We start from the raw sequence: 56,423 nt of genomic DNA, 5'->3' as shown, positions 1-56,423 counted from the left end.
ACTGGCCTGTCCCGGCCGCTGGAGGAATCGATCGCGGGCGATCTCGCGCGCCTGCGGGAAAAGGCAAGGCTGGCGATCGCGATTGATCTGCCAAGCGGTGTCGCCACCGATGATGGTGGCGTGCTGAACGATGTTCCCGTGTTCGATCTCACGCTGGCGCTTGGAGCGGCCAAGCCTTCGCACCTGCTCTACCCGGCGGCTGGGCGTTGCGGTGCCGTCAGGGTCCTCGATATCGGGGTTCCGACATCGAGCGACGCGGTCGTGCTGGGAGAACCACGCCTCCCGACGCCGGGACCGGACTCCCACAAATATACGCGCGGCATGGTCGTGGTCATTGCCGGTGAGATGTCCGGCGCTGCCGAACTTGCCGCGCTGTCGGCAATGCGGGCTGGTGCCGGTTATGTCCTTTTGCTCGGAGAGGGATTGGCGGGCCAACCCCATGCCATCGTCCGCAGGCCTTTCGCGGGGGAAGCCTTGAGCGATGCGCGCATCGGCGCGGTGGTGATCGGCGTCGGCCTGGGCCGCGGAGCGGTCGCCGGAACCCGGCTTGATCAGGCACTGGCCTCCTCGCATCCGTTGGTGATCGACGGCGATGCGCTTCATCTGCTCGACGAGCAGCGGCTTTCGCGGGTTTGCGGCCATGGGGCGCCAGTCGTGCTGACACCCCATGCTGGTGAGTTCGACGCGCTGTTCGGCAAGGGCGGCGGCAGCAAGATCGAACGCGCAAGGGCTGCGGCGAGGAAATCGGGCGCGACGGTGGTGTTCAAGGGAGCTGACACCGTCATCGCGGCGCCCGACGGAATGGTTCGGGTTGCGCAGGGCACGAGCGGCTGGCTTTCCACCGCCGGCACGGGCGATGTGCTGGCCGGCGCGATCGGCGCAATGTTGGCTGGCAATCACGGATCGGCGATCGATGCCGCCGCGGCTGGAGTCTGGCTTCACGGCGCGGCTGCCGACAGGCTCGGTGGCAGTTTCATCGCCGACGATCTGGCCCGGGCACTTACCGCCGTCAGAGGTTTACTATGAGCGACACGATCGTGCGCGTCGCTGCACGGGGCGACGGCATCACCGCCAATGGCCGCCACGCCGCGCTGGCGGCACCCGGCGACATGCTGACCGAGGAAGGCGCCGTGATCCCCGGTCCGCATCATCAGGCGCCGCCATGCCGCCACTTTCCGACCTGTGGCGGCTGTCAGCTCCAGCATCTCGATGATGAGAGCTATGCGCGCTTCATCAGCGACCGGATCGCTGGCGCGCTCGAAGCGCAGGGGCTCGCCACCGACATTCGTCCGCCAGCTTTATCGCCACCCCGAACGCGTCGCCGCGCCGCGTTGCAGGCCGAGGCCAAGGGCGGGCGTATCCGCATCGGCTTCAGCGAAGGATCGAGTCATGCGCTGGTCGATCTCCAGGAATGCTGGATTCTTACCCCGGCGCTCTTCGGCCTGGTGGCGCCGTTGCGGGTATTGCTGGCGCGCTTCCTCAAGGCCAATCGGCGCGCCCGCCTCCATCTGACTGAAGCCGATCAGGGTATCGACCTGCTGATCGAGGGGATCGAGGCCGAAGGGCTGGCGGCGGCCGAAGCGATCACCGCCTTTTGCCAGCGCCATGGCGTCGCGCGCCTCTCCATCGACAACGGCCTGGGTCCGGAGACGCGGTGGGAGCCGGAGCCTGTCAGCATCACGCTCGCCGGAATCCCGGTGCCGATGCCGCACAATTCCTTTCTCCAGGCAACGCGCGAGGGAGAGGCGGCGCTCGTCGCGGCGGTGCGCGAGGCCGTCGGGCAGGCGGGGACGATCGCCGATCTCTTCTCCGGCCTGGGGACGTTCGCGCTGGCACTGCCTGGGCGAGTCTATGCGGGGGAAGCGGCGCGTGACGCCATCCTGTCGCTCAAGGCGGCTGGCGCGCGGGCCGGACGCACGCTTTTCGCCGATCACCGTGACCTGTTCCGCAGGCCGTTGACGACGGCTGAATGCGACCGGTTCGACGCGATCGTGCTTGATCCGCCGCGGGCGGGGGCTCGCGAGCAGGTGTTGCAACTGGCAGCGGCCAGGACACCGATCATTGCCTATGTTTCGTGCAATCCCGGTACGTTCGCGCGAGATGCCGAGATATTATGCAAGGGCGGCTACACGCTTGAGTGGATCCAGCCGGTGGGTCAGTTCCGCTGGTCAACCCATGTGGAACTGGCCGCGCGGTTCGTGCGCTGATGCCCCGGATGCGTGTTGCTAGGGATAGTCGGCGCGCAGGAAATATAGGCCGTCCGGCGGCGCGTTGAGCCCCAGCTTCGACCGGTCTCGCGCTTCAAGCGCGGCCTGGAGATCGTCGGGCGACCATTTCCCTTGTCCGACCAGCGCCAGGCAGCCGACCATCGAGCGCACCTGATGGTGGAGGAAGGAACGCGCGGAGGCGAATACGCTGATCCGGTCGTCGGCCGCGAGAACATCGAGCCGGTCGAGCGTGCGCAAGGGGCTGTCCGCCTGGCAATGGGCCGACCGGAAAGTGGTGAAGTCATGCCGGCCGACCAGCCGGGCGGCGCCCTGCGCCATTGCCTCTGCGTCGAGCGCCGTTGGCACCCGCCACGCGAGCCCGGTTTCGATGGTAAGCGGCGCGCGCCGGGTGACGATCCGGTATTCATAATGTCGCGCCATGCAGGAGAAGCGGGCGTGCCAGGCGTCGGAGACGCTCTCGCAGGCCAGGATCGCTACCGGTGCTGGGCGCAGCTTGGCGTTGAGCGCCTCCATCAGGCGAAAGGGAGTGATTGACCGTGCGATGTCGAGATGAGCGCGCATGCCGGTTGCATGGACCCCGGCATCGGTGCGTCCGGCGGCATGGACCGCGACCGTCTCGCCGGTGATTTCGCGTGCTGCGGTCTCGATGGCCTGCTGGACGCTCGGCCCATGCGACTGACGCTGCCAGCCCATGAACGGGCGGCCGTCATATTCTACCGTCAGCGCGAACCGCGTCATGTCAGCCGCGTTCCCGCCGGGATGGCGAACCCCCTCAGCAGCTCGGATGCCGTCATGACGCCACGTCCGGCGCGTTGCACGGTCAGCGGCAGCAATGCAGCATCGGCGCAGGCAATGGCGAGTCGATCGTCGATGACCTGGCCGGGTGAAACCTCGGACGAGAGAGTGGACAGGGGCGCTACCGAAGCGGTCAGGATACGGACCCGCTCGCCGGCATGCTCGAAATAGGCGCCCGGCACCGGGTTGAACGCACGAATCTGCCGCTCGACATCGACGGCACTCCTGGAGAAATCGATCCGCGCCTCCGCCTTGTCGATCTTCGGAGCATAGGTGATGCCGTCCTCGGGCTGCGCCACTGGCGGATAGCCGACCATGTCAGCGAGCACCTCGACCATCAGCCGCGCACCCATGGCGCTGAGCTCATCGGTCAGCGCGCCGGCGGTCTTGCCGTCGATGGGTGTCCGGCCCTCGAGCCGGACCGGACCGGTATCGAGGCCTGTCTCCATCTGCATGATGCCAACGCCCGTCTCGGCATCGCCGGCAAGGATCGCGCGCTGGATCGGCGCGGCGCCCCGCCAGCGCGGCAGCAGCGAGGCATGGACGTTGAGGCATCCCATCCGGGGTGCCTCAAGCACCGGGCGCGGCAGGATGAGGCCGTACGCCGCCACCACAGCCACATCGGCTCCGAAGGCCGCGAATTCGGCCTGTGCCTCGCTGTCGCGCAGCGACACCGGCGTACGGGCTGCTATGCCCAGTGCCTCGGCACGGGCCTGGACTGGAGAGGGAGTGAGGGACTTGCCGCGACCGGCACGGCGCGGCGGCTGGCTGTATGCCGCCACGACGTCGTGGCCGGCGTCCGCCAGCGCCTGAAGCACCGGCACCGAGAATTCGGGCGTTCCCATGAAGATGATCCGCATGGGCACGCTCTGGCCGCTTGGCAGAGGGCCACGCAACCCCCTATCTGTTCCACCATGGCATCTCCCGAGATCGAAGCCCTCACTCAAGCGCTGGCCCGGCTGCCCGGTCTCGGTCCGCGCTCGGCCAGGCGCGCGGTGCTTCACCTGCTCAAGAAGCGGGAAACGGCGCTTGGGCCATTATTGTCTGCGCTCACCGCGGTTGAGGATCGACTCTCAACCTGTTCGATTTGCGGCAATATCGATACGATCGATCCCTGTGGTATCTGCGCCGATCCGCGTCGCGATTCGCGCTCGCTCTGCGTGGTGGAGGAAGTCGCCGATCTCTGGGCGCTCGATCGCTCACGGCTGTTCCCCGGCCGTTTCCATGTCCTGGGCGGGCGGCTCTCGGCGCTGGAGGGCGTGCGCCCCGAGGACCTGAGCATCGATTCGCTGATTCGCCGGATCGAGGCGGGGGGAATCGATGAGGTCGTGCTGGCGATGAACGCAACGCTCGAGGGCCAGACCACCGCGCACTACATTGCGGAGCGGATTGAGCGCTTCCCGGTGCGCGTGACACAGCTAGCCCATGGCCTGCCCGTGGGAGGCGAGCTCGACTATCTCGACGAGGGGACGCTTGCCCAGGCGCTCAGGGCAAGACGGCCGGTCGCATAGCCAGTCGCTTGACGGCGGGCCCGCGCTTTCCTAGCTCGCCTGCATGTCCGTATTAGAAATCCTCGAAGTTCCGCATCCCGGCCTTCGCGCCGTCGCCAGGCCTGTCGCGCAGATCGACGATTCAGTTCGCGCGATCGTCGCCGACATGTTCGACACCATGTATGACGCGCGGGGCATCGGCCTTGCCGCCACGCAGGTCGGCATCGAGCAGCGAATCGTCGTGATCGACCTGCAGGAGCCCGAGAGCGACGAGGAAGGCGCGAAGCCGGTCCGCAATCCTCTGGTCTATATCAACCCGGAGCTGGTCTCGGTGAGCGAGGAAGTCTCGGTCTATAACGAGGGCTGCCTGTCGATCCCGGAGCAATATGCCGAGGTCGAGCGTCCGTCGGGGTGCCGGATCAAATGGCTGGACGCCGATGGCGTCGCGCATGAGGATGATTTCGACGGGTTGCTCGCGACCTGCATCCAGCACGAGATCGATCACCTGAACGGCGTTCTGTTCATCGACCACATCTCGCGCCTCAAGCGCGACATGGTGCTCAAAAAGCTGGCCAAGGCGCGCAAGGCCGCCTGAGTGGCCTTGCCCTTTCCCCGGAGGGGAGAGGGCTCAGGGTCAGAACAGGCCTTCGATCTCGCCACCGGCGCCGAAGCGGATCGATTCGGCCGCCGGCACCCTCGGCAGGCCGGGCATGGTCATGATCTCGCCGCAGATCGCCACCACGAAACCGGCTCCCGCCGCCAGCCGTACCTCGCGCACCGGCACGACATGGCCGGTCGGCGCGCCGAGCTTCGCCGGATCGGTCGAGAAGCTGTACTGAGTCTTGGCCATGCACACCGGCAGATGGCCGAACCCGGCATCCTCCCAGCGCTTGAGCTGCGCCCTGACGCCCGGATCGGCGATCGCCTCCTCGGCACGATAGATCCGGGTGGCGACGGTGTTGATCTTCTCGAACAGCGAGAGATCGTCGTCATAGAGCGGCGCGAATTGCGGGGTGGCGTGATCGCACAGATCGGCGACCCTGGCTGCCAGCGCCTCGGCGCCCGCGCCACCGTCCGCCCAGTGGGTGCACAGGATCGCTTCCGATCCGTGGTTCGCCGCGATGTCGCGGATCACCTCAAGCTCTGCCTCGGTATCGGTGCCGAACAGATTGATGGCAACGACCGCGGGCACGCCGAACTGGCGCACATTCTCGATATGGCGGGCAAGGTTGACGCCACCGCGCCGCACCGCCTCGGCATCAGGCGTGGCGAGGTCGGCCCTGGCAACCCCGCCATTCATCTTCAGCGCCCGCACCGTCGCCACGATCACCGCGGCGTCGGGCTTCAGCCCCGATTGCCGGCATTTGATGTCGAAGAACTTCTCCGCACCCAGGTCCGCGCCGAAGCCTGCTTCGGTCACGACATAGTCGCCAAGCCCGAGTGCGGCGCGCGTCGCGATCACCGAGTTGCAGCCATGGGCGATGTTGGCGAACGGCCCGCCATGGACAAAGGCCGGATTGCCCTCGAGCGTCTGCACCAGGTTCGGCTTGATCGCCTGGGCGAGCAGCACCGCCATGGCGCCATCCGCCTTCAGGTCGCGCGCGGTTACCGGGCGCTTGTCTCGGGTATAGGCGACGACGATCGCACCGAGCCTTTCTTCCAGATCCTCCAGCCCGCTCGCCAGGCACAATATCGCCATCACTTCGGACGCGACGGTGATGTCGAAGCCGGATTCGCGCGGGAAGCCATTGGCCGGCCCGCCAAGCGACTGTGCGATGTCCCGCAGCGCCCGGTCGTTCATGTCGAGCACGCGACGCCATACGACCCGCCGAACGTCGATATCGAGCGCGTTGCCCCAATGGATATGGTTGTCGATCATCGCCGCGAGCAGATTGTGCGCGCTGGTGATCGCGTGGAAATCGCCGGTGAAATGGAGGTTGATATCCTCCATCGGCCCGACCTGGGCATAGCCGCCGCCCGCCGCGCCGCCCTTGGTGCCGAAACAGGGGCCGAGCGAGGGCTCGCGCAGGCACAGCATCGTCTTGCGGCCGATGCGGTTGAGCCCGTCGGCCAGCCCCACCGAGGTGGTTGACTTGCCTTCGCCGGCTGGGGTGGGGCTGATCGCGGTGACGAGGATCAGCTTGCCGGTCTTGCCGGTCGCGGGGAGGCGGGAGAGGTCGATCTTTGCTTTGAAATGCCCATAGGGCTCGACCGCCTCGGGCGGAATGGAGAGCCCGGCGGCGATCTCGGCAATGGGTTTCAGGGTGGCGGCGCGGGAGATTGCGATATCGGTCAGCATGGCGCGCAGTCGTAACGAACGCCCGGCCAGCCGCAAGCCGCATTGCCAAAATGGCAATGGAGAGTACAAGTTCGCGCAATGTTCCAACGAGGTAAAGCATGACCGGCCTGACGATTTCCCTGGCGATGATCGCCGTTCTGCTCGTCGGACTGGCGGTGGGCTGGTGGCTGGCCGGGCGCGGCGTCGCCGAGGTCAGGACCGAACGCGACGCACGGACCGAGGAATTCAAGCGGGCGATCGTCGACCTCGCCGGCGCCGAGGAGCGTGCGCGCGTCGCGGCGCAGCTTCGCGACGAGCTCGACGCGATCCGGGAGGAGCGCGACGGCTTTCGCACCGAGAATGCGACGCTTCGCGCCCATGCCGAGGCGTTCGAGGCCAGGCTCGAGGAATTCAAGAACTCTCGCGAGGCGATGACCGGTCATTTCAACGAGACCGCCAGCAAGCTGCTCAACGACGCGCAGAAGCAGTTCCTCGAACGCGCCGAGGCCCGTTTCAAGCAATCCGAAGAGACGGCCGGGCAGAATCTGAAATCCATGCTCCAGCCGGTCAGCGACCGCCTCCTGAAATATGAGGAGACCGTGAGCAAGGTCGAGAGCGAGCGCCAGGGGGCTTTCGACCAGCTCAAGGGCCAGCTGGAGGGGCTTCGCGTCGGCCAGGAGAAGGTCAGCAGCGAAGCGGCGAAGCTGGTCAATTCGCTCCGTAACGCGCCCAAGTCGCGCGGACGCTGGGGTGAGCAGCAGCTTAAAAATGTTTTGGAAACCTGTGGTTTGTCGGAACATACTGATTTCCAGACCGAGGTCAGCGTGTCTGGCGGGGACGAAGGCGGGCGACTCCGCCCCGACGCGATCGTTCGCGTGCCTGGCGGTCGTGCGCTCGTCATCGACGCCAAGGTCTCGCTCAATGCCTATCAGGATGCGTTCGGCGCGGTCGACGAGGCGGAGCGGCTGGTCGGGCTTGCCGCCCATGCCGTTTCGATGCGCGCTCATGTCAACGGTCTCGGCAACAAGGCCTATTGGAGCCAGTTCGCCGATGCGCCCGACTATGTGATCATGTTCGTGCCGGGCGAGCATTTCCTGTCAGCCGCGCTCGAGCATGATCCCACGCTTTGGGACTTCGCCTTCGAGAAACGGGTGCTGCTGGCCACGCCGACCAATTTGATCGCCATCGCGCGCACCGTCTCGGCGGTCTGGCGGCAGGAACGGCTGGCCAAGGAAGCGCGCCAGATCGGCGAACTCGGCAAGGAACTCTACGACCGGCTCGCCAAGGCGGCGGGCGATCTGCGCAAGGTGGGTGGCGGATTGACGTCGGCGGTCAACAACTACAACACCTTCGTCAGCAGCTTCGAAAGCCGCACTTTGGTAACGGCGCGCAAGCTGCGCGATCTCAACATCGAGCCCGGCGCGCGCGAGATCGAGGGCGTGGAGCCGGTCGAAGCGCTGGCCCGTTACGGCGATACGCCGATCCTGATCGACGGTTCGGTCAGCGAGGCCGCGGAATAGACAGCGTTCGCGCGATCAACGATCGAGCATTTCCCTGACCTTGTTGCCGAGCGCGACGACCGTGAAGGGTTTCGTGATCACCTCCATGCCGGCGCCGAGCAGACCGTTTCCGACGGCTGCATTCTCCGCATAGCCAGTGATGAAGAGCACTTTCAGGCCAGGACGGGTAACGCGTGCTGCGTCGGCGACCTGGCGGCCGTTCAGTCCACCGGGCAGGCCGACATCGGTGACCAGCAGATCGATCCGTGCCGCCGACTGAACCAGCCTGAGCCCGGAAGGGCCGTCGGCTGCCTCCATCACGATATAGCCGGCATCCCGCAGGATCTCGACGGCGAGGGCCCTGACGAGGGGCTCGTCGTCGATCACCAGCACGGTCTCGCCATGTCCGGGATCGGCAAGATGGGGTTCGTCGTCCTCGCCCGGATTCATTTCGCCCGCGTAGCGCGGGAAATAGAGGCACATCGTCGTGCCCTTGCCCGGTTCCGAATAGATCCGCACCTGCCCGCCGGACTGCCGGACGAAACCATGGATCATCGACAGGCCGAGCCCGGTTCCCTGGCCGATCGGCTTGGTGGTGAAGAACGGATCGAACGCCTTGGCGACGACGTCGGGCCCCATGCCGGATCCGGTATCGGTCACGCACAGCGAGAGATATTGGCCGGGGGGCAGTTCCCGTTCGCGCGCGGCGCGGTCATCAAGCCATTTGTTGGCCGTTTCGATGGTGATCCGGCCGCCGCCGGTCATGGCGTCGCGCGCGTTGATCGCCAGGTTGAGCAGGGCGTTTTCGAGCTGTGATGTGTCGACCCGGGTCAACCACAGCCCGCCGGCGCCGACGACCTCGACCTCGATCTCCGGGCCGACGGTGCGGCGGATAAGGTCTTCCATGCCGGCGATCAGCCGGTTGACGTCAGTCGGTTTCGGATCGAGCGTCTGGCGGCGGGAAAAGGCGAGCAGCCGCTGCGTCAGCGATGCCGCGCGTCGGGTCGCGTCCTGCGCGCCGCCGATATAGCGATCGAGGCCCGTCGTCCTGCCCTGGCCGATGCGCAGTTCCAGCAGTTCGAGATTTCCGCCAATACCGGCCAGCAGGTTGTTGAAATCATGGGCGATACCGCCGGTGAGCTGGCCCACGGCCTCCATCTTCTGCGATTGACGCAGCGCCTCCTGCGCCTGCTCAAGCTCCCGTTCGCGCGACTTGTCCTCGGTCAGGTCGCGCCCGACCGCGATGAAATGGATGCCGTCGGGCTCGGGCGAGACCGTCCAGCCGATCGGTTTCCAGTCACCATGCGCCGACAGGATCCGGTTTTCGAACCGTGTGGGCTGGCCGGTGCGGTTCATCTCTTCCAGCGCGGCCGCCACGGCGGGGACATTGTCGGGATGGATGATATCGGCATAGGGATTGGTCAACAGGTCGCGCTCGCGCCACCCCAGCACCTTTGTCCAGGCGGGGTTCACCGCCACCATCCTGCCCTGATAGTCGGCCCGCGCCAGCATGTCCTCGGACAGCGTCCATAGCCGGTCGCGCTCGGCCTCGGCCGCCTTTTCCACGCTGATGTCGCGCCCGCTGCAATAGACCATGCCCTCTTCGGGAATGCCGACCCAGGATATCCAGCGATAGCTGCCATCCTTGCAGCGATAGCGGTTGGGGAAGCGGATCGCCGGCTCGCCCTGCTGAGTCAGCGTGAAGCCGTTGCGGGTGCGTTCGACATCGTCGGGATGGAGCAGATCGAAGATCGACATGCTGGCGACCTCCTGCTCGCTCCAGCCGAGCAGGGTCTTCCAGGCCGGATTCGACGTCTCGAAATAGCCGAGGGGATTGAGCGCGCCGAGCAAGTCCGGGCTGAGATGCCAGGTCTTGCCGCGCGCCTGGGTGCGTTCGATCACCTGGCGTTCCAGGTCGGCGTTGAGCGCGCGCAGCGCGGCTTCGCTGCGGACCTGATCAGTGACGTCATGGCCCTCGGCGAAGATGCCGGTGATCGCCCCGTCATTCTCCACGATGGGTTGATAGACCAGGTTCAGGAACCGCTTCTCCAGCGGGCTGCCGGGCTCTCGCTGGAGGTCGACCGGCATGCTCTGCCCGACAAAGGGCTGGCCGGTGCGATAGACCTGGTCGAGCAGATCGAAAAAACCCTGGCCGTCGACCTCGGGAAGCGCGTCGCGAACCGGCATGCCGTTCACGTCGCGATGCCCGATCAATTGGAGATAGGCCTCGTTCATGAATTCGAAGACGTGGTCGGGGCCGTGCAACACGCACATGAAGCCCGGTGCCCGCTGGAACAGGGCGCGGAGGCGGTCCCGTTCGCCGGTGCGGGCCTCGACTTCGGATTCGAGGCGGGCGTTGACCTCACGCAACACTTCGGCCGCGGCCTCCCGGAGTCCGGCTGCCTCGGCAAGCGCAGCCACGCGCCGCCGCTCGCTTTCATAGGCTTCGGCACTGGCGAGACCGGACGATATCTGGCCGGCGAGCAGATCGAGATAGCCAAGATAATCGGGATCGGCCCGCCGATGGGGGTTGAGACCGACCACGACCGCACCGACCGGTGCCTCCCCGCCACGGCGCTGGAGTGGCAGGATCACGGCATGATCAGGCGTCTTTTGCCAGGCGCCGCATGGAAAGGCCCCCATATCGGCCAAGGGGACCTGGTTGAGTCCGCCTGCCAAAGGCCAGGGCGCGGGATCGTCCAGCGAGATCGATTCGAGGGCTGCCGGGTGTGGCCCGTCGAAGCCGGTTCGCTCGACAAGCCGCGCCACGCTGTCCTCGAACAGATAGACGAGGGTGAAGGGAAGATCGTGCGGATTGCTCTCAAGACAGGTGCGCGTGGCCGCCGTGACGGCGGAGATGGTGTCCGCCGCGGTCAGGTCGGAGGCGAGCACCCTGAGGGTATCCAGCCGGCGCGCCGTGATGATTCGATCGGTTTCCTCGACGACCGCGCACAACAGCCCGCCCACCGCCCCGTTGTCGTCGAAGATCGGGCTGTAGGAGAAGGTGTGATAGGTTTCTTCGCTGTAGCCGTTGCGTTCGAGCAGGAGCAGCAGCGCTTCGCTCCATGTCGCTTCGCCGGTCTCGTAGACCGTCCGGACCAGCGGCTCGACATCGAGCCAGATCTCCGCCCAGAGTTCGGCTGTCGGCGTCGCCAGCGCGTCGGGATGTTTTTGTCCAAGCGTCGGCCGATACGCATCGTTGTAGAGGAAGGCGACGTCCGTCCCCCATCCGATCCACATGTCGAACTTGCTGGTCAGCAGGATGCGGACCGCGACGCGCAACGCTTCTGGCCAGTATTCCACCGGACCGAGCGTCGTTCGCGACCAGTCCTTGGCGCGCATCAGCGACGCCATTTCGCCGTTGCCGATGAACAGGTCCGGATCTTGTTTCACTGCAGAATCCGTCACGGGCGGCGACGTGGAGCTACGGAATGGCCTCGAAAAAATGGAATTCCGCTACGTCGATCGATCATCTGGCCCCCTCCCGGCGCTAAGCAGGGAGTAACGACGTTGGGTCGGCCCGGGTTCCGCGACATCGTCGGAGCCCGGGCCCATGCACCGTTCAGCGCGGGGCCGGTCCCGAACGAACCAGTACCAGGGTCCGCAATCCGGACGCGCTCAGCACCAGCTTGCCGTCACGGTTCGTGCTCGCGCTCAGGCGCTCGCCGAGCAGGCGCATGATCGCCTGTTCCTGCGCCATGGCCGGACCCATGCAAGCCATCTTGGTCGACATCAGCGGGCCGGCTGTCAGATAGCCTCGCTCGAAGCGGAACGAGCCGCCGAAGCTGTTGCAGCCGCTGTTCCCGCTGATCCGGTCGCCGGCGAATGCGATCGTCGCCGGCCGCGGCCCGCGTACCGGACGACCCTCGATCGACTGGATTTCCCATTTGCCCTCGATCACCGCCGCCCGGGGCGGCGAGACGATCGGCTCGCCACCGCAACCGCGCACCGTCCGGCGGCCGACCGTCACCGTCACGCTGTCGGGATAGTCGCGATTGCTCATGCCGTCGCTGCAGCGAGACCGGGTAATGTCGATCGTGATCCTCGGCGTAACATAGCGCAGGCCGTTGAAGCTTGGCCGGGGAACCGGCGCCTGTGCAGTGACGCGGGTACGCCCATAGTCGCCGACATAGCGGATCAGACCCTTGTCGATCGTCAGCGCCCAGCCGGGTTCGGTGCCGACTGCCTTGTACGATGTGTCACTCGTCTGGGCGACAGCAGCGCCAGAGACCAGCAGGGCAGGGACGAAAAGGACGTGCGCGAACTTCATATCGGGTCTCCTCGGATCGCCGGATAGACAAGCCCGGCTGAACCGGTCGTTACGCAACCGTTCAGCGGGGCGAAGGTTTCGCCTGCGCGAGCACTTCATAGGCCATCACCGCGGTGGCGACTGCGGCGTTCAGGCTGTCCGCCTTGCCGAGCATCGGGATCTTCACCAGCAGGTCGCATTCGACGGCGTACTCCGCCGGCATGCCCTGTGCCTCGTTGCCGGTCAGCAGGAAGGTCGGGGAGGTGTAGGCTGCGGCACGATAGTCGTGATCGGTGTCGAGGCTCAGCCCGACCAGTTGCCCGGGACCCGCGCGGAGCCAGGAAAGGAACTCGGTCCAGCCGGCCTGGACGATCGGCACGGTGAACAGCGCGCCCATGCTCGCGCGCACCGCCTCGACCGAGAAGGGATCGACGCACTCGCCGATCAGGATCAGGCCGCCGGCGCCGACCGCGTCGCCGGTACGCAGGATCGTGCCGAGATTGCCCGGATCACGCAGCCGTTCGGCAACCAGCCAGATCGCGGCGCTGCTCCGGTCAAGCGTTTCCAGCGAGGTCGCGAATTCGGCGAAAACCCCGACCACGGCTTGCGGATTGTCCTTGCCGGAGAGTTTGGAAAGAATGTCGGGTACCGTCTCGATCGCTTCGCCGCCGGCTGCCTCGACATCCGCGATCAGGGCGCGGACCAGCGGGTGGCCCGCGCTGTCGCGGGCGAAGAACAGATATTGGGGCAGGCGCCCGCTCTCGCGAGCCTCGGTCAGGATGCGCAGGCCCTCGGCGAGGAACAGGCCTTCCTCGCGCCGGTGCCTCTTCTCGCGCAGCGCACGGACGCGCTTGATGAGCGGGTTGGAATAGGCGGTGATCTCGCGGGGCATCTTGTCTACCCCCCTCCCGCTTGCGGGAGGGGCCGGGGATGGGCTCCCGGTTTCCTCAAACGGCACATTCGCGGCGAGCGCGCGCTCACCCCCAGCTTCTCCCGTAAACGGGAGGGGACGAAGAAGGTCAATCCTCTCCGAATTTGGCTTCCACCAGCTCGCATAGCGCACCGACCGCCTGTTCCGCGCCGTCGCCCTCGGCGCTGATGACGATCGAATCGCCCATCGCCGCGCCCAGCATCATCAGGCCCATGATCGAGGTGCCGGTCACGCTGCCGGCGCCGTCCTTCTCCACGGCGACCTCGACCGGCTGGGTCGACGCGAGGGTGACGAACTTGGCGCTTGCCCGGGCGTGGAGCCCGCGCTTGTTGGTGATGAGGACCGTGCGGCTGACCTGCATCAGGCGGCAGCCTCGCCAAGCACTTCAGAGGCAACCGAGATATATTTGCGGCCTGCCTCGCGCGCGGCGGCGACGGCATCGACCACCTTCATCGCCTTGCGCGCCGATTCGAGCCGGATCAGCATCGGCAGGTTGATACCGGCGATCACCTCGATACGCCCGCGCTCCATCAGCGAAATGGCGAGATTGGACGGCGTGCCACCGAACAGGTCGGTCAGCACGATCACGCCGCGTCCCGTGTCGACGGCGGCGATCGCCTTGGCGATGTCGGCGCGGCGCGCCTCCATGTCGTCATCGGGGCCGATCGCGATCGTCGCGATCCGTTCCTGCTTGCCGACGACATGCTCCATCGCGGTCACGAACTCCTCGGCGAGGCGTCCGTGCGTCACCAGAACCAGGCCGATCATTGCCCCGACTCTTTCATAGCAGTTTCAATCACTGAAAGACCGTCCCCTTGGGCATTTTCTGCCACACCCTCGAGCGAGTCCTGCGGCGCAGCAGCGAGATCGCGGTGCGCGACCGTGGGCGAAAATCCTTCGTTGCGCAACCGTGCAGCAACACGCTCCGCCACGTGGACGGAACGGTGCCGCCCGCCGGTGCAGCCGAACGCGATGGTGACATAGGATTTCCCCTCGGCCCGATAGCGCGGCAGCAGCAGCAGCAACAGCGACTCGATCTGCTCCATCGCTGCATCATAGGCCGGGTCAGCCGCGACATAGGCGCTGACGTCCTTGTCCAGCCCCGTTCCGGGACGCAGGGCCTCGTCCCAATGCGGGTTGCGCAGGAAACGCATGTCGAACACCAGGTCGGCGTTGCGGGGCAGGCCGCGGGCGTAGCCGAACGATGTCACCGACAGGGTCGGTTCGCCAAGGCCCTCGCCGGAGAAGGTCGAGCGAACCTGCTGTGCCAGTTCGTTGCCGGTGAGATTGGTCGTATCGATCAGCCGGTTCGCCCAGCGGCGCAGCGGGGCGAGCAGTTCGCGTTCGCGCGCAATACCGTCGGAGGCGGGGCGATCGAGCGCCAGCGGATGGCGCCGGCGGGTTTCCGAATAACGACGCTCGAGCTCGCCGCCGGAGCAGTCGAGGAACAGGATGCCGATATCATGGCCATGCTCTTCGCGAAGCTTCTTGATCCGTTTCACGATTCGGTCGGGATCGAAGTCGCGGGTGCGGGCACCAATGCCGAGCGCGAGCGGCTGCGACGAACGTTCGGCGCCCTCCGGCAGCGGCGCGCCGAGCAGTCGGTCGAGCAGGAGCAGCGGCAGATTGTCCACCACTTCCCAGCCGAGATCCTCGAGCGTCCGCAATACGGTCGATTTCCCCGCGCCGGACATGCCGGTGACGAGCAATATATCCTTGGGGTCGCGCTTCATGGCGCGCGCTCTAGCAGGCGACTGAGGGCAAGTTCCACCTTGATCGGTGCCGATGCCTCGCGCGGATCGATCGCAATCATGGGAATGGCGATTCCGTCGATCGAGCGCGACTCGGCTTCCGGCATGCGTTCCACCTCGGTGGAGAGCCGTACCAGCAATGTGACCGGTGCGCGCTCAACATGGGTAACGGAGACGATTCCGATCCCGCGCACTTCGAGCCGGCCCGCAATGGTGGCGGGCGCACTTGCCGATAGAATGCCGTCGCGTGGCGTCAGCACGGTATAATCGTCGCTCACCAGCACCCCGCCGCGATCGATCAGCCGCAAGGCCAGGTCGGATTTACCCGACCCGGAAGGGCCTTGGATCAACACGGCATGGCCGCTGATCGCTACGGTCGAGGCATGGATCGTCTGGCTCATCGCCGGTCCGATATAGGAAGGCGGACGACGAATCGCGCCCCGCTCAGCCGGTCCTCGCGCGATTCGACCGCGATGATGCCCTGATGGCCCTCGACGATGGTCCGGGCGATGGCGAGCCCCAGCCCGCTATGCTTGCCGAACTCCTCGCCGTCCGGCCGTAGCGACTGGAAGCGGCTGAACACCTGCTCGCGAGCTTCCTCGGGCACGCCGGGGCCTTCATCCTCGACTCGCACGACCAGTTCATCGCCGTCGCGACCTGCCGAGACCACGATCAGGCCACCATCCGGCGAGAAGGAGACGGCGTTCTCGATCAGATTCTCGAACACGCGTTCCAGCCGCGCGCCTTCGCCCATCGCGACCAGCGTCTCGCCGGGGCGATGGTCGAAACGGATCTGGATGTCCCGCTCGACGCCGCGTTCGGCTCGCTGATCGAGCAGGGCGCCGATCATCGCGCCGACATCGACATCCTCGAACTTGGCGCGGCTGAGCTGCGCGTCGAGGCGCGATGCCTCGGAGATGTCGGTGATCAGCCGGTCGAGACGGTGCACGTCGTCGCGCACGATCGCCAGCAGCCTTTCCTGCAACTCCGGGTCCTTGACCGAGCTGAGGCCCTCGACCGCTGACCGAAGCGAGGCGAGGGGGTTCTTCATCTCGTGAGTCACATCGGCGGCGAAGGCTTCGGTCGCGTCGATCCGGGCGCGGAGCGCCAGGCTCATGTCCGATAACGCACGGGCGAGCATGCCCAGCTCATCGCGGCGCGAGGGCAGGCGGGGCACCACCACCTCGCGCGCGCGCCCGAGCCGCACCCGGACTGCGGCGCGGGCAAGGCGTCGCAAAGGGCGCACGATCGTTCGTGCGAGGAACAGGGAAAGCAGGATCGACACGACCGATACGATCGCCAGCACCACTCCCAGGCGAAAGCGCTCGACCCGCACGGTCTGGGTGATGTCGCGGGCGTTGACGGTGGTCATCACCACGCCGCCCGTCGGCAATGCCGCGGCGGCGGTGATGACGGGCGTGCGATCGGGCGCGCGCCACACCGTGGCGGGGGCGCTTTCGGTGCTGCGCGCCGTGTGGACGTCGGGCCATTCCAGGCCCTCCGCACGTTCCCGATACAAGGGTGCGCGAGGCGCGCCGACCACGGTATCGATCACCGCGTCGAGGAAACGCGCCGTATCCTGCTGCCAGTTCTCCTTGTCGGGATCGCGCAGGATGAAATTGCGCAGCCCCAGGGCGCGCGTGTCGGTGATCAGCTTGCCCTTGGCATCGTACAGCCGGATCCGGGCGCCGGTGTCGCGCGCGAGCCGGAGCGCGAGGAGATTGTGGCGCTCCGGCGTGACCGAGCCCATCGCCTCGGCGATCAGGCGCGCCTCGCGGCTCGCCTGGGCGACGCGGCTGTCGACCAGCCGGCTGCGATAGCTGTCGAGGTAGAAGAAACCGCCCGCCAGCATCGCCAGCGCGATGATGTTGACCGCGAGGATGCGCGGGGTAAGCGATACCTGCCCGGACCAGCGAAGCGTCAGCTCGCGGTCGTCATTCCTCGGAGAATCGGTAACCCGCGCCATATAAGGTCTCTATGGCATCGAACTCGGGGTCGATCTGCCTGAACTTGCGGCGCACGCGTTTGATATGGCTGTCGATCGTGCGATCGTCGACATAGATGTCGTCATGATAGGCCGCATCCATCAACTGGTTGCGGGTCTTCACGATGCCCGGTCGCTGGGCGAGAGTCTCCAGGATTAGGAATTCGGTGACGGTCAGGGTTACGCCGGCACCGTTCCAGGTAACCCGGTGCCGGGCAGTGTCCATCGCCAGCCGCCCGCGGACCAATGAGCCCCCGGGACTTTCCTCCTCGCCCGCCGTGCCGGCGACGGCAAGTTCGGAGCGGCGCAGGATCGCGCGGATCCGGGCGATCAGCAGCCGGTGCGAGAAGGGTTTGGAAATATAATCGTCCGCCCCCATCGCCAGGCCGAGCGCCTCGTCGAGCTCGTCGTCCTTCGATGTGAGGAAGATCACCGGGGTGGTGCTCTTCTCGCGCAACCGGCGCAGCAGCTCGAGCCCGTCCATGCGCGGCATCTTGATGTCGAAGATCGCGAGATCCGGCGGATTCTCGATCAGCGCCTTCAGCGCCGTCTCGCCGTCCGAATAGACACGCGTGACGAAACCCTCGGCCTGGAGGGCGATCGAAACGGAGGTGAGGATATTGCGGTCGTCGTCGACGAGCGCGATCGAAGCCGTCATCGGCGGTGCAACCCTTGTGCTGTTACGCGTGAGGTAGTCCAAACCGGCGCAACGCTCAACTCAATGCGGCGTCCGATTGTCTCGACTGGACATTTGCCTGTCCGTGGCGATATGCGCGACTCACATTTCGGCATTCAACTGCGGCATCGACCGCGCGCCCAATTTCAGGAGAGCAAGGACCGTGAGCGATCGTATTCCCGACGCAGGCCTCGAAGCGCAAGGCATTGAGACACGCGCCACCCTGCACTGGAATCTGGTTACAGCCAAGCTGATCGAGGCGGCCGTCGCGCGCGGCGAAGGCAAGCTTTCAGCCGACGGGCCGTTGGTCGTCGAGACCGGCCAGCACACCGGCCGTTCGGCGCAGGACAAGTTCATCGTCCGCGATGCGGAGACCGAGAGCACCGTCTGGTGGGGCAAGAGCAACAAGTCGATGACGCCGGAGCATTTCGCCACCCTCAAGGCGGATTTCCTGGCAGCGCTGAAGGACAAGGAAGACCTGTTCATCCAGGACCTGTTCGGCGGCTCGCAGCCCGAGCACCGGGTCCGCGTGCGTGTCGTGACCGAGCTCGCCTGGCACAACAGCTTCATCCGCACGATGCTGGTTCGCCCCGAAGAGAGCGAACTGCGCGGCTTCGAGGCCGAGTACACGATCATCGACCTGCCGAGCTTCCGCGCGAATCCTGAGCGGCATGGCTGCCGCAGCGAGACGGTGATCGCGGTCAACTTCACCGACAAGCTGATCCTGATCGGCGGCACCCGCTATGCCGGCGAGATGAAGAAGTCGGTGTTCAGCCTGCTCAACTATCTCCTGCCGCCGACCGGTGTGATGCCGATGCATTGCTCGGCCAATATCGGCCCCAAGGGCGACACCGCGGTATTCTTCGGCCTGTCGGGCACCGGCAAGACGACGCTGTCGGCCGATGCAAGCCGCACGCTGATCGGCGACGACGAACATGGCTGGTCGGATACGGCGGTCTTCAATTTCGAAGGCGGCTGCTACGCCAAGATGATCCGCCTCTCGGCCGATGCCGAGCCGGAGATTTTCGCGACCACCAAGCGCTTCGGCACGGTGCTCGAAAACGTCGTAATGGACCAGGTCACGCGCCAGCTCGACCTCGACGACGCCAGCCTCGCCGAGAACAGCCGTGGTGCCTATCCGATCGACTTCATTCCCAATGCCTCGGAAGAGAATATGGGGCCGGTGCCGCGCAACATCGTGATGCTGACCGCCGATGCCTATGGCATTCTGCCGCCGATCTCGAAGCTGACGCCCGATCAGGCGATGTATCACTTCCTTTCCGGCTATACGGCGCGTGTCGCCGGTACCGAGATCGGCGTGACCGAGCCCGATGCGACCTTCTCGACCTGCTTCGGCGCGCCGTTCATGGCACGTCATCCCTCGGTCTATGGCAATCTGCTCAAGGAGCGGATCGCCAAGGGCGGCGTGGATTGCTGGCTGGTCAACACCGGCTGGACCGGCGGCAAATACGGCATCGGTCGCCGCATGCCGATCAAGGCGACCCGCGCGCTGCTCAACGCCGCTCTGGACGGCAGCCTGAACAATGCCGAATTCCGCACCGATCCCAATTTCGGCTTCAAGGTGCCGGTGAGCGTGCCGGGTGTCGACAGCGCGATCCTCGACCCGCGCGAGACCTGGTCGAACAAGGCCGAATATGACGCGACGGCGGCCAGGCTGGTTGATCTCTTCGTCGAGAATTTCGCTCAATTCGCTGACGATGTGGATGAGGGCGTTCGCCAAGCCGCCCCCAGGACCGCCGAAACCGCGTAATCTGCCCGGTCATCGATCGGGCCAATGAAAGAGCCCGATCGATGACTGACCTTCCCTATCGCCCCTTTGCCGACGACGCCGCGATCCGCCGGATCGGGGAGGGCCTTCTTGCGTGCACCTTGCCGCGGACAGACTGGACTCACGAAGGGCATCTTGCAGCGACGCTCTGGCTGATCCGCGACCGGCCCGATGTGGCTGTCGATGCTGAGATCGCGGGGATCATCTCCCGCTACAATGAGAGCGTCGGCGGGGTGAACGACGACATGAACGGCTATCACGACACGATCACGCAGGTGTTCGTCGCCGGGATTCGCTGTCACCTCATGACGCGCGGCACGAGCGAGGCGCTGGTCGACTCCGTCAACGCGCTGCTGGCGAGCCCGATCGGCAGGCGCGACTGGCCGCTTGGCTTCTACAGCAGGGACCGTCTGTTTTCGGTGGCGGCCCGGCGCAAATTCCTGCCGCCCGACCTCGCGCCGCTTCCAACGCTGTGATAGATTGAATCCTCTTCCATATGGCCTGAGGAACACACATCATGGGAATGCTCGACGGACTGCTCGGACAGGTAACCCAGAATGTCGATATCACGAACCTCGCGGCCAAGGTTGGGCTGAGCCCCGAACAGGTCGAAAGCGCCGTGGTGGCGCTCGGCCAGGCGCATGCCGCACCCACTGACACGGTCGATACCGCAGCTTCCTCGACCGGCCTGCCGAGCGATGTTCTCCAGCAGATCGTCGGCCATATCGGGGGTGAAGGCGCGCTTGGTCAGTTCGCGGGCCTGCTGCAGGGATCTGGTATGCTCGGCAAGGTCGGTGGCATGCTCGACCAGAATGGCGACGGAAGTCCGATGGATGAGATCGCCGGTTTCGCCAAGGGACTGTTCGGCAAGAGCTGAGTCCGGGAAGGGCTGGCCGTCAGGCCGGCTCGACCAGCAGCACGCTTCCCGAGGCCCCGATGATCCGGACGATCGCGCCAGCCGCGACGTCCGGGCCACGGGCTTTCCACGCGCCATCGCCCACCTTCACCCGGCCCTCGCCGGCGGTGATGGCGTCGCAGACCTGCGCGGTCGTTCCGATCAGGCGTGAGGTGCGGTCGTTGAGCTGCGCATCCTCGGTCGGGACGTCGCTCTGGTGATACCAGCGCCGGCCGAGGCCGACCGCGACGGTGGTGAAGACCGCGAACAGCAGGACCTGAACCAGCACGGGGAGGCCAGGCAGCGCGAGAAGCACAAAGCCGGTCAAGGCGGCGCCCGCCGCAAGGAAGATCATGAAGAAACCCGGCGCGATCAGCTCCGCGATTGCCAGCGCGAGCGCAGCGGCGAGCCAGAGCGCGCCGTGGCTCCACATGAAGCCGAGGAAACTCATGGCTGACCTCCTTCGAACGGGCCGCGCGGGCGAGCCGGCGGGCGCGGCGCGGCCGGTGGCGAACGGTCGTTGCCCAATGCGTCGCGCGCCAGTTCGCCGATGCCGCCAAGGGTGCCGATCAACTGGGTCGCCTCGACCGGGAAGAGGATCGTCTTCGCGTTGGGCGAGGTGGCGAACTTGCCGACCGCCTCGACATATTTCTGCGCGATGAAATAATTGAGCGACTGGCTGCTGCCTGCCTCGATCGCGTCCGACACCATCTTGGTCGCGGTCGCTTCGGCCTGGGCTGAGCGCTCGCGCGCTTCGGCGTCGCGAAATGCGGCCTCCTTGCGGCCTTCCGCCTCCAGGATCTGCGCCTGTTTCAGGCCCTCGGCGCGGTTGATCTCGTTCTGCCGCGCGGCCTCGGATTCCAGGATGGTCGCGCGTTTCTCGCGCTCGGCCTTCATCTGGCGGGTCATGGCGTTGACGATGTCGGCCGGCGGACGAATATCCTTCAGCTCGACGCGGGTGATCTTCACGCCCCAGGCCTCGGTGGCCTGATCGACCACCTGGAGCAGCCGAGTGTTGATCTCGTCGCGCTTCGACAGTGTCTCGTCGAGGTCCATCGAGCCCATCACCGTGCGCAGGTTGGTGGTCGAAAGCTGCATGATCGCGAGATACAGGTCGCTTACCTCATAGGCTGCCTTGGCCGCGTCGAGCACCTGGAAGAACACGACGCCATCGACCGCGACCATCGCATTGTCCTTGGTGATGATCTCCTGGCCCGGAATGTCGAGCACCTGCTCCATCATGTTCACGCGCCGGCCGACGCGATAGAAAAAGGCCGGATAGAAATTCAGGCCCGGCCGCGCGACCGTGGTGAAGCGGCCGAAATGCTCGATCGTGTACTGGTAGCCCTGGCGGACCACCTTGATGCTGGTCATGAAATAGAAAATGACGACGACCAGAACCAGGCCGGCAAGCGTGAGAGTCATGGTGCGAACCCCCGAATAGGGCCGCGAGGGGCGCGGCCGACGCGCTCAGATTAGCAGATTGGCGGGGGCGTTATAGCGAAATGCGACACGGTCAGTGCGCACTCTAGCGTCGCGAAGGGCCTTTGTTTACATGGACCGCCACGACTCGCCCCCCGCAGGAATCTGGCACCCCATGGATATTCGCCTCGGCCTCACCTTCGACGACGTACTTCTGTACCCGGCGGAATCCGACATCGTCCCCAGCCAGACCAACACGGCGACTCGCCTGAGCCGCGGCATCGCGCTCAATATTCCGGTCATTTCCGCCGCGATGGATACGGTGACCGAGGCCGACATGGCGATCGTCATGGCGCAGCTTGGCGGCATCGGGGTGCTTCATCGCAACATGACGATCGAGGAACAGGTCGCCGCCGTCCGTGCCGTGAAGCGGTACGAATCGGGCATGGTGGTCAACCCGATCACGATCACGCCGGAGGCGACGCTGGCCGAAGCGCAGGCGCTGATGGCCTATCACAAGATTAGCGGCATTCCGGTGACCGAGAAGAGCGGCAAGCTCGTCGGCATCCTCACCAACCGCGACGTGCGGTTCGCCGGCAATCCGCACCAGCCGGTCGCCGAGTTGATGACTCACGAAAATCTCGCGACGGTGTCGCCGGGCGTCGATCAGGAGGAGGCTCGCCGCCTGCTTCACCAGCGCCGAATCGAAAAGCTTCTCGTCGTCGACGAGGCCTATCGCTGCATCGGCCTGATCACCGTCAAGGACATAGAAAAGGCGGTGATGTATCCGAACGCGACCAAGGACGAGACCGGTCGCCTGCGCGTCGCCGCCGCGAGCACCGTCGGCGACAAGGGGTTCGAGCGCACCGAGGCGTTGATCGACGCTGAGCTCGACCTGATTGTGATCGATACCGCGCACGGCCATAACCGCGATGTGGCGCGCGCCGTCGAGCGCGCCAAGCGTATCTCCAATTCGGTCCAGGTGATCGCCGGCAACGTCGCGACAGCGGAGGCGACTCGGGCGCTGATCGACGCGGGTGCTGACGGGATCAAGGTCGGCATCGGCCCGGGGTCGATCTGCACGACCCGCGTCGTCGCGGGCGTCGGCGTGCCGCAGCTCACCGCCGTGATGGACTGCGCCGAGGAAGCCGCGAAGTCGGGCGTGCCGGTGATCGCCGATGGCGGCATCCGCACCTCGGGCGACATGGCCAAGGCGATTGCCGCTGGCGCCTCGACGGTGATGATCGGATCGTTGCTGGCAGGCACCGAGGAAGCGCCGGGCGAGACATTCCTTTACCAGGGCCGTTCGTACAAATCCTATCGCGGCATGGGCTCGGTCGGCGCGATGGCGCGCGGATCGGCCGACCGCTATTTCCAGCAGGATATCAAGGACCAGCTCAAGCTGGTTCCAGAGGGGATCGAGGGTCAGGTGGCCTACAAGGGCGCCGCGCGCGACGTGATCCACCAGCTCGTCGGCGGCGTGCGTGCTGCGATGGGCTATACGGGTTCGGCGACGATACCAGACCTGCAGAAGCGCGCCCGCTTCATCCAGATCACCGGTGCAGGCCTGCGCGAGAGCCACGTGCACGACGTGACCATCACGCGCGAGGCACCGAACTACCCGACCCAGTAACGCGCCGGGCCCGCGAGGTCCGGTCAACCGACCCTGGTCAATCCCTCGGCATAGGCCTTGCCCTTGTCGACATAATGCTGGGCGGATGCCTTGAGCATCGCCGCCGCCTTCTCGTCCAGCGTGCGGATCGGCCTGGCCGGGCTGCCGACGATCAGGCTGTTGGGCTCGAACACCTTGCCCTCGGTCACCAGCGCGCCCGCGCCGACGATGCAGCCATCGCCGATCACAGCGCGGTTCAGCACGATCGCGCCCATCCCGATCAGCACATTGTCGCCGATGGTGCAGCCATGAAGGATGGCGTGATGGCCGATGGTGCAGTCGGCACCGATGGTCAGCGGCGCGCCGGGATCGGAGTGGCACATGGCGCTTTCCTGGATGTTGCTGCGGGTGCCGACGATGATCGGCGTATTGTCGGCCCGGATCACCGCCCCGAACCACACGTTCGATCCGTCGGCGAGGCGCGCGTCGCCGATCACGTCCGCGCTGGGAGCGACCCAGACGTCGGTTCCGACCACGGGCTGTTTTCCGTCGATGGCGTAAAGCGGCATTGGCATCCTCCTCGTTTCGCCCCGCATAGCGTGGAGGGGCGGCGAGGGGGAGGGGCAAGGCGACGTCTTCAGCCCTGCGGTGATCGGGCGTGAAGTACTCCTAGGCCGCCACGCTCTGGCGGTCGTCGATCAGGCCCATCACCTTGTCGCCCTCGACCGGTCGGCTGAAGATATAGCCCTGGATGCTGCTGCAGCCCTGGCCCCGCAGCTCAGCAAGCTGGTCATTGTCCTCGACGCCCTCCGCGGTCGTTTCCATATGGAGCGCGGTCGCGAGATCGACGATCGCGCGGACGATCGCCGCCGAGCTCTCGTCGTCGGCGACATGGTTCACGAAGCTCTTGTCGATCTTGATCTTGTCGAACGGAAAGCTGCGCAGATAGCTGAGCGACGAATAGCCGGTGCCGAAATCGTCGAGCGCCACGCGAATGCCCATCGCGCGAAGCTGGTGCAGCAGCGCGAGGACTGACTGCTCGCCCTCGAGGAAGATCGATTCGGTGATCTCCACCTCAAGCCGGTCCGGCGCGAGCCCGCTGCGCGACAGCGCCTGGAAGATCACATTGGCGAAGCCGGTGCTGCGGAACTGCAACGGCGAGACGTTGACCGCGATGCGGACATGGTCGGGCCAGGCGGCGGCGTGGCGGCAGGCCTCGTGCATCACCCATTCGCCGATCCCGACGATCAGCCCGGTATCCTCGGCCACCGAGATGAATTCGATCGGGGGGACGTTGCCGCGCGTCGGATGCTCCCAGCGAAGCAGTGCCTCGAAGCCGCCGATGCGATCCTTCTTCAGGTCGAAGATCGGCTGGAAGTTCAGCCTGAACTGGCCGGTCTGGAGCGCCTCTCGCAGATCTAGCTCGAGTTGCCGGCGTTTGCGGGCGGCCGCGTCAAGCGCCGGTTCGAAGAAGCGGAAGACGCCGCGGCCGTCCTGCTTGGCCCGGTACAGCGCGAGGTCGGCATTTTTGAGCAGCATGTCCGGGTCGTCGCCATCGGCAGGCCCGATCGCGATGCCGATGCTCGCGCCGGTCGCGATCTGGTGCCCGTCGAGGCGCATCGGCTGGCGCATCTGGTCGAGGATGAGTTGCGCCAGCGCACGGGGGCGATCGTCGGCGCCGCGATTGTCGAGGATCACCGCGAACTCGTCGCCACCGAGGCGGGAGACGAGGCCGTCGGTGGCGAGCTCAGACAATACTGCGCCTACATGACGCAACAGGGCGTCGCCGACAGGATGGCCGAGTGTGTCGTTGATGCTCTTGAAGCCGTCGAGGTCGAGGCAGAGGACACTGACCTTTTCGTTCAGCTTCTGCACCCGGGCGAGGCTGGCCTCTAGCTTCTGGCGGAAAAAGGTGCGGTTGGGCAGGCCGGTGAGCGAATCATGAAAGGCGAGATGCGTGATGCGATGTTCGCGCTCGACGATGCCGGCCGACATGCGGTTGAAGCTTTCCGCCAGCCGCCCGATCTCGTACGATCCGCGGACCTCGACCTCGGCGCGAGTGCCTTCCTCAAGCGCTCTTGCAGCGGCATCGAGCGCGGTGATCGGCCGCGCGATGCCGTTGGCGAGACGGCGACTGCCGACCAGCACGAGGGTCAGGCCGAGCAATCCGGCGAGGGCGATACCAGCCTGGAGCGATCGATAGGATGCGAGCGCCTTGGCGTGCGGATAGCTGAGCAGCAGCGCCGCCTCTGGTTGGCTGCCACGTCCGTCGAGACGGCGGGCCACCGCGAAGGCAGCCCCTTGAGGAAGGACGAGCGTGGCTGGAACCATATTGGCGCCGCCCGCACTGCGCGCGACGAGGCTGTCGATATCGGGATGGGCGTCGGTCGTGCCGTCGTTCGACGCCCAATGGCCATCGGCGCCGCGCCGGAGGATCGTTGCAGTCAGCGGGATGGCGGAGAGCCGTTCGAGCGCCCGCATCTCGCGGGCATCGAGCGGCACCGCGAAGACCACCCGGCCGATCTCCGTCGGCGCGAGGACAGGCGACACGATCAATCGGTACACGCCGTCGCCGGCGGCGATCACGGCATCGTGGCGGTCGCCCGGAAGGCTGGAGGGCAGGCGCGCCACGGCGGCGCGGAGATCGGCCGGCCCGTCGCCCAGGACGTCGCCGGCCATGTCGACGACGAAGGCGTTGGCGACGTCTGCCCGTTCGCGCAAATTGACGATGGCGGATTCGATGGTTGGCCGATCGCCGCTCGCCACGGCGGTGCGGAAGCCGAAATCGCGGGCGAGTACATCGGCCGAGCCTGCCAGCGATTTTGCGCGCAGCGCCCAGATCCGGTCATAGACCGCGCCGCTCGTCGCCAACTCGGCGCGGACCGATTCGCGCGCATGGTTCCAGATCATCGCCTGGGCAACGATCGCGACGACGATGAGCGAAATGGTGAAGAGCGCCGTGTACAATACAGCGAGCCGCGTGCGCAGATGCTCGAAGCCGCCGCTGAACGGCATTCCATGACTCAGCAGGGCGAGCGTCATTTGCCGTGGATGACGAGCGTGGTTGAATAACCGGTCGGCGCGATCGCCACCGTCTGGGTCAGCATGTTGCCCGAGGCGCGGATCGCCGGGTGCCAAAGCCGCAACGTGGCCCCACCGGCAGGCACGTCCGGGATGGAGACGCGGCCGGCTGCATCGGTCTGCATCGCGAAGGGTGTATCGGCGACAACGATGAAGCCGCTCATCGAATCATGGATATTGCAGCCAAGGGCGACGATGCCGGGCTTGTCGAACAACACTGTCGGCACCTGATCCCGGCCGTAGAGCTTCAGGTTGAACGCCTTCACCTTCGAGAAGGAATAGACGTGGTGCCGTACCTTGTCCTTGTTGGGGAAGGTGACGGTCGAGCCGGTCGGAACGATCAGCACATGCGGATCGAAGGCGATGTTGCGCTGCGCCATCTCCGTTCCCCAGGCGAAGCGGACCGGGGGCGCTGGTTTGCGCGGCGTATCGACGAAGACAACCGCGCCGGCGAGCGGTTTGCCGTCGGCACCGCGCACCGAGATATCAACGGTGGCGGCGTGGGTTGATACGGGAACGGCAAGCAGAAGCAGGACGGAAGCGATACGCATTATTACGTACCTAGGGGCCAAAAGTGTTCAACTTCTAAAGGCCTCGTTTACCGAAAAAAAACGATACATCCACAATATATCCACATTGGATATAAATCCGGGGGACTTCATGAAAATCTGGCTGGCGGCGCGTTTCGCGTGCGCCGTGCTGATGGCTGCGTTATCGGTGCAGCCAGTTTCGGCAGGCGAATTGCGCGGCGGCGGCAAGCTGTTGCTGACCGGTGGCGTCTCCAGTGTCGAGGGCGCGGCGGGCGGTGGGCTTGCCACCTGGGCAGTGATCGCCGGCGACGAAACCGATGCCGGCGTCGGCGGCAGCGTCCACGCGACCTATGTCGCACTGCCCGATTTCGACCTGACCAGCTATGGCGGCGCGATCGGCTTCCGCAACCGGATCGAGCTTTCCTATACGCATCAAAGCTTCGACACGCGCGCGGCCGGGGCGGCGCTGGGGCTCGGACGCGGCTTCACCTTTGCCCAGGACGTTTTCGGGGCGAAAATCAGGCTGGTCGGCGACGCGGTCTATGACCAGGATCGGCTGCTGCCGCAGATTTCGGTCGGTGTGCAGCACAAGCGCGCTGACAAGGGGCCGATCATCGCGGCGGTCGGCGGCAGGCAAAGTCGCGGCACCGATTTCTATGTCGCCGCGACCAAGGTGATCCTCTCGAAGAGCATGGTGGTGAACGGTACCGTCCGCTTCACCAAGGCCAACCAGTTCGGCCTGCTCGGCTTTGGCGGGGACAAGAAAGATGCCTATCGTCCGCAGTTCGAAGGATCGGCCGGCCTGTTGCTGTCGCGACGCCTGCTGGTCGGTGCCGAATATCGCACCAAGCCGGACAATCTTGGCTTCGCGAAGGAGAACGGCACCTATGACGTGTTCGCCGCCTGGGCGGTCGCGCGGCATGTCAGGCTGACTGCGGCCTATGTCGATCTGGGCGATATCGCGACGGTGAAGCGGCAGCGCGGTGCGTTCCTGTCGATCCAGGGCAATTTCTGAGGGGTTCACGCCATGTTGATGTTTGCACTTGCCGCCGCCGCGGCGCTCCAGGCCGTTCCGCCCGGCGAAGAGCCGGTCGATCCCTATACCCAGAGCAATGGCAATGCCGGGGCGAAGCCGTTCGAGGGGACGGCGATGCTCGACGCCTTTCATGGCCGTGCCGGAATCGACCGGATCGTCGAAGACCTGGTCGAGCGGATCAATGCCGACAAGCGGATCTCGGCCATCCTCGAGAAGCAGGACATGGTCCGCCTGCGACGGCTGCTGAAGGAGCAGTTCTGCTACATCCTCAACGGCGGTTGCGACTATAGCGGCCGGACGATGAAGGACGCCCATAAGGATCTCGGCATCCAGAATGCCGACATGGGGGCGTTGGTCGAGGATCTTCAGGCGGCGATGCGCAAGGAAGGGGTGCCGTTCTTCGCCCAGAACCGTTTCCTCGCGAAGCTCGCCCCGATGCGGCGGGATACGGTCGAGCGCTAGCCCCGGACCGGGTCCGGGGCATCCAACAAAGCTGATTGGCAACAACCCTTTCGCCGTATATCATATATGATGTGAGGCGCCCAGGCGCTCGCTCGGGGAGAGGAATGCCATGAAATTCGCGTTGCTGCGCTCGTGCTGCGCTCTGGCCATGCTGTCCGGCATGGCGGTGACCGGATCGACCCCCGCCCTGTCGCGGCAGGGGGCGGCAGCGCCAGCGCCCTGGACCGCCGAGCAGGACCATCAGAACATGATGGACCAGCTTGGCATCAAGGCATTGCGTCCCGGGCATAGCGGGCAGCCGGACGGACCCAATCCGGCTAACTATGATCCAGCCAGGGCGAACCCCTTTCCCGACTGGCCCGAGATCCTCACACTGAACAAAGGCGGGAAGGTCACTACTGCCGATGGCTGGTGGAAGCAGCGCCGGCCGGAGATCGTCGAGGCGTTCGAGCGCGAGGTGGTGGGGCGTGTCCCGGCCAATGTGCCCAGGATCGTCTGGTCGGTCGCCAGCACTGACATTGAATTCATCGCCGGCAAGCGCATGGTGGCGAAGCAGTTGATCGGCCGTGCCGACAACAGCGCCCATCCCGCGATCGATGTCGGCATCAAGGTGACGTTGGTGCTGCCCGCTGAGACGACCCGCCCGGTGCCCGTGCTGATGATGTTCGGCGCGGCGCGCTATCCGGCGCCCAGCCAGCCGACCGCCGATGAGGCATCACGGATCGACGCCGCGATGAAGGCCAGCCTCGTGGCTCGGGACCCGTCACTGGCCACCGCGTTCCAGGCCCATCCGGGCTTCATGTTCGTCAACCCGCCGAGCTTCTTCCCGGCGCCGCCGAGCGATGAGCGTGTCTCCGCGTTGGTCGCGGCCGGCTGGGGCGTGGCGCTGGTCGATACGGCAAGCATCCAGGCGGACAATGGCGCGGGACTGCGCAATGGGATCATCGGCCTCGTCAACAGGGGCCAGCCGCGCAAGCCCGAGGATTGGGGCGCGCTTCGGGCCTGGGGATGGGGGGCGAGCCGGGCGCTCGACTATCTCGAGACCGTGCCCGGGGTGGATGCGAAGCGTGTCGGGATCGAGGGTGTGTCGCGCTACGGCAAGGCGGCACTGGTCGCCATGGCCTTCGACCAGCGCTTCGCGATGGTGCTCGTCGGATCGTCGGGTGAGGGCGGCGCCAAGCCGCACCGTCGCAATTTCGGCGAAGCGGTGGAGAATCTCACCGGGACAGGCGGCTATCACTGGATGGCGGGCAATTTCCTGAAATACGGTGCATCGCAGGCAAGCTTCGGCCGCAGGAACGCAGGCGACATCCCGGTGGATTCGCATGAGTTGATCGCATTGTGCGCGCCACGGCCGACCTTCATCAGCTATGGCGTGCCGGAGAAGGGCGACGCCAACTGGCTCGACCAGCAGGGGAGCTATATGGCGACCGTCGCGGCGGGGCAGGTGTGGACGCTGCTCGGCGCGAGGGACCTCGGCGTCGGCAACGACTATCGCACTGCCCGGATGCCGCCGGTGCTGACCGACATGCTCGACGGCCAGCTTGCCTGGCGCCAGCATGACGGCGGGCATACCGATGCACCGAACATGAAATATTTCATCGCCTGGGCCGACCGGCAGATCGGCTGGAAGGCGCCGTAGGAAGGGGGCCATTTCCCATAGGCGCTAACTTAACGCGCATGCCCGGTGGCGGCGCGGGCCGCTGCCACAGCTACCGGTCACCAGTCGCGCTCAAATTAGGATTTTTCGCCGCCCGCACTGTCGTCCTGAAACCGGTTGCTCGGAACGCTATTTAGCGTTCCCGTTTCTCCATCTCCAACAGTCGGTTCCGGGAAAGGAAATCGGGAAAACTGATGTCTATGGATGACGGCGGCCTCGGCTGCGCTCAGGCAGTCCCGGTGGGTTCCCTGGCTGAGACAGCTAATCGACGCTTGGTGATGCTCCGACAGCAGACGCATGAGCGCCGCGCGTATAATTTTCGTCGATCCATTGCGATCGAGCGTCGTTCAATAGATCGGCGAGCGGACCGGGGCGCATCGAGAAAAAGGCTGGGATGGCGAAAGTGCCTGACCTGTCCGGATACGCGACGTCGAACACAATGGCCTTGCCACTGCGGATATGTGCCACTCGGAAGCTGGAAACGGTTTGCCACGGCCAGAATCGATGGATCCCCAGAATGCTGTAGTGCAGACCGGCCGGCTCCAGCATCAGCTTCGTAGGCCGCACGACCTGAAGAATGCCGAACAGAAATACGAACAGGCCGACCCCACCCAGCAGCAGGCCAACAAAACGGAAATGCTCCCGGGTCGCGAAAGCCAGGCCCGCGATCATCACGACGGCGCCAGCGATCGCGAACGATATCTCCGTAACTCGACGGCGGCGCAACACGAACGGCGGACGACCAAGCAGTATGGCGTTCATTCGGCTCCTAGGTACGTCCGTGGTCATCGTTGTAGGGCTCGGCATGAGACACGATCTCCGGCAACGGAACGGCGTGTCGAGAGCTCTTACTCAACCGCCATTGCCCGCACGTAGCGCTCCAGCAGACGCGCGCGATCGCCGACGATGACGACCGCGTCGTCGCTTTCCAGCGGTACAAACATCGTGCCCTGCCGCGTCGCGTAGATCGCCTCGCGCGCGCCGGCCTCGGCATTCCGATAGGCCAGCCATGCACGCTGGGCGTCGCGCAGCTTGCGGGCGGCATCCGGCGGGAGTTTCCGAAGAAGGGCGGCGTATGCGACGTTCATCCGCCGATCATAGTCCCCGGCGGCGCGCGTCTCGCAGGCCGTCTGATCTCCGGTGGATGCATGGGCCGGATCGGCCAGACAGTGATCGAGCGCCGCAGCGGTCGCGTCCCGCCGGCCATTCCCGGCCAGGGCGGGGTGGGCAGACCATGACAGTGCCGCCACGAGGATGGCATGGCGTGCATGAGCCATGCGGCGTTGCGGCTCAGCGCGCATCGGCGATCGAGAAGCCATCGTCCGATGTCCACCGATACAGGTGCCGGGAAAGCGAATAGGCCGATACACTGGCAATCTCCGCGGCGATGGCCGCGAGCGACTCTCGCCCGTCGCGATCGTCGGCGGCGCACAGCATGACCTCATCGCGCGCCGGCATGGCAATGCAGATCGGTCCTTCAAGCGCCAGTCCGCCTCGCCACTGCGGCAGGATCAGCAGCATCGACGCATCGTAATTGCGATCCAGTCGCGCGGCGTAGCGCCCATCGCTGCCCTCGATTTTCAATGCGGGGAGCATGGCGGTCAGATTGGCGATGGCGCGCTCATGAAGAGCCGCTTCGTCCAGGCGCATCGCCGAAAGCGTCTTTCGGGTGATGTACTCCATGGTGTCGCCCGTATCGATCGCGTAGGCGACGACCATATCGCCGCAGAACGGGCTCGTGATGAACGAGGCATCGGCGGCATCGAGCCCTGCGCCATCCATCTGGCGCTTGGCAGAGCCGGCCCATGTCGCCGGCTTCATTACCGGGAATATCCTGGCGGGATCCGTCGTCTCGCCCAGATCGTCGTTGAACCGAGCCTCTTCCAGTTGCGCCGCCATCAGGGCGTCGATCCCGGCTTCGCCGTTCCGATAGCGCGCATACCAGTTGCCGAAATACTGGGTCGCCCGGGTGCCTTTCGGCATCGTCCAGATCACCCAGGATTCGGTCGCACTGGCACCGACATGGACTTCGACGGTATTGGCGGGACAGTGTCTCTCGACGAGGGCGGCATAGCGGCGGACGTAGTCCGGATAGGTCAGCATCCGGTCCTGTGGTGGGGGAGCGCCGAACAGCTTCTTGAGCAATGACATCAGCGGACTTTCAAAGGGGCGATCGAACGATGCGTAACCTGTGTCGGAAACGAAAAGGAAGGCTGAATGATCCGAGGCCACCGCGATCCCGATCATGACGGCCGAATCTGCTGCCCGGCTAACGTGTCGAGGGGAATCCGACGATGTCGCCATCAAGCGGGATCGCGTTGCGACATGGTGCCGGGGTCGCCGCCAGCCGCGCCGGACACGCTCACCGGGCCGCACGATCACGCTACCTTGGCGAAGATGCGCGTAATGCGCATAGACCCGTGGCGATCGCAAGGACCACGAGATTACCGTAGAGCGTCCTTGCCGTGAGGTCGTCGGGCGTTTCCATGGGACGAAGCGGCTTGCCTGGCGCCAGCATGACGGCGGGCATACCGATGCGCCGAACATGAAATATTTCATCGCCTGGGCCGACCGGCAGATCGGCTGGAAGGCGCCCTAGGAAGGAGGCTATTTACCCCGCATCGCCTTGTCGATCGCTGCCTGCGCAAGCGGCGCCATCGCGGCGAAGGCGTCCGCGTTGGGATGGACGCCGTCGTGCGAATAACCTGGCTTCATCCCGCCTTCCGGAGTGGCGATGGCCGGCCAGTAATCGACATAGACAAGGTGCTTCCGCGCGGCATAATCCTTCAGCCAGGCGTTGAGCGCCTTGATCTTGGGACCGGGCGAGAGGTCCTTGCGCCACGGAAAATCGAGCGCTGGCGGGATCGAGGCGAGGACCACCCTGATGCCATTGGCGCGCGCGATCTCGACCATGCCGGTGATATAGCCCTCCGTCTCCTCGGGCGTCGTCGGGCCGGTATTCTGCGCGACATCGTTGGTGCCGCCCATGATGTGGACGACCGCCGGCTTCAGCGCGACGACATCGCTGCGGAAGCGGACGAGCATCTGTGGCGTCGTCTGGCCTGAAATGCCGCGCCCGACGAAATGGGCGTTGCCCTTGACGAAGGGCTGCTCAGCCCAGCCTTGAGTGATGGAATCGCCCATGAACACCACGCGCTTTGGATCGGCGGCGGCAAGCAATGGGTGATTGGCCTCGCGGTAACGGCCGATGAATGCCCAATCGCCATTCTCTCCCTGGCCGACCGGCGGCCTCGCGGGCGCCGTCGGCGCGGAGGACCCCGTTGAGGTCTGCGCTGAAACCTGCCCGGTGGACAGCGCAAGCGCGCCGATCAGGCTGAAGGTGGCGATGGCCCGCATGCATGTCTCCCGTTCGATATCGGCGGCTGTCGCGCCGCTCCATGTCGAATCCTATAGGAAATAGCGCGGGGATGCACGCGCGAACGACGGGAGGATCACGCCGTTGCCGCGATCTCCGGTCGGATCATCGATTGGAGCATGACGCGGGCCGACCGCACCGCGACTCGCATTGCCGATACGAGGTCCGGCCTGAACTGGTCGGCAGGCGGTACGATGTCATCGCCTTCCAGCAGGTCGAGCAGGCGGTGTTCGTCACCGGTGATGGCGCTGTCCGATGGGGCGCCCGCATCGAAGCGCCGGCGCGAGGCTGCCTCGAACAGGGTCAGCAGGCCATCGAGGACCGGAGCCAGCAGGCCATAGCCGCGCGTTTCCAGGGGAGCGTAGAGCGCGGGCTGAATCGAATTGCCCGTGTCGCGCGCGATGCGCCAGCTTCGGACCGCTTCAAGAATCGCCGAGGTAACGGATTGGGCGGGGGTAGCGGGCGCGGCTGGGGCGAAGCTCATGGTACATCCTTCCTGAGACCCCTTTATTGCGCTGTCGCTTTTTGCGACTTATTCTCAACTGATACGCGCGTCCTGTTACAGGGGCAAGACAGTAGGCAAGGAATTCAACGGTTTTCGGATGCATCTTAACGCCTCCGTCTGTCGGATCACGCCTCCGGCCCAAAGCGGTGAATACGGACGATCATCGGGCTGCTCCTGATGTTGCCGTCGGTTCGAACCGGGCGACGACAAGCGGTGCCAGCCAGGTCCAGACAAGGCTGATCGCCGTCGCGATCGCGATTGTCTTTTCCGATGGAGGGGCGGCGTTCGGCAGGAACCACCCGCCCAGGACCACGACCCAGAGCAGGAAGGATATGAGCGCGACGCCGACCGCGACATATTGCGCGCTGCCGCCATCCTTCGATGTGGTCGCGATGCTGCGGAACAGGATGATGCCGACCACGCAGAGCCATGCGAACCACCATGTCTTCACCTCCACGGCTTTCAGGAGGATGATGCCGGCAGGATAGATGGAAACCACCTCAACCGGGAAGAGCTTGGTCAATTGGCCCAGATAGGAATCCCGTTGGGTCGTGCCGCCGTTACCAGCGTCCGCGAGACCTGGCGCATTGTTGATCCTGAGCGTGCCGCGCAATGTCATGTCACACCTCCACCTCTCATGTTCGATGATGGGCAGGATGGCGCGAAAAGGCATGGCATGCGCGTGATGGTCGTCACGCTCGCACGTCTGGGAGGAAGCGAACCGGCTTGGTGAAAGAAGCTGCCGCGTTGTCGCTGGAGACCCACGCGTCGGGCAGGTCTCAGGGCAGCGCGAACGCGGTCAGTGCGTCACTTGTCCGGGGGCTGTTGTGGTAGCTGCCGCCGGTCGAGACCACGGCGACATATTGGCGTCCGTCGGCGCCACGATAGGAAATCGGCGTGGCATGGGCCGAGGCTTCGAGCCTGTGGGCCCATATTTCCTTCCCCGTCTTCGTCTCGAAGGCGCGGAAGCGCGAGTCGTCGGTCGAGCCGATGAAGATCAGGCCGCCCGCGGTGGTGATCGCCCCGCCGGTGCCGTGGCGGCCCGTGTTGCGCAGGCCCTCGGGCAGGCTGTCGGTCACGCCGAGCGTGCTTTGCCAGACGATCCTGCCGGTCGCGGTATCGACTGCGCTGAGCTGGCCCCAGGGCGGGCGCTGGCACATCAGGCCGGTGCCGGGTTGCTGGAATCGTCCGCCGATGCCGCCCGGCATCCAGGCGACTGGTCCGTCGGTCTTCACCAGGGTCGTGACCTGGCCGAAATTGCTGGTGTTGACGAAGAGCCAGCCGGTCTTCGGATCGAAGGTCGCGCCGCCCCAGTTGGAACCGCCCTCGGTGCCCGGGAAGACGATCAGCGGGCGGCCCGGCAGCATCGGCTGGTACTGGACTCCCTCCGCCATGTTGTTGTTCCTGATCCAGTTCTCGCACCAGCTTTTCAGCTCGGGCGTGACATCGGCGATGTCCTTCTCGATCGAGAAGGTGGTGCGGGCGAGGGGCGGGGTGATCGGGAAGGGCTGGGTTGGCGCAGCAAGCTCGCCCGGCACGGTGCTGGCGGGGATCGGGCGCTCCTCGACCGGATGGATCGGCTTGCCGGTGACCCGGTCGAGCATGAACAGCAGCGCATTCTTGGCGACGACCGCGACGGCAGGGACTGTCTTGCCGCTGACCTTGGCATCGAACAGCAATGGCGCCGATTCAAGGTCGATGTCCCAGATGTCGTGATGCACGACCTGGAAGTGCCAGAGATACTTGCCGGTGGCGGCATCGGCCGCGACCAGCGCGCTGCTGAACAGGTTGTCGCCATGCCGGTCGCCGCCATAGCGATCATGCGCCGGCGCGCCGATCGGCAGATAGACGATGCCGCGCTTCGCATCGAGGCTCATGAAGCCCCAGACATTGACGCCAGATCGCTTTTCCGTGCTGCCGGGTGCCCATGTATCATAGCCGGACTCACCCTTGCGAGGCACGGTGTGAAAGGTCCAGACGAGCTTGCCGGTGCGGGCATCCCAGGCGCGGACGTCGCCGCGCGCGCCGAGCGCCGGATTTTCCTGCACCGAGGAGCCGGTGATGATCAGGTTGCGATAGACGATCGGCGGGGTCGTCATGCCATAGGGCGCGGCCGGGGACCCGTTCATGATCTCGTCGGTCTTCAGGTTGACGACGCCGTTCTCGCCGAAGCCTGGGGCATAGGCGCCGGTTGCCGCATCGAGGCCGATCAGCCGGCCATCGCGCGTCCCGAAGAAGAGGCGAGGCCCGGCCATGCCATCGCCGGGCCAATATTCGACGCCGCGCAAAGATGGCTGGCCGGGGCCGGGAATCTCGCGGACCCAGATTTCCTTGCCGGTGGTCGCATCGAGCGCGGCTACGCGAGAATAGGGCGTGGAAATATACATGCGGTTGCCCACGACCAACGGCGTCATCTCCGAACCGGCGAACTGCGAGGCGCGCTGCGCGCCCGCCCCTTCGGCTGCGCGGCGGGCGGTCTCGCCCGCGTCAGTGGCAGCCTCGGTATTGGCGGGTTTCATCCGGTAGACCCAGGCGATCCGCAGGTCGTTCACATTGGCGGGCGTGATCTGGTCGAGCGGCGAGTGGCGCATCGCGCCCTTGTCATGGCCATAGGTCGGCCAGTCCGTACGATCCTGCGCGAGCGCGGAGGCCGGGAGCAGGGCGAGGCTGACGAACCCTATATTCCGCAGCATATATCCACCTTGTAATGCCACATGGGCGGAGGCCGTGGGTAGCGCGGGCGTGTTCCCATGCTGACGACTTCCCGAACGGCACTGAATCAGTGAGAGCCTGGCGAAACGCTAAAAAGGTCCGCCTCTCCGGTCGAGAGGCGGGCGAGGGAGGGTCAGAACTTCACGTTCAGCGCGAGGGTAACAGTGCGGCCGAACGGATTGTGGATCAGGCTGTAGTAACCGGCGCCCGTGTTGTAGAAGGGCGGATCCTGGTCGAAGATATTCAGGCCGGACAGTGAGATGCGGGTGCCGTTCAGGAAGCTGCCCTTGAATTCATAGGCCATGTTGAGATCGAAACTGGTCTGCGCCTTCACCTTGTCGCCACCACCGTTCGGGTTGCCATTGGCGTCTCGGGTCAGCGGGGTGACCGTGTTGGATGACCAGTTGCGGAAGCCGCCCGTATAATTGGCGAACAGCCGGGCGGAGAAGGGGCCGTCGGCCCAGCCGAGATAGGCACGCGCCTTGCGCTTCAGTGAGGGGAAGGTGCCATTGTTGCCCGCCGTGTTCAGCACGCTGTACTTCGGGCCCGAGCCGAACGACTGATCGAATTTGGTGAATTCCGTGCCCGAGAGACCTGCGCTAAAGGTGCCGGCATTGTCGGTGCGGTAATCATAGTCGATCTGGTAATCGATGCCCGAGATATCGAGGTTGAGCCAGTTCGTGTTGAGCGTGTGGAAGATGTAGTTGGTGCACGCGGCGGTCGCGTTGGTCTGCGGAATACCCTGGGTCACCGCCGCGATCTCCGCCGCGGTGGCGCAGTTCGGGTAGAAGGTCAGCAGATACTGCGCCGAGGCGGTGTTGATCACGTTGGCGAGCTGCGGACCGGTCACGCCGCCGGTGAATTTGGTATTCCAGTAAGTGAAGCCGGCGCGCAGGCTGGGGATGAGCGACGGCTCGACATCGAAGCCGAGCGACCAGCCGCTGCCTTCCTGCGCCTTCGCATTGGGATCGCCGGTAGTGTTCTGGATGCCCTGGAGCGTGCCGATGTTGCAGAGCGGCTGGCTCGCCGAGCAGATGGTGGCCAAAGACGGGATCTTGAGGACATCAGGATAGGCGGCGACCGGTACGGAGATGTTGTTGGTCTGGGTATTCCAACCGGCTGTGCCGAACGCGCCGAAGCGGTCACCGATGATCGTCAGCGGCGGGGCGACGAACGAGGTCGACCAGTTGCCGCGCAGGCGAAGGCCCTGAATCGGTTCGAGGTTGAAACCGATCTTCGGGTTCGTGGTACTGCCGAAATCGTCATAATGATCGTAGCGGCCGGCGAGCGAGATGTCGAAGCGGCGGATGAAGGTATCCATGTCCGGCGAGACGATCGGCACGTTCAACTCGACGAAGCCCGACCAGACGGTGCGATCGAACGGGAAGAACAGCTGCTGCGAGCCGGTCGAGGCAGGGCCGCTGTTGTTCGCGCGGGTCACCAGCTGGCTGAGCTGGGTCTTGAGCAGTTCGACGCCGAACGCGACCTTGGCCGGGCCGGCCGGCAGATCGAACAGCGAGCCGCTCGCGCTTGCGCGGAATTGCTGGTAGCCGCTGGTGGCCCGAAGGCGGTTCGTATTGTCGAGCAGCCGGGCGATGATCGCCGCGCTGGTGCGATTGGTCGCACCGGCCGGGTTCCATACGTCGAGCGCGTTGGCTGCCGTAAGCGGCAGCTGCGTTACGATCGTACTGGTGCCGGGGATCGACGGCTGGGTGAGGTTGCCGGCGCTGTTGGTCGTGCCGTTCAGCGCCAGGTTGGCGACGCTGCTGTTGATCACCCCGGTGGTATAGGTCGTGCTTTCGTCGCGGCCTGCGCTGGCGAGGAAGTCGACATGCCAGTCGCTGGTCAGTTCATAGGTCGCGGTGAAACTGGCATACATCGAATCCGAGTCCGAGCGGCCATGCGCCGGCCCGACCAGATCAGTCGCATCCCAGGTAACGGTCTGGCTGTCATAGGCCGGGTTCGGGGTGACGCCGTCGGCGAGGAACGGCGAGACGACGGTTGGGTTCACGTAAAAGGGATTGGCCCGCGCCCCGGTGCGGAAGACCGTCGTCTGCAAGGTGCCGGCACTTTGCAGCGTGTCGTTGCGGCGGCGCGCATAGAGCAGGTCGAGACCGATCGTCAGCTTGTCCGTGACGTCGAAGCTGATCTTGCCCATGATACTCTGGCGTTCTTCCGACCCGATCAGGTCGGTCACGCCCCAATTCGTGCACTGATAGTTGGCGGTGTTATTGGGCAGCGACGCGTTCGTATACGGGCCGTAATAGATGCCGCCCGAGCCGCCCGGTTGGACGCCGGCGGGAGAGCAGTTGCGCGTCAGGAAATTGGTGCCGCCGTTGGCGAGCTGGTTCGGGTTGGTGAAGGCGCGGTCGCGGTTCCGCAGATTGTCCTGATAACTGTATTGCGCGCCGATCACTGCCCAGCCGCGATCCCAGGTCTGGCCGGCGAGCAGGCCGGCGCTGTAGCCGGTGGTGCCGTTCCGCAGCGTGACCGAGCCTTCGGCCTGGATGCCGTCATAGCGCTTGCGGGTGATGAAGTTGATGACGCCGGCGACCGCGTCCGACCCGTAGATCGAGGATGCGCCCTCGGCGAGGACCTCGACGCGCTCGAGCATGATGTTGGGCACGATGTTCGGGTCGAGGAAGGTGTGGTTGGTGCCGCCGGTCGGGCCGCGATGGCCGTCGATCAGCACGAGCGTTGAATTGCTGGCGCTGGCGCCGAGCTGGTGGATGCTTGGCTGGTAGAAGGCGGAGGTATTGCCCTGGCCGGTGATGCCGGAAAGCGAGGGGACCGAGGCAAGCGCGCCGGTGACTGTCTGCGCGCCGGTATCGTGCAGCGCTTCAGCGCCGACCGCGACCAGGTTCGATCCGATCGGGGCGACGCCGCGGATGCTGGTGCCGGTGACGACGATGTCCTGTTGCGGCTCCGCCACGCTCTGGTCGTCGGCGGTCGGGAGTGAAGTCTCCGGCGTCACCTGGGTCGCTTCGGCGCCGGGAGCGCTCTGCGCCCATGCCGGCGTCGCGACGATGCACAGGGCCGTGCCCAGCGCGATGTTCGATCCACCGCGGGCGAGATTCTTCAACATCTTTGACACGTGCATCCCCTCTAGTTTTTGATTCGGTTTCTATTATTTGATTCTTGTATACATCTACGCGAAGGGGCGTCAACCAGTGTCGCAGGGCTTCCCTCACGGTCGGCATGCGCTGTTTCCGATCGATGGGCCGATGCGGATATGTCACCGTTATTGGATGTAATATTAATTCAGAATCAATATATTATAGAGGACCTTGTTCCTCGTTGTCATCGCAAAGGACGGGCTGGGCCCGGTTTGAAGGCAACCGGTTCGAGAGGCGTTCATTCCACGATCCGAAGTCCCGCTAGCGGGATTGACAACCAAAATTGTGTGCCTCATCAAAACATGTATACCGGATAAAGATGCTGCCGGTGAGCTTTCGCGTCGCCATGAGAGGGCTAGCCCTCGGATGTTTCCCTACCGGCAGAAAATGAGGCTGCGATGTCCAGAAAATTTCTTACGCTCGTTCCGGCCCTGATGATTTCGCTCGCCGGTGCGGGGGCCGGGCGGGCGCAGGAGGCCGCTTCCGCTCAAGCGCCCGCCGCCGCGAACGAATGGACCACCTGGGGCTATGATCAGGAACGGACAGCCTGGAACCGCGGCGAGCGCACGCTCGACAGGAAGAACGTCTCGAAGCTGAAGCTTCAGTGGAGCACGAAGCTGTCGACGCCGGTCACCGATGTGGTGCTGTCCACCCTGACCTCTCCGATCATCGCCGCCGGCATCCCGACGCCCCAGGGTCCTAGGAACCTGGTCTACCTGCTCGGGGCCGACGACACTCTGTTCGCGCTCGATGCCGATACGGGTGCAATTGCCTGGCAGAAGGCGTTCCCCAATCCGATCAAAGCGAAGAAGAACGCTACCTGGCTGTGCCCGAACACGGCGAACGCGACGCCGGTGGTCGACAAGGCGAGGGGCCTGATCTTCTTCATTCCCAGCGACGGAAAGCTGCGCGCGCTCGGCCTCGGGGACGGAGCGGAGCGCATGGCCCCGATCGAGATGGTGGCCCCGTTCACGCGCGCCTGGAGCCTCAACCTGATCGACGACATCGTCTACACCACCAGCGGCCGGGCCTGTGGCGAGGTGCAGGATCCGCGCTCGGCCATGGCGTCGGCGGTGGCGTCGATCGCGCGGCGCGGCACCGCCCCTGCCGGGCCTTCAGTGATGACCGATCCCTCAGCCGTCACCGCGGTCGACGTGCGCGACCTGGCCAGCCCTCAACTGACCCGCTTCTATACGAGCGGGGGACGCCCCGCCGCCCCGTGGGGGCGGGGCGGACTTGCCCGCGGCCCAGGCAATACGGTGATCTTCGAGACCTCCGATGGGGTCTATGATCCCGCGGCGGGAAGCTGGGGCGACACGATCATGAAGCTGACGCCGAAGGCGACGCGCGTGGCCGATTCCTTCACCCCCGAGAATTTCAAATATATCTTCGCGCATGATCTTGCCGGTTCGGCCAGCCCGGTGGTCTTCCCGTTCGGCGGCAAGACTCTGGTCGCCACCGCGCAGAAGGAGGGTATCCTTTATCTGCTCGACGCCAACGACATGGGTGGCGGCCAGGCGAGGAACCACCAGATGCCGCTCTACAAATCGCCGCAGCTCGGCAATGACGCGGCGGCCGGTACCGATCCGAGCCAGGGCGTATGGGGGGCGATCACCACCTATGAGAACCCCGAGGGCAAGAGATATCTCTACCTCCCCATGTGGGGCCCGCGATCCAGGTTCGCGCCGGCATTCAAAAGCGATGCCGGAGAGTCGCCGAATGGCAGCATCATGGCGTTCCAGGTGATGAAGGAAGGCGACAAGATCTCGCTGAGCCCTGAATGGATCTCCGGCAACATGATCATGCCCGATCCGCCCGTGGTGGCGAACGGGGTGGTCTATGCGACCCAGACCGGCGGTCAGGCGATGCAGAATCCGACCCTGCCGGACGGATCGCGCCTGAACAGCGCCACCGCTGCCTCGGCACGCTTTCGCTCCACGCCGGTCGGCAACATGATTTTGTACGCGTTCGATGCGGAGACGGGAAAGCAGCTTTATTCGAGCAAGGACATGATCAAGGACTGGACCCATTTCAGCCAGCCGGTCGTGGCGCTTGGGAAAGTCTATCTCGTGTCGCACGACGCGCGGGTCTATGCGTTGGGCGTCCGTAAATAGCGTTGAGTGTGGACAGGGCGGAAGGAGAGGGCGGGCCGGTGTTCCGCCCTCTTCGATTCAGCGAGTGGTCGTGGGCGGAGTCGGTGCGGCCGGTGCGTCACCGAAATTCTTTGTCAGATAGTCGATGACGGTGTCGGTCTCTGCCGGCTTCAGTTCGGCACCGCGATCAACCATCATCTGGACCGTCGAGGCCCAGTCGTCGGCGGACTTGCGCTGCGCAAAGACGGTCGCGGTGGTGTGGCACGCGCTGCATTGCTTGTCGATCAGATCGAGGGCCGGGCCAGGCGGCGGTACCCGGGAATCGGGCATCGCGACCGGCGGCTGTGCCGAGAGGCTATGGCCGATCAGCAGGCCGAGGGTCAGGACGGCAGCACTTGCTGCGAAACCACGCTTCATCCGCATTGTCACATGAACTCCAGTGAGGAATGGCTTCCCGAGGCTGTCGCCGCGTCGGGCCTCCTATCATGTATGCAAGATTTCGCAACGCTGAACCGGCAAGGCGACTTTGGTCTGGCGGTGATGTCAGGAGGGGTGAAATTTCTCGAAGCTGATCAAGGTTACCAGGGTCGGCCCGGTCGGACGACAATGGGTTTTGAGACATCCTATTTTGTATACAATGATTGTGATGCGCGTGGCTCGAGGCTAGGCTGATCGACATGACGCGATCGCCGGTCCGTGCATGGTCCGGAGAGTTGAGAGGAATGGCGAATGCCAGCGACAATTGCCCGATATGGCAGGAATTCCGTGCTCGGGCTGGCTGCGGCGCTTTCGACCGGCTTGCTCGCTATTCCGGCGACCGCGCCGGCTGCCGCACAACCGGAGAAACCGCTTCGCGTGGTATCGATCGACATGGAGGGCGGCGGCGGAACGTTGCTCGTCACACCGCAGGGGCAATCGGTATTGCTGGACGCCGGATGGCCGGCGGGGGCGCGTAGCACGCCGCTGGCGCAATCGAGCGCGAACCGCATCCTTGCCGCGACCAGGGCACTGGGCGTCACCAGGATCGATTACCTGATCATCACTCACTACCATCTCGATCACGTAGGCGGCATCCAGGATCTGCTGGCAGTGATGCCGGTCGGCGAGATCATCGACCACGGCCCCAATCGGGAAATGCCGCCGGCTGGTGCGGTGGCGGGCCCCGATGCGATCGCGTCGCTATACGCGCGCTACGAGGCATTGCTCGGCGGTCGGAAACATCGAAGCGTCAAGGCGGGCGACCGGATTACCATCGGGCCGCTGACGCTGGACATCGTCTCTGCGGACCGCGACCTGTTGCCCCGAATACTCGAAGGGGCGGGCGGGCCAACGCCGGGTTGCGACGCACCGAGACTGCGCGACATGGGCAATGGCGGCGAAGAGAATCCGCGCTCGATCGGTGTCATCGCGAGCTATGGCAAAGCCCGGATCGTCAGCCTCGCCGATCTCACCGCGGATGTGGAGATCGGATTGGTCTGCCCGGTCAATCGGCTCGGGCGCGCCGACCTGCTCGTGGTGTCGCATCACGGATCGCAGCTCAGCACGACGCCACCGTTGCTGGCGGCCCTGCAGCCGCGCGTGGCATTGATGGCCAATGGCGCGACCAAAGGTGGTGACGCGCGGGTTTTCCAGACGGTTGCCGTAGCGCCATCGCATCCTGCGATATGGCAGTTGCACTATGCGACCAGAAGCCCGGAGGTAAACAGGCCCGCCGATTTCATCGCCAATCCGGGAGGAAGGGAGGATGGCGGCTTTTCGCTCGACGTTTCGGTCTGGCCGGATCGCCGGATGAAGGTCACGAATGCGAGAACGGGGTTCAGCGAAGATTACCCCGCAACGCGCTAGCCAAGGTTTTTGCTCGGCGGGTTGTGTCGGAAGTCGAATGATTTGGTCGGGTGATCCAACTCAAGAGCGATAGCCCATTCCATAGGCCGCAAGGAACACGCGTACCCCGTCTGCGGCGTGGCGGCGCAGCGCTGCCGGGCCGGGGATGGCAGCATCGCCGAGAAACATGGCCCGGTTGACCGGTTCGCCCATTATCAGCCAGTTGAAATGCGAGGCTGCTGCCTGCGGGTCGCCTATCGCAAGCAGGCCGCGATCGGTCCAGCGCGCGAGGGCGGATGCGAGACCGGCGACGGCCCGCCCGGGGCCGCCTTCCTGGAGCGCGCGGCCCAGTTCCGGGAAGCGGCCTGCCTCGCCGATGACGAGGCGGCGCAACTGCATCAGCCGCGGCGTCAGCACCACCATGAGCTGCCGCTCGGCATAGGCTAGCAACTGCCTTTCCGGGTCGTCCTGCTCGCCCAGATCGGCGATTTCGCGCTGGACCTTGTCACCGGCTGCGCCTGTCATGCTGCTGACGATCGCGACGAACAGCGCCTCCTTGCTCGCGAAGTGTTTGTAGACGGTCTGTTTGGAAACGGCCGCTCGTGCTGCAACCTCGTCCATGCTGCTGCCCAGATAGCCATGGTGCAGGAAGATGTCCGTGGCTGCATCGAGGATCGCCTCGCGTTTGCGTTCCGACCGGCTGGCCGGTTCGATCTCGCTCGGGTCTGTCGCGTTAGCCATCGTTTGCAGCCTCTGGTCTCGATTGACTCATAGTACTGGACGGTCCAGTTCTAGGCAAGGTCTCCAGCGGAGAATCCGATGAGCGTGAAACGGACCGAATCCCTGACCGCTTCGTGTCGATGCGGCGCTGTGACGTTCGAAATGACCGGTACGCCGATCATCAGCGTCTCCTGTTATTGTGCGAGCTGTCAGAAGGCCGGCGCGCTGATCGAGCAGCTTGCTGGCGCGCCGCCGGTCCTTGGTGCCGGCGGCGGCACTGATTTCGTGCTTCAGCGGAAGGATCGAATCCGCTGCACCAAAGGTGGCGATCAGTTGGAAGAGCATCGCCTCACGCCCGGCGCACCCACGCGGCGCGTGGTGGCGACATGCTGCAATTCGGCGATGTTCCTCGAATTCAGCAAGGGCCATTGGCTGAGCGTGTATCGCGACCGGATGGCCAGCGCGCCGCCGCTCGAAATGCGCGTGATGACCCGGGACCGGCGCGACGGCGTGGTGTTGCCGGATGACATGCCCAACTACGCCACGCATTCGGGGAAATTCATGTGGAGGCTGCTCGGCGCCTGGATAGCGATGGGTTTTCGCGCGCCTGGCGTCGCGGGCTTGCGCTCATGACCGCCGTGAGACCCGCCAAGGTCGCCATGGAGAACCCGAACAGCCCTGACCGGCCGGGGCGGGTGGACGCGGACAAATATCACGCGATGCGGGATGCCCTTCTGATGATTCTTCCGGCGGGCACGCCTGGACTGACGGTAGCGGAAGCGAAGGAGCGACTGCTGCCGCTATTGCCTGACTCGCTGTTCCCGGGCGGGGCTAAGGCAGGCTGGTGGCTCAAGGGCGTGCAACTGGATCTGGAAGTGAAGAGGATTATCGTGCGCGAGAACAGCAAGCCGCTTCGCCTGCATCGCCTCTAGCTGCCTGCCCAAGATTCCAATATTGGCTGGTTCTGGCGGCAAGTCGAGACTCAGCCGCGGCGGTTCCGTTCGCCATTGAGTACCCTGATCGAGTCAACTGCCTCACGTTCCGAGGCGAAGACGACATCTATCCAGCGACCGTTTCGGGCCGAGTAGATGCCCCATTGACCCCGTAGCTCATGCTCGGGCCGGCGGGCCGCAACCAGGGATGGGTCTGAAAGCACAGGGCAGACTAGCCGCGAGTCATCGCAATGTCATCAGAATGTAACCGATATTGCGACGGATTGGACAAGGCTGAGAAGAGCGCTATGTCACCCGCTCGATTCTTGCCGCACAAGCGCGCGTATCGGATGTTTTTGTCGCAAAACACCATTCGCATCGGATCGCCGAACGTCTTAACGGGCTGAGGGTGCGCACCGTCGTCCAGAGGAGCGCCTGGAGATCCGCGCATGGTGAGAGCCGATATGCATGACGCGCTTGAGATACTTGCCCAACAGGGAGCAGGTGATCCGCAAGCCCTGGTCAACATCGCGAAGGCCATGACCGGGACCCGGCCCGATCGCGCGGCAGCACTTGTCCACGAGGTGCTTGCGATGGCGCCGGCACCCTCTGTTGCCCGCGCGGCAGAAACGCTGCTCAAGGAAATGGTGCCCGACTGGCATTTCGTGATCGTGCGCGATCATGCCCGTAACCGGGCTTATGACCAGGCCCTGCGCCGTGCGGTGACTCCCCAATCCCGCGTTCTTGATATTGGCACGGGTACCGGCTTGCTCGCGATGATGGCAGCGCGTGCCGGAGCGCAGGACGTCGTTACCTGTGAGCAGAATGCGGCGGTCTCCGGGGCCGCGACGCGGATTCTCGATGCCAACGGGTTTGCAGGCCGTGTCCGGCTGATCGCCAGGCATTCGTCCAAGCTCGACGTGGAGCAGGATCTGGGCGGCCTAGTGGATGTGCTGGTATCCGAGATCGTCAGCAACAACCTGATCGGCGAAGGGTGCCTCGCTGTCATGGAAGAATCGGCCCGCTGGCTGAAGCCCGATGGACGGATGATCCCGGAGGCGGGGACTGTCCGGGTGGCGCTCGCCTGGAGCAGCGCTCTGGAAAAGCGGCGCATGGGCATTATCGACGGATTCGACCTTTCCGGGTTCAACCTGTTGGAATCCCCGGTGTGGCCGCATGCTGTCGGCGATCCGAGCCTCGACGTTCGGAGTTCGAGCGCTGATCTGATGCAATTCGACTTCCGTTCGGGTGGTCCGTTCCGTCCCCGGGAGCAGCGCGCCACGGTGGTTGCCGATGGCCGCCCCATCAACGGCGTGCTGCAATGGATCCGCCTGAAGATGGACGACGAGATCGTTTACGAAAATCGGCCGGGGCCTGGCACTTCGTCCTGCTGGGCGACCTTATTCTATCCGTTTCGCGATACGATGGATGTGGTGGCCGGCCAGGCGGTCGCCGTGGTCGGAGCCCATGATCGGGAAACGTTCAGCATCTGGGCTGAGCCGGGAGAATGGACCGAGTTCTGAATCCGCGATCAACGGTCCTGGGCTATATAGGCGGCGAGGCGCAGGACCTGGCGTAGCGCGGCAGCATCAGCCGAGGGAGCCGGATTGCCGCTGAGCCTGGCCTTGATCTTCGCCGGATCGGGCAGGGCGGCGACTTGCGCGCGGAGCGTGTTGATATCCAGAAGGGATCGTACGGTGTCGTTCACCGCCACGTCCTCGATCCGCGCCGCCAGCTTTTCCTTCTGCTCGGCCATGATCAATGGAAGGGCCGGGAAGGGGGTGGCCTTGGCGTGGCGCTTGCGGATCATATCTGGCAGCACGCCTTGCATCGCATCCCGGAACACCCGCCTTTTCCATCCGTCACGGAGGAACAGGTCGCTGGGCAACGACAGGGCATACTCCACGACCCGGCGGTCGAGCATTGGGAAGGCGAAGGCGACGCCATGCTGAGCACCCAGCGCCGCCCAATTCTCGCATCGCTGAGCGATGTGGGACGAACCGATCAGCCGAGCACGGTTTGCCCCGGCGTCCGGCCCCATGGACAGCGCTCCATCCCGATCTTTCCCAAGTGTCGTCGCAATGTCGTTCGGTAAACACTGCAGGAGGCGATGCCTGAGCCCGTCGCCGCGTTTGCGGGATCGCCTCGCGTGCCAGAAGGTGGGCAGCAGATAGCCGATCACTTCTCCGCGCAGGATGTCGGCGATCGTCACGCCGCGTTCGCGCCTGAGCGCTGAGCATTCGCGGGCCAGCGTACGCCATCGCCCCTTGAGGAAAAGCTCGGCTAGCGCACCGCGTCCGTTGAAGGTGGCGGCTTCGTCTCCGCCCCAGCCAGACAGGACGATATGCGCTCCAGCCGCAGCCGCGCCGGCGCAGACCGCGCAATCGGGGTCCTCCGGCCCGACCGGTAGCGGAAGGTCGGAATGGAACGGCCCGGGGTCGATATCATCGCGCGGTGGACGCACCGCGGTCCAGGCGATTGCAGGTTCCTGTTCCAGCACGGCCTGAACGAACGCGGTTTCATCGTCCAGCACGACGTCATTGCGCTGGACGTCGAGGAATGACCAAGCATGCAGGCGTCGGCCGCTTTCGTGAAGCTGGCGTGCGGCCAGGGTGGCAATGGCGGACGAATCGAGCCCGCCGCTCAAATGCGCCGCAACGTCGCCCGATTGGGGCAGGCGGCTGCGGACAGCGGCATCGAGCCGGGCGCGCAGGCCGATGGCGGCCTCGTCGGGCATCACATGCCGGCGACCCGCAATGCGCGCATCCGGCGCCCAGTAGCGTCGCACTGCCAGGCCGTTCGCCGAAACCTCGAGAAGATGGGCGGCGGGAAGCCGCGCCATGCCAGTGAACAACGCTTCATCGGGTCTTTGCTGCTGGACGAGGTGACGGGCCAGCGCCATGCGGTTGAATGTTCGCCGCACCAGCCCGCCGCCATGGAGACCGGACGGAAAGGATGCGAAGGCAACGCACTTTCCCGGATGCCACGCATAGTAAAAGGGTCTCACCCCGAATATGTCGCGCGCGCACAGCAGACGGCCCGCCTCGGCGTTCCAATGGGCGAAGGAAAAGTCCCCGGACAGATGGCCCGGTGCGTCGCTTCCCCAGCGCTCGATCGCCCTCTCAATGAGGATATCCTGGTCCGCGCCCGGACAATCCAGCAATGCCGCAAGCTGCCTGGGGGCGTCGAGCCGGCGATCGGCCGCCAGCATGGTGCCACTTTTCGATACGGGCGCAGAGGTGCCGGAAGCGGGCGCGGCAAAATCGACCACGACAAAGCCGACATTGCCTTCGACGGAGCGCCGTATCTCGGGGGCGAGCTCCGCGGCGATCATTCCCGCCGCCATCGCGTCGAGCATGGCGGGGTCGGCTCGCTTGCCGTCGAGATGCCATATGCCGCAGATCAGGCGCATTGCGTTCCCGGCCACGGTGCGATGCGAAGCCCTGATTCCGTCGGAAATTCCAGGTGTAGTGCGCGGTGTAGGTCCGCAAGCCCGCCGGGGAAATGCGAACCGGCGCTACGGCGAAGGATAAGGATCTCGAAAGCGGGCATGGTTTGCCGTAGAGCGTTTTCCAGCTGGCTGGAACAGCAAGATGCCCGCAAAACACAGCGGCCGGGAAACGCCGGGCAATCCAGTTTGGCCTAGCGCGCTCCGATTGTGCACGAGTCACAATCGAGCAACATGTTGTTATAATTTAGCCCTGTAGCATGGCAGCTTTGTTCGCAACTGCACCATATCGTCTTGACGCGGGGCCCGTCACCGTCGATGGCATCTGTCGCAGCTTCGAGGTAACTGAGGGAATATTGGGATGGATCACGAGACCCAGCCGGCCAAGCGGAACGCACTTTCCAGCGATCGCAAGGCTTGGGAAACGCCCACCTTCGAGCGCTATGACCTGAATCGCGAGACCCAGGGCAAATACAGGACGGTGACCGAATTCACGTCCACGACCGGCCCGGCGTCCTGACGCTTCGCTCGATCTGACATTCGGTCGCCGGCTGGATGCGCATGCCCGCGCCGGTAGCAGTCGGTGAATCCCGATATTATCGGATATCCGGTTTGCGCGTGCAGTCGGATATCCCGTTGTACGGCAGTATTGAGGACTGCGGCAGCGAGCACGCCGATATATATATCCGGCTTGGCAGCGTTCCTGCTGTTCTGGACGGCGCGGCCCTGATCGGGCCGAACTGGCAGTTCGCCCCTCCCTCGTTCCTGGTCGAAGTGCCCGGAGTCGTCCGTTTCCTGGTGACGTCCGGCACCGATATCCTCGTCGAGCCTCTGATTGGCGTCGCACTGGATGATGCGGCGATCTTCATCATCGGAACGGCGATCGCGATCGCGCTCTATCAGCGGGGCGGGCTGGTCCTGCACGCGTCGGCAGTGGCGTTTAACGGCAATGTGTTCGCGTTCAGCGGCGCCTCGGGTGCAGGCAAGTCCACGCTCGCGGCGCTCCTCTGTCTGCACGGCGGCTGCGAAATCGTGAGCGACGACGTTTCCGCTCTGGATCTTGGCGGTGACATCCCCGTTCTTCACGCGGATGGGCGCAGGTTCCGCTTGTGGGAAGATGTGATCGATTGGATGGAGGTGGCCGACCACCGCCGCAAGGCAGTGCGCAGCGAGATCCACAAATTCCATGTCGAGCTTCCGGCGCAGCGTGCTGAAACCGTGCTGCCGCTCCGCGCTATCTATATTCTCGAAGCCCTGCCGGATGGTGCCGATCCGACCGTCGAACTGCTGCCCGCCGGGAAGGCCGCAGTTGTGCTTGATCACCAGCGTTATCGCCGTCTTCTCGCAAACCAAATCAACGATGTCTCTCAACGCTTCGCGCTGATGGCGCGGCTTGTCGATCGCGTGCCCGTCTATGTCTTTCGGCGTTCAGTGGCCGTTGCTGATAATCCGCGCAGCGTCGCCTGCCTGAAGGCGCATTGGGAATCGCTGGTGTGATGTCCTCCGGCGGGCCAGATGGTCCCGTGTGGATCGCGTCCTACATGAAGTCGGGCAACACCTGGATGCGTCTCATGATGATGCATCTCCTGAAACCCGAAGCGGCGCGGTGGACTCCGGATCAGCAGATCACCGTGGGCACGGGGCCCTTGCCGCGCAGCGTCGTCGACGAGGCATCGTTTATCGAAACCTCGCTGCTGACCGCGGAGGAGCAGGACCTGCTGCGGCCCTGGCTGTGCGACGCGGAAGCCCGCGCCGAGGCTGACCGATGTTTTTTCAAGAGCCACGATGCCTATCGCTTCAATCGCGAGGGCATTCCGATTCACGGAGCCAGCCCAGGCCAGGTGGCGCTCTACCTAGTGCGGGATCCCCGCGACATTGCCTTGTCCCTCGCCACCTTCTGGAACTGGTCCTTGGATAGGACGGTATCCTTCATGAACGATCCGGAGGGTGACCTTCAGGGCATCCCGAAACATTTCTCGAAGCAGATCTTCCAGAAGACTCAGGACTGGAGCTCGCATGTTGCAAGCTGGCTCGACCAGGATGCTGTGCCCACCCTGCTCATCCGCTATGAGGATTTGCTGGTGTCACCGGCAGAATGGCTGACGCGCGCGCTTGAGTTCCTGAAAATTCGGGTCGCGCCCGATGATGTCGATCGCACCATTGCCTTTACGGATTTTGCGCGGCTCCAGCGGGAAGAGCTGGAACATGGATTTTCGGAACGCTTCAAACCCGATATCCCCTTCTTTCGCCGGGCAGAGCCCGGGGAAGGCCGGGCGCTGCTCGATCGCGACCTTGTGGCCTCGCTCGAGCGCGCGCATGGTCCCATGATGGACAGGTTGGGCTATCCGCGCGATCGCGCGGCAGCGGCCATGACGGTGCCATAGGGATGCCGGCTTCAATTTTCATATTTCGGGAAAGCATGTGATGATTTCGTCAGTTCCGATCGACGACGCCATGGTTCTGCGGCGCGGTCCGGGCACGCTTGGCGCCCCGCTGGGTGAAAAGCTGCTGATGCTCAGCGTGGAACAGGGAAGCTATTTCGAGTTGTCGCCGGTTACGCGGCGAATCTGGGAGCTTCTCGAAACACCCCGGACCCTGGCCGACCTCATCGAGTGCCTGACCGGGGAATATGATGTCGACCCGGAGACCTGTCGTGCCGAGGTCCGGTCGGTAATCGAACACCTTGTCGGGGAGAATCTTGTCGGCATTGCCTGAAGCGGGCCCTCAAAGCCGCGGGGCGACCTGTTCACAGATGCTCGTTTAGGATGCGCGAGAATTCGGTCCGGCCGAGGGGGCCGTTCAGTAGCTGAAGATGCAGGGCAAGCCAGCCGGAATTGGCTTCGAGTAGCAGGGGCCCCTCCGCGGTAAGGGTGATATCCCAGCCGAGAAAGGCGAACCGGCCGAACCCGGTTTCGTGCGCCCGGATGGCGAGCGCCAGGCTTTCGGGCCAGAAGGGTAGCGTCCTTCCCGTGATCTGCGCGTTCGTATCGGGGTGTCGCGTGATGTCCGGGGCACCGTTGCGAAAGTCGAGCGCCCTCGTCAGCGCACCTTGGTCCATTTCGATGGCGCAGCCGATGCCAGCGACCGAGGTGATCCGATCGCCGCTGGGCAGATAGAGCATCGCACCTACAACGGTCGCACGACGCTCGCGATCCACGCCAGTGATGATCCGCAGACTGGCAAGGGCGCCATTGGTCATATCGGCGATCGCTGGATGGTTCAGGACCCTTGGCTGGACGATGCAGTCGGCTCCGCTGACATGTTGGGCGAATTTGTCGGCGGCAATGGCCGCGTCCTCCCCGTTGCGATAGGAGCCATCGGCACGCCGCCACAGCGCGGCGCCTTGGCCGCCATGACCAGCGAGGCTCTTCACCCACAGTTCCGGTGCTTCGGGAACGAACGGTGCCGTTGGTGTCACCTGGATGCCGTCCCGGAATACCGCCAGCGTGGGCACGGAGGCCAGTCCGTGGGTCTCGCAGATGCTGGCGAAACGAGCCTTGTCCTTGACTGCCTGTTCCACCGCCCCGCGCCGCGCGTTCAGCTCGGCGAATGCGCGTAGGTCAGTCCAGAAGACGAACTGGAGCAGGTCAGCGCGTGACCCCGGCTGGTCGAGACAGTAGGCGCGATATTCGAACGGCGGTACGTTGCGCGTCACCGCCAGCCACCATGCGTCGACGATGCGACGCAGCTGTCCGGGTGGCGTGTCCCGCCGCTGGACCCTGATTGCCGTCGCCAGCGCGCCCACGGGCCACGCCAGGATCATCGTGACGAACACCAGCGGACGAAGGAACCGGCGCCGTTTCGGCAGGTAGCTCGGTCCGGTGAGCCGTCTGAGCCGTGCCGTAGGCGTAGGGGCGGGGCCCGGCAGAAACGGGAAGCCATATTGGCTAAAGGCGCTCAGTGCGGTGGCGACGCGACGGAATGGTCTCACCGTCGCGACAGACGGCTATGCGGTACGAAAGCCCGTGAGAGATTCTTCGTCTTTTCCTCCCGATCGGGAATAGCGATTTCCGCGACCTCTTTACGCGACACCGATTTCATCACGACCGAATACCCGATCCGGCGCGGGAAACCATGTCCGATATCGTGTATTCGGCACTCCGTCGGTGCCTCTTGAAAGAGGCGCCGACGAGGCGGACGATCAGTTGCGTGACGGGTAGACGCCCTCAAGCGCGATGCAGAAATTGAAGGTCATGAAGGGTTGTCGGTTCTCGTGGCTCTGACCGCCACCGACCGCGCTGATTGACTGAGGCGCCATCGCGACGTTGGGTGAACCGCTATTGGTCCATGCGCTATAGGAAACGCCCGTAGGAAAGCTCGTAGACGGGGGTATCAGCGGTCGTGAGACAAAGCTGTTCGAGCTTGGCGCCACGGTCATGGAAGCCGGGGGGGCCGTCGCGGCGACCGCCTGGTGCGTATGATTGGCCATCTGGCTGTAGTTCAGTGTGACCGAGCTCGTCCCAAGTTTTTGGGCGACTGCGACGGTGGAGGGCAAGCCCGTCGCAACCCAGGCTGGGGCGGGATTGCCCGCGTCCATCGGTGAAAGCCCTCGCAAATCGGGCAACGTGAACACCTGCTGCGTGTAAGGGCCGTAGAGATTGGAGGTGATGGCGAAAAGGGCCTGTGCCTGGGCGATCGGCATCTGCTGGCCGTTGCACAGCGCCCAACCTCGGGGAGCGTAGGTGCACGCCCAGCCGCGAACTTCGCCGATAAATGGATCGCTCATTTTATTGGTCCCCTTCAGGCGGGAAAGATGCCCTGGATACAGATGATGTAGTTCACCGCCATTGTCGGCATCAGGTTGGCGTGCGGCATGCTCCCCCCTTCGCTGGAAAGCGCGGTCGCCGCCAAGTTGCGGGCGACGAACCCGGTCGCGCCGGAATTGACGTATTCCGGCACGCTGCTTGGCGCCGCGAAGACATTGCCTGTCGGGACGAGAGCGTTCGCGGGCTGGGTGGATGCCGTGATCGAATGGGTATGTGGCGGCATCTGCGCCTCGGTTACCGTGACCTGCGCAACGCCGAAGGACTGTCCCAACGTGTATGTGTTGGGTGAACCGGGGGGCTGCCCCGTCCCGCAGACCAGTAGCCCGCGGAGGTCCGGAAGGTTGAACGTAGTCCTCCCGTCACCGCCATAGGTCGTGCCAACTAGTGTGAAGAGAGCCTCGTTACCAGTTATCGGCAGTGGTTGGCCTGCGCACAGGGCCCACCCACGTGGCGCGTAAATGCTGGCAAACAGGCGAATTTCGCCGAGATAGGGATCCATGATTGCGTTCCTTGCTGTCCGCTCAGTTTCTGGATGGGAAGAAACCCGAAACGCAGATGCACCAGTTCATCGCCATGGTCGGCTGGCGATTCTCATGTGCCTGTCCACCGCCTTCGGCAAGGACTGACCCGGTGTTGAATAGCGTGGTCGTGCCCGTGCCGGTGGGTATTGGGCCATATATCTGCGGGGGCGACGGTGTCCCGGCCGTCCCGTTGGGCGCTACTGCCGAAGGATAGCCGTTCACCGGGATAGGAATGGTCCCGTTGGCGCTGAAGGCGGAGACCAGATGGCTATGCGCGGGAATCTGATTGACGGTGAGCGTCACGCCTTCGGCCCCACCTGCCATGCCGACCTGATTGCAGGTGGGATCAGCGGGATTCAAGTGGATCGGCACGCGTCCGCGCATGTCGGGCAGCCCGAAGGTGACCCGGCCATCGCCGCCATACCGATTCCCCAGCAGGGCGAACAATGCCTGATTCGCCGTGACCTGCATGATCGTGCCGTCGCAGAGATGCCATCCAGTCGGTATCTTGCCGTAGGGAAAGATTCGAATTTCGCTTAGCCAACTATCCGACATAGCAGTTCCCGTGACCGTCAACCCGATGCCTCCCGCGACTGGCCGGGAAGGCCGTGGCGCGAGGGGCAAGTGCCAGAAAACCATGGTTCGCGGACAAGGTCGATAGGGTCGGAAGGCGGAATCAGCCAACTGCGATCAGAATGGATTCAATTCACGCGGCGACTGGGGGTGCCACCATTCGAGGCTGCGGAAACACCTCTGGAATGGATGCATATGCAGGGGCATCGACGATCGGATATGAAGGATGGTGGACGCACTTGGGCTCGAACCAAGGACCCGCTGATTAAGAGTCAGCTGCTCTACCAACTGAGCTATGCGTCCATACCGGGCAGCTGAAGTGGCGCGTTGGAAGCGCCGCCGCATCGGGGAGGGCGCCGGTTAGCATCAGGCCCGCCGGATGCAAACCCTTTTTTCCCGCAACGGAAAAAAAAGCTCGCCCCGTCTACCAGCGCACCGTCTGGTGGTTCTGGCGATCGATCGACATCAGGATTCCGATGCACAGCATGATCGTCATCTGGGACGATCCGCCGAAGCTGATCAGGGGGAGGGGAACGCCCACCACCGGCGCAAGGCCCATCACCATCGCCATGTTGATCGCGACGTAGAAGAAGATCGTCGTCGCGATGCCTGCGGCGGTCAACCGGGCGAAGCGGGTCTGCGCACGCAACGCGACCATCACGCCCCACTGGATGATGATGAAGAAGGCGACGATCAGCAATATGCCGCCGATAAGCCCCCATTCCTCCATCATCGTCGCCAGCGCGAAGTCGGTTTGGCCTTCGGGCAGGTAATCCAGATGGCTTTGCGTACCGTTAAGGAAACCCTTGCCGAAGATGCCGCCGGACCCGATCGCGATCTTCGACTGGCTGATGTGATAGCCGATGCCGAGCGGATCGCTTTCGGGATCGAGGAAGACCAGGATACGGTTGCGCTGATAGCCGTGCAGAACGAAGTTCACCGCAAGCGGGATCGCCGCGCCCAGCGCCAGCGCGGCACCGATGAACAATCGCAAAGGCACGCCCGCGAGGAACATCACGGTCGTCCCGCCCACGACGATCATTAGTGCAGTGCCGAGATCCGGCTGTTTCATGACCAGGGCGGCCGGGATCAGGATCAGCACCCCCGCGGGCCAGATCGCGGTAAAGCGCCGGGTCTCGTTGGGCGGCAACGCGTGATAGAAACGCGCGGTCGCGAGCACGATGAACACCTTCATCAGTTCTGACGGTTGCAGGCGAATGATGCCGAGATCGAGCCAGCGCTGCCCGCCGCCGCGCACCGCGCCGATCAGTTCGACAAGGATGAGCATGACGATCAGCCCGACATAGGCCGGGATCGCCAGTGCCTGCCACGTCGATTCGCGCACGCGGGACAGCACCACGGCGCCGGCGAGGAAGATGAAGAAGCGGGTGCCCTGAAGCAGTGCCCAGGGGCGTATGCTGCCCCCGGCGGCGGAATACATCACCAGCAGCCCGAAGGTGCCGATCGCT

At 64.8% G+C, this 56,423-nt stretch carries 54 protein-coding genes and 1 tRNA gene (2 of these 55 running past the window's edge); 21 read left to right on the top strand and 34 right to left on the bottom strand.

Features of this window, described 5'->3' with window-relative positions:
- Both P0Y59_06800 and P0Y59_06795 read left to right on the top strand, forming a co-directional pair.
- On the top strand, positions 1-1,026 hold the 3' portion of the coding sequence (locus tag P0Y59_06800; GenBank protein ID WEK01385.1) for an NAD(P)H-hydrate dehydratase. It extends 366 nt beyond the left edge of the window; the window shows 1,026 of its 1,392 coding nt (coding positions 367-1,392); its start codon lies beyond the left edge, outside the window; the stop codon is at positions 1,024-1,026.
- Positions 1,023-2,207: a class I SAM-dependent RNA methyltransferase gene (locus P0Y59_06795; protein WEK01384.1), complete on the top strand. Its 1,185-nt coding sequence runs from the start codon at positions 1,023-1,025 to the stop codon at positions 2,205-2,207. The genes P0Y59_06800 and P0Y59_06795 overlap by 4 nt, the downstream gene beginning before the upstream one ends.
- Before the next feature lie 18 nt (positions 2,208-2,225).
- Here the strand turns inward: P0Y59_06795 and truA are convergent, their stop codons facing one another.
- On the bottom strand, positions 2,226-2,966 hold the full coding sequence (gene truA, locus P0Y59_06790) for a tRNA pseudouridine(38-40) synthase TruA (GenBank protein WEK01383.1): 741 nt from the start codon (positions 2,964-2,966) through the stop codon (positions 2,226-2,228).
- A complete protein-coding gene (gene fmt, locus P0Y59_06785) occupies positions 2,963-3,883 on the bottom strand; it encodes a methionyl-tRNA formyltransferase (protein ID WEK01382.1) in 921 nt (306 codons plus the stop codon). Before fmt ends, truA begins: the two co-directional genes overlap by 4 nt.
- A gap of 54 nt (positions 3,884-3,937) precedes the next feature.
- On the opposite strand from fmt, the gene recR reads away from it, so the two are divergent.
- Both recR and def read left to right on the top strand, forming a co-directional pair.
- On the top strand, positions 3,938-4,534 hold the full coding sequence (gene recR / locus P0Y59_06780; protein ID WEK01381.1) for a recombination mediator RecR: 597 nt from the start codon (positions 3,938-3,940) through the stop codon (positions 4,532-4,534).
- Positions 4,535-4,577: 43 nt separating this feature from the next.
- Complete coding sequence (gene def, locus P0Y59_06775) at positions 4,578-5,108, top strand: peptide deformylase (GenBank protein ID WEK01380.1); 531 nt, start codon at positions 4,578-4,580, stop codon at positions 5,106-5,108.
- A 39-nt stretch (positions 5,109-5,147) separates the two neighbouring features.
- Here def and P0Y59_06770 read toward each other — a convergent pair whose 3' ends face one another.
- The gene (locus P0Y59_06770) at positions 5,148-6,812 is read right to left on the bottom strand and encodes a formate--tetrahydrofolate ligase (GenBank protein WEK01379.1); all 1,665 of its coding nucleotides are present in this window, start codon (positions 6,810-6,812) and stop codon (positions 5,148-5,150) included.
- Between the two features lie 98 nt (positions 6,813-6,910).
- Here P0Y59_06770 and rmuC point away from each other — a divergent pair, with 98 nt between their 5' ends.
- A complete protein-coding gene (gene rmuC, locus P0Y59_06765) occupies positions 6,911-8,311 on the top strand; it encodes a DNA recombination protein RmuC (protein ID WEK01378.1) in 1,401 nt (466 codons plus the stop codon).
- Positions 8,312-8,326: 15 nt separating this feature from the next.
- Here rmuC and P0Y59_06760 read toward each other — a convergent pair whose 3' ends face one another.
- The 9 genes from P0Y59_06760 to P0Y59_06720 form a co-directional block, all read right to left on the bottom strand.
- Positions 8,327-11,683, bottom strand: a complete 3,357-nt coding sequence (locus tag P0Y59_06760; GenBank protein WEK01377.1) for a PAS domain-containing protein — start codon at positions 11,681-11,683, stop codon at positions 8,327-8,329.
- Positions 11,684-11,852: 169 nt separating this feature from the next.
- A complete protein-coding gene (locus P0Y59_06755) occupies positions 11,853-12,560 on the bottom strand; it encodes an META domain-containing protein (GenBank protein ID WEK01376.1) in 708 nt (235 codons plus the stop codon).
- A gap of 61 nt (positions 12,561-12,621) precedes the next feature.
- Positions 12,622-13,431: an RNA methyltransferase gene (locus P0Y59_06750; protein ID WEK01375.1), complete on the bottom strand. Its 810-nt coding sequence runs from the start codon at positions 13,429-13,431 to the stop codon at positions 12,622-12,624.
- Positions 13,432-13,558: 127 nt separating this feature from the next.
- Positions 13,559-13,831 (bottom strand): HPr family phosphocarrier protein, encoded by a 273-nt coding sequence (locus tag P0Y59_06745; GenBank protein ID WEK01374.1) that lies wholly within the window; start codon positions 13,829-13,831, stop codon positions 13,559-13,561.
- On the bottom strand, positions 13,831-14,238 hold the full coding sequence (locus tag P0Y59_06740) for a PTS sugar transporter subunit IIA (protein WEK01373.1): 408 nt from the start codon (positions 14,236-14,238) through the stop codon (positions 13,831-13,833). Before P0Y59_06740 ends, P0Y59_06745 begins: the two co-directional genes overlap by 1 nt.
- Positions 14,235-15,203, bottom strand: coding sequence for an RNase adapter RapZ (gene rapZ / locus P0Y59_06735; protein ID WEK01372.1), 969 nt, complete (start codon positions 15,201-15,203; stop codon positions 14,235-14,237). Before rapZ ends, P0Y59_06740 begins: the two co-directional genes overlap by 4 nt.
- Complete coding sequence (locus P0Y59_06730) at positions 15,200-15,622, bottom strand: HPr kinase/phosphatase C-terminal domain-containing protein (GenBank protein ID WEK01371.1); 423 nt, start codon at positions 15,620-15,622, stop codon at positions 15,200-15,202. Before P0Y59_06730 ends, rapZ begins: the two co-directional genes overlap by 4 nt.
- The gene (locus tag P0Y59_06725; protein WEK01370.1) at positions 15,619-17,187 is read right to left on the bottom strand and encodes a stimulus-sensing domain-containing protein; all 1,569 of its coding nucleotides are present in this window, start codon (positions 17,185-17,187) and stop codon (positions 15,619-15,621) included. The genes P0Y59_06730 and P0Y59_06725 overlap by 4 nt, the downstream gene beginning before the upstream one ends.
- Positions 17,156-17,863 (bottom strand): response regulator transcription factor, encoded by a 708-nt coding sequence (locus P0Y59_06720; GenBank protein WEK01369.1) that lies wholly within the window; start codon positions 17,861-17,863, stop codon positions 17,156-17,158. Before P0Y59_06720 ends, P0Y59_06725 begins: the two co-directional genes overlap by 32 nt.
- 181 nt (positions 17,864-18,044) lie before the next feature.
- Between P0Y59_06720 and P0Y59_06715 the strand changes: the two genes are divergently transcribed.
- Genes P0Y59_06715 through P0Y59_06705 form a run of 3 tightly spaced genes read left to right on the top strand, consistent with a single transcriptional unit; the run spans position 18,045 to position 20,547 of the window.
- Positions 18,045-19,652 carry a phosphoenolpyruvate carboxykinase gene (locus tag P0Y59_06715; GenBank protein WEK01368.1) on the top strand — a complete coding sequence of 536 codons (1,608 nt, stop codon included), beginning with the start codon at positions 18,045-18,047 and terminating at the stop codon, positions 19,650-19,652.
- Positions 19,653-19,693: 41 nt separating this feature from the next.
- On the top strand, positions 19,694-20,146 hold the full coding sequence (locus P0Y59_06710) for a hypothetical protein (protein ID WEK01367.1): 453 nt from the start codon (positions 19,694-19,696) through the stop codon (positions 20,144-20,146).
- Positions 20,147-20,187: 41 nt separating this feature from the next.
- The gene (locus P0Y59_06705) at positions 20,188-20,547 is read left to right on the top strand and encodes a hypothetical protein (GenBank protein ID WEK01366.1); all 360 of its coding nucleotides are present in this window, start codon (positions 20,188-20,190) and stop codon (positions 20,545-20,547) included.
- A gap of 19 nt (positions 20,548-20,566) precedes the next feature.
- Here the strand turns inward: P0Y59_06705 and P0Y59_06700 are convergent, their stop codons facing one another.
- Positions 20,567-21,016, bottom strand: coding sequence for an NfeD family protein (locus P0Y59_06700; protein WEK01365.1), 450 nt, complete (start codon positions 21,014-21,016; stop codon positions 20,567-20,569).
- Positions 21,013-21,990, bottom strand: coding sequence for an SPFH/Band 7/PHB domain protein (locus tag P0Y59_06695; GenBank protein ID WEK01364.1), 978 nt, complete (start codon positions 21,988-21,990; stop codon positions 21,013-21,015). The genes P0Y59_06700 and P0Y59_06695 overlap by 4 nt, the downstream gene beginning before the upstream one ends.
- Positions 21,991-22,162: 172 nt before the next feature.
- Between P0Y59_06695 and guaB the strand changes: the two genes are divergently transcribed.
- Positions 22,163-23,620 carry an IMP dehydrogenase gene (gene guaB / locus P0Y59_06690; GenBank protein WEK01363.1) on the top strand — a complete coding sequence of 486 codons (1,458 nt, stop codon included), beginning with the start codon at positions 22,163-22,165 and terminating at the stop codon, positions 23,618-23,620.
- Between the two features lie 23 nt (positions 23,621-23,643).
- Here the strand turns inward: guaB and P0Y59_06685 are convergent, their stop codons facing one another.
- The 3 genes from P0Y59_06685 to P0Y59_06675 form a co-directional block, all read right to left on the bottom strand.
- Positions 23,644-24,168, bottom strand: coding sequence for a gamma carbonic anhydrase family protein (locus tag P0Y59_06685; protein ID WEK01362.1), 525 nt, complete (start codon positions 24,166-24,168; stop codon positions 23,644-23,646).
- A 100-nt stretch (positions 24,169-24,268) separates the two neighbouring features.
- Positions 24,269-26,641: an EAL domain-containing protein gene (locus P0Y59_06680; protein ID WEK01361.1), complete on the bottom strand. Its 2,373-nt coding sequence runs from the start codon at positions 26,639-26,641 to the stop codon at positions 24,269-24,271.
- A complete protein-coding gene (locus tag P0Y59_06675; GenBank protein ID WEK01360.1) occupies positions 26,638-27,231 on the bottom strand; it encodes a methylamine utilization protein in 594 nt (197 codons plus the stop codon). Before P0Y59_06675 ends, P0Y59_06680 begins: the two co-directional genes overlap by 4 nt.
- A gap of 109 nt (positions 27,232-27,340) precedes the next feature.
- On the opposite strand from P0Y59_06675, the gene P0Y59_06670 reads away from it, so the two are divergent.
- The 3 genes from P0Y59_06670 to P0Y59_06660 all read left to right on the top strand — a co-directional run bounded on the left by P0Y59_06670 (position 27,341) and on the right by P0Y59_06660 (position 30,350).
- Positions 27,341-28,225 (top strand): DUF3034 family protein, encoded by an 885-nt coding sequence (locus tag P0Y59_06670; protein WEK01359.1) that lies wholly within the window; start codon positions 27,341-27,343, stop codon positions 28,223-28,225.
- Positions 28,226-28,243: 18 nt separating this feature from the next.
- Positions 28,244-28,708 (top strand): group 1 truncated hemoglobin, encoded by a 465-nt coding sequence (locus P0Y59_06665; GenBank protein ID WEK02517.1) that lies wholly within the window; start codon positions 28,244-28,246, stop codon positions 28,706-28,708.
- A gap of 109 nt (positions 28,709-28,817) precedes the next feature.
- Positions 28,818-30,350 (top strand): hypothetical protein, encoded by a 1,533-nt coding sequence (locus P0Y59_06660; protein WEK01358.1) that lies wholly within the window; start codon positions 28,818-28,820, stop codon positions 30,348-30,350.
- Between the two features lie 279 nt (positions 30,351-30,629).
- On the opposite strand, the gene P0Y59_06655 is transcribed toward P0Y59_06660, so the two are convergent.
- From P0Y59_06655 to P0Y59_06620, 8 genes are all read right to left on the bottom strand, one after another.
- Complete coding sequence (locus P0Y59_06655) at positions 30,630-31,130, bottom strand: hypothetical protein (protein WEK01357.1); 501 nt, start codon at positions 31,128-31,130, stop codon at positions 30,630-30,632.
- Positions 31,131-31,216: 86 nt separating this feature from the next.
- Positions 31,217-31,645, bottom strand: a complete 429-nt coding sequence (locus tag P0Y59_06650; protein WEK01356.1) for a lysozyme inhibitor LprI family protein — start codon at positions 31,643-31,645, stop codon at positions 31,217-31,219.
- Positions 31,646-31,658: 13 nt separating this feature from the next.
- The gene (locus P0Y59_06645) at positions 31,659-32,519 is read right to left on the bottom strand and encodes a DUF1444 family protein (GenBank protein ID WEK01355.1); all 861 of its coding nucleotides are present in this window, start codon (positions 32,517-32,519) and stop codon (positions 31,659-31,661) included.
- A gap of 456 nt (positions 32,520-32,975) precedes the next feature.
- Positions 32,976-33,725, bottom strand: a complete 750-nt coding sequence (locus tag P0Y59_06640; GenBank protein WEK01354.1) for a GDSL-type esterase/lipase family protein — start codon at positions 33,723-33,725, stop codon at positions 32,976-32,978.
- 95 nt (positions 33,726-33,820) lie between these two features.
- A complete protein-coding gene (locus P0Y59_06635; GenBank protein ID WEK01353.1) occupies positions 33,821-34,228 on the bottom strand; it encodes a hypothetical protein in 408 nt (135 codons plus the stop codon).
- Between the two features lie 181 nt (positions 34,229-34,409).
- Positions 34,410-34,868 (bottom strand): hypothetical protein, encoded by a 459-nt coding sequence (locus P0Y59_06630; GenBank protein WEK01352.1) that lies wholly within the window; start codon positions 34,866-34,868, stop codon positions 34,410-34,412.
- A gap of 160 nt (positions 34,869-35,028) precedes the next feature.
- The gene (locus P0Y59_06625) at positions 35,029-36,942 is read right to left on the bottom strand and encodes a pyrroloquinoline quinone-dependent dehydrogenase (protein ID WEK01351.1); all 1,914 of its coding nucleotides are present in this window, start codon (positions 36,940-36,942) and stop codon (positions 35,029-35,031) included.
- A gap of 152 nt (positions 36,943-37,094) precedes the next feature.
- Positions 37,095-40,046: a TonB-dependent receptor gene (locus P0Y59_06620; protein ID WEK02516.1), complete on the bottom strand. Its 2,952-nt coding sequence runs from the start codon at positions 40,044-40,046 to the stop codon at positions 37,095-37,097.
- Positions 40,047-40,511: 465 nt separating this feature from the next.
- Here P0Y59_06620 and P0Y59_06615 point away from each other — a divergent pair, with 465 nt between their 5' ends.
- Entirely contained in the window at positions 40,512-42,191 is a 1,680-nt protein-coding gene (locus P0Y59_06615; protein WEK01350.1) for a PQQ-binding-like beta-propeller repeat protein, read from the top strand.
- Between the two features lie 57 nt (positions 42,192-42,248).
- On the opposite strand, the gene P0Y59_06610 is transcribed toward P0Y59_06615, so the two are convergent.
- Entirely contained in the window at positions 42,249-42,593 is a 345-nt protein-coding gene (locus tag P0Y59_06610; GenBank protein ID WEK01349.1) for a hypothetical protein, read from the bottom strand.
- A gap of 306 nt (positions 42,594-42,899) precedes the next feature.
- On the opposite strand from P0Y59_06610, the gene P0Y59_06605 reads away from it, so the two are divergent.
- On the top strand, positions 42,900-44,015 hold the full coding sequence (locus tag P0Y59_06605) for an MBL fold metallo-hydrolase (protein WEK01348.1): 1,116 nt from the start codon (positions 42,900-42,902) through the stop codon (positions 44,013-44,015).
- Positions 44,016-44,075: 60 nt separating this feature from the next.
- Here the strand turns inward: P0Y59_06605 and P0Y59_06600 are convergent, their stop codons facing one another.
- On the bottom strand, positions 44,076-44,735 hold the full coding sequence (locus P0Y59_06600; GenBank protein ID WEK01347.1) for a TetR/AcrR family transcriptional regulator: 660 nt from the start codon (positions 44,733-44,735) through the stop codon (positions 44,076-44,078).
- A 129-nt stretch (positions 44,736-44,864) separates the two neighbouring features.
- Here P0Y59_06600 and P0Y59_06595 point away from each other — a divergent pair, with 129 nt between their 5' ends.
- The 3 genes from P0Y59_06595 (at position 44,865) to P0Y59_06585 (ending at position 47,169) form a co-directional block, all read left to right on the top strand.
- A complete protein-coding gene (locus P0Y59_06595; GenBank protein WEK01346.1) occupies positions 44,865-45,347 on the top strand; it encodes a hypothetical protein in 483 nt (160 codons plus the stop codon).
- Entirely contained in the window at positions 45,344-45,646 is a 303-nt protein-coding gene (locus P0Y59_06590; GenBank protein WEK01345.1) for a hypothetical protein, read from the top strand. The genes P0Y59_06595 and P0Y59_06590 overlap by 4 nt, the downstream gene beginning before the upstream one ends.
- Positions 45,647-46,110: 464 nt before the next feature.
- Positions 46,111-47,169, top strand: coding sequence for a 50S ribosomal protein L11 methyltransferase (locus P0Y59_06585; protein ID WEK01344.1), 1,059 nt, complete (start codon positions 46,111-46,113; stop codon positions 47,167-47,169).
- Between the two features lie 8 nt (positions 47,170-47,177).
- Here the strand turns inward: P0Y59_06585 and P0Y59_06580 are convergent, their stop codons facing one another.
- Positions 47,178-49,058, bottom strand: coding sequence for an asparagine synthase-related protein (locus tag P0Y59_06580; GenBank protein WEK01343.1), 1,881 nt, complete (start codon positions 49,056-49,058; stop codon positions 47,178-47,180).
- Between the two features lie 397 nt (positions 49,059-49,455).
- Between P0Y59_06580 and P0Y59_06575 the strand changes: the two genes are divergently transcribed.
- From P0Y59_06575 to P0Y59_06560, 4 genes are read left to right on the top strand one after another with little or no spacing between them, the layout of a single operon-like run.
- Positions 49,456-49,614: a hypothetical protein gene (locus tag P0Y59_06575; GenBank protein ID WEK01342.1), complete on the top strand. Its 159-nt coding sequence runs from the start codon at positions 49,456-49,458 to the stop codon at positions 49,612-49,614.
- A gap of 41 nt (positions 49,615-49,655) precedes the next feature.
- Positions 49,656-50,591, top strand: a complete 936-nt coding sequence (locus P0Y59_06570; protein ID WEK01341.1) for a hypothetical protein — start codon at positions 49,656-49,658, stop codon at positions 50,589-50,591.
- The gene (locus P0Y59_06565) at positions 50,591-51,478 is read left to right on the top strand and encodes a sulfotransferase domain-containing protein (protein ID WEK01340.1); all 888 of its coding nucleotides are present in this window, start codon (positions 50,591-50,593) and stop codon (positions 51,476-51,478) included. The genes P0Y59_06570 and P0Y59_06565 overlap by 1 nt, the downstream gene beginning before the upstream one ends.
- 40 nt (positions 51,479-51,518) lie before the next feature.
- Entirely contained in the window at positions 51,519-51,809 is a 291-nt protein-coding gene (locus P0Y59_06560) for a PqqD family peptide modification chaperone (protein WEK01339.1), read from the top strand.
- Positions 51,810-51,840: 31 nt separating this feature from the next.
- On the opposite strand, the gene P0Y59_06555 is transcribed toward P0Y59_06560, so the two are convergent.
- The 6 genes from P0Y59_06555 to rodA form a co-directional block, all read right to left on the bottom strand.
- A complete protein-coding gene (locus tag P0Y59_06555) occupies positions 51,841-53,025 on the bottom strand; it encodes a sugar-transfer associated ATP-grasp domain-containing protein (GenBank protein WEK01338.1) in 1,185 nt (394 codons plus the stop codon).
- Positions 53,026-53,235: 210 nt separating this feature from the next.
- The gene (locus P0Y59_06550; protein WEK01337.1) at positions 53,236-53,820 is read right to left on the bottom strand and encodes a tail fiber protein; all 585 of its coding nucleotides are present in this window, start codon (positions 53,818-53,820) and stop codon (positions 53,236-53,238) included.
- Positions 53,821-53,834: 14 nt separating this feature from the next.
- Positions 53,835-54,359: a tail fiber protein gene (locus tag P0Y59_06545; GenBank protein ID WEK01336.1), complete on the bottom strand. Its 525-nt coding sequence runs from the start codon at positions 54,357-54,359 to the stop codon at positions 53,835-53,837.
- Positions 54,360-54,381: 22 nt separating this feature from the next.
- A complete protein-coding gene (locus tag P0Y59_06540; GenBank protein ID WEK01335.1) occupies positions 54,382-54,936 on the bottom strand; it encodes a tail fiber protein in 555 nt (184 codons plus the stop codon).
- Positions 54,937-55,181: 245 nt separating this feature from the next.
- Positions 55,182-55,257, bottom strand: a tRNA-Lys gene (locus P0Y59_06535).
- Between the two features lie 121 nt (positions 55,258-55,378).
- On the bottom strand, positions 55,379-56,423 hold the 3' portion of the coding sequence (gene rodA / locus P0Y59_06530) for a rod shape-determining protein RodA (protein ID WEK01334.1). The gene runs 68 nt beyond the window's last position; only the last 1,045 of its 1,113 coding nucleotides appear in the window; the start codon falls outside the window, past its right edge; its stop codon occupies positions 55,379-55,381.

It is taken from the genome of Candidatus Sphingomonas phytovorans (assembly GCA_029202385.1).
In the GTDB taxonomy this organism is placed as follows: Bacteria; Pseudomonadota; Alphaproteobacteria; order Sphingomonadales; family Sphingomonadaceae; genus Sphingomonas; species Sphingomonas phytovorans.
The sequence above is the reverse complement of the archived record's forward strand: the minus strand, read 5'-3'. Positions and strand labels throughout refer to the sequence as shown.

Coding starts and splice junctions, on each gene's coding strand:
- P0Y59_06795 (WEK01384.1), top strand. CDS start 1,023: ATGAGCGACACGATCGTGCGCGTCGCTGCACGGGGCGACGGCATCACC.
- truA (WEK01383.1), bottom strand. CDS start 2,966: ATGACGCGGTTCGCGCTGACGGTAGAATATGACGGCCGCCCGTTCATG.
- fmt (WEK01382.1), bottom strand. CDS start 3,883: ATGCGGATCATCTTCATGGGAACGCCCGAATTCTCGGTGCCGGTGCTT.
- recR (WEK01381.1), top strand. CDS start 3,938: ATGGCATCTCCCGAGATCGAAGCCCTCACTCAAGCGCTGGCCCGGCTG.
- def (WEK01380.1), top strand. CDS start 4,578: ATGTCCGTATTAGAAATCCTCGAAGTTCCGCATCCCGGCCTTCGCGCC.
- P0Y59_06770 (WEK01379.1), bottom strand. CDS start 6,812: ATGCTGACCGATATCGCAATCTCCCGCGCCGCCACCCTGAAACCCATT.
- rmuC (WEK01378.1), top strand. CDS start 6,911: ATGACCGGCCTGACGATTTCCCTGGCGATGATCGCCGTTCTGCTCGTC.
- P0Y59_06755 (WEK01376.1), bottom strand. CDS start 12,560: ATGAAGTTCGCGCACGTCCTTTTCGTCCCTGCCCTGCTGGTCTCTGGC.
- P0Y59_06750 (WEK01375.1), bottom strand. CDS start 13,431: ATGCCCCGCGAGATCACCGCCTATTCCAACCCGCTCATCAAGCGCGTC.
- P0Y59_06745 (WEK01374.1), bottom strand. CDS start 13,831: ATGCAGGTCAGCCGCACGGTCCTCATCACCAACAAGCGCGGGCTCCAC.
- P0Y59_06740 (WEK01373.1), bottom strand. CDS start 14,238: ATGATCGGCCTGGTTCTGGTGACGCACGGACGCCTCGCCGAGGAGTTC.
- rapZ (WEK01372.1), bottom strand. CDS start 15,203: ATGAAGCGCGACCCCAAGGATATATTGCTCGTCACCGGCATGTCCGGC.
- P0Y59_06730 (WEK01371.1), bottom strand. CDS start 15,622: ATGAGCCAGACGATCCATGCCTCGACCGTAGCGATCAGCGGCCATGCC.
- P0Y59_06725 (WEK01370.1), bottom strand. CDS start 17,187: ATGGCGCGGGTTACCGATTCTCCGAGGAATGACGACCGCGAGCTGACG.
- P0Y59_06720 (WEK01369.1), bottom strand. CDS start 17,863: ATGACGGCTTCGATCGCGCTCGTCGACGACGACCGCAATATCCTCACC.
- P0Y59_06710 (WEK01367.1), top strand. CDS start 19,694: ATGACTGACCTTCCCTATCGCCCCTTTGCCGACGACGCCGCGATCCGC.
- P0Y59_06705 (WEK01366.1), top strand. CDS start 20,188: ATGGGAATGCTCGACGGACTGCTCGGACAGGTAACCCAGAATGTCGAT.
- P0Y59_06700 (WEK01365.1), bottom strand. CDS start 21,016: ATGAGTTTCCTCGGCTTCATGTGGAGCCACGGCGCGCTCTGGCTCGCC.
- P0Y59_06695 (WEK01364.1), bottom strand. CDS start 21,990: ATGACTCTCACGCTTGCCGGCCTGGTTCTGGTCGTCGTCATTTTCTAT.
- guaB (WEK01363.1), top strand. CDS start 22,163: ATGGATATTCGCCTCGGCCTCACCTTCGACGACGTACTTCTGTACCCG.
- P0Y59_06685 (WEK01362.1), bottom strand. CDS start 24,168: ATGCCGCTTTACGCCATCGACGGAAAACAGCCCGTGGTCGGAACCGAC.
- P0Y59_06680 (WEK01361.1), bottom strand. CDS start 26,641: ATGACGCTCGCCCTGCTGAGTCATGGAATGCCGTTCAGCGGCGGCTTC.
- P0Y59_06675 (WEK01360.1), bottom strand. CDS start 27,231: ATGCGTATCGCTTCCGTCCTGCTTCTGCTTGCCGTTCCCGTATCAACC.
- P0Y59_06670 (WEK01359.1), top strand. CDS start 27,341: ATGAAAATCTGGCTGGCGGCGCGTTTCGCGTGCGCCGTGCTGATGGCT.
- P0Y59_06665 (WEK02517.1), top strand. CDS start 28,244: ATGTTTGCACTTGCCGCCGCCGCGGCGCTCCAGGCCGTTCCGCCCGGC.
- P0Y59_06660 (WEK01358.1), top strand. CDS start 28,818: ATGAAATTCGCGTTGCTGCGCTCGTGCTGCGCTCTGGCCATGCTGTCC.
- P0Y59_06655 (WEK01357.1), bottom strand. CDS start 31,130: ATGAACGCCATACTGCTTGGTCGTCCGCCGTTCGTGTTGCGCCGCCGT.
- P0Y59_06650 (WEK01356.1), bottom strand. CDS start 31,645: ATGGCTCATGCACGCCATGCCATCCTCGTGGCGGCACTGTCATGGTCT.
- P0Y59_06645 (WEK01355.1), bottom strand. CDS start 32,519: ATGTCATTGCTCAAGAAGCTGTTCGGCGCTCCCCCACCACAGGACCGG.
- P0Y59_06640 (WEK01354.1), bottom strand. CDS start 33,725: ATGCGGGCCATCGCCACCTTCAGCCTGATCGGCGCGCTTGCGCTGTCC.
- P0Y59_06635 (WEK01353.1), bottom strand. CDS start 34,228: ATGAGCTTCGCCCCAGCCGCGCCCGCTACCCCCGCCCAATCCGTTACC.
- P0Y59_06630 (WEK01352.1), bottom strand. CDS start 34,868: ATGACATTGCGCGGCACGCTCAGGATCAACAATGCGCCAGGTCTCGCG.
- P0Y59_06625 (WEK01351.1), bottom strand. CDS start 36,942: ATGCTGCGGAATATAGGGTTCGTCAGCCTCGCCCTGCTCCCGGCCTCC.
- P0Y59_06620 (WEK02516.1), bottom strand. CDS start 40,046: ATGTTGAAGAATCTCGCCCGCGGTGGATCGAACATCGCGCTGGGCACG.
- P0Y59_06615 (WEK01350.1), top strand. CDS start 40,512: ATGATTTCGCTCGCCGGTGCGGGGGCCGGGCGGGCGCAGGAGGCCGCT.
- P0Y59_06610 (WEK01349.1), bottom strand. CDS start 42,593: ATGCGGATGAAGCGTGGTTTCGCAGCAAGTGCTGCCGTCCTGACCCTC.
- P0Y59_06605 (WEK01348.1), top strand. CDS start 42,900: ATGCCAGCGACAATTGCCCGATATGGCAGGAATTCCGTGCTCGGGCTG.
- P0Y59_06600 (WEK01347.1), bottom strand. CDS start 44,735: ATGGCTAACGCGACAGACCCGAGCGAGATCGAACCGGCCAGCCGGTCG.
- P0Y59_06590 (WEK01345.1), top strand. CDS start 45,344: ATGACCGCCGTGAGACCCGCCAAGGTCGCCATGGAGAACCCGAACAGC.
- P0Y59_06585 (WEK01344.1), top strand. CDS start 46,111: ATGCATGACGCGCTTGAGATACTTGCCCAACAGGGAGCAGGTGATCCG.
- P0Y59_06580 (WEK01343.1), bottom strand. CDS start 49,058: ATGCGCCTGATCTGCGGCATATGGCATCTCGACGGCAAGCGAGCCGAC.
- P0Y59_06575 (WEK01342.1), top strand. CDS start 49,456: ATGGATCACGAGACCCAGCCGGCCAAGCGGAACGCACTTTCCAGCGAT.
- P0Y59_06570 (WEK01341.1), top strand. CDS start 49,656: ATGCCCGCGCCGGTAGCAGTCGGTGAATCCCGATATTATCGGATATCC.
- P0Y59_06565 (WEK01340.1), top strand. CDS start 50,591: ATGTCCTCCGGCGGGCCAGATGGTCCCGTGTGGATCGCGTCCTACATG.
- P0Y59_06560 (WEK01339.1), top strand. CDS start 51,519: ATGATTTCGTCAGTTCCGATCGACGACGCCATGGTTCTGCGGCGCGGT.
- P0Y59_06550 (WEK01337.1), bottom strand. CDS start 53,820: ATGAGCGATCCATTTATCGGCGAAGTTCGCGGCTGGGCGTGCACCTAC.
- P0Y59_06545 (WEK01336.1), bottom strand. CDS start 54,359: ATGGATCCCTATCTCGGCGAAATTCGCCTGTTTGCCAGCATTTACGCG.
- P0Y59_06540 (WEK01335.1), bottom strand. CDS start 54,936: ATGTCGGATAGTTGGCTAAGCGAAATTCGAATCTTTCCCTACGGCAAG.